Origin of the sequence: Methylomicrobium lacus (assembly GCF_041897535.1) — a bacterium.
In the GTDB taxonomy this organism is placed as follows: Bacteria; Pseudomonadota; Gammaproteobacteria; order Methylococcales; family Methylomonadaceae; genus Methylomicrobium; species Methylomicrobium lacus_A.
This window is the reverse complement of sequence record NZ_CP169217.1, coordinates 461,372-516,652: the sequence shown is the minus strand read 5'-3', so window position 1 is coordinate 516,652 and position 55,281 is coordinate 461,372. Positions and strand designations below refer to the sequence as shown.

Sequence of the window (55,281 nt, the reverse complement as noted above, 5' to 3'; positions counted from 1 at the left end):
CCCGGATGAATCTTGTTTTGGATGCCGTCGAGGCCCGCCATCAGCATCGCGGAGAATGCCAGGTAAGGGTTCGCGGTCGAATCCGGGAAGCGCACTTCGATGCGGCGGGCTTTCGGGTTGTTCACGAAAGGAATACGGATCGATGCGGAACGGTTGCGCGCGGAATAAGCCAGCATGACCGGTGCTTCAAAGCCAGGAACCAGACGCTTGTAGCTGTTGGTCGAGGCGTTGGTGAAGGCGTTCAGGGCTCTGGCATGCTTGATGATGCCGCCGATGTAGTAAAGTGCGAGTTCGGACAGGCCGCCGTACAGGTTGCCGGTGAACAGGTTCACGCCGCCTTTGGAGAGCGATTGGTGAACGTGCATGCCGCTGCCGTTGTCGCCGACCATCGGTTTCGGCATGAAGGTCGCGGTTTTGCCATAGGCGTGCGCGATATTCGCAATCACGTATTTCAAGCCCAACACTTCGTCGGCTTTTTTGACCAGAGTGTTGAAGCGGACGCCGATTTCGCATTGGCCCGCGGTCGCGACTTCGTGGTGATGCACTTCGACGATCTGTCCAATTTCGCCCAGGACTTGGCACATCGCGGAGCGCATGTCTTGCAGCGAGTCGACCGGTGGGACCGGGAAGTAGCCGCCCTTTACGCTGGGGCGGTGGCCGATGTTGCCGTCGGGATAGACTTTTTCGGAGTTCCAGCCGGCTTCCTCGGAGTCGATCTTGAAGAAAGCGCCGCTCATGTCCGCGCCCCAACGCACGTCGTCGAAAATGAAGAATTCATTTTCCGGGCCGAATAAGGCGGTGTCGGCGATGCCGGTGGATTGCAGATAGGCTTCCGCGCGTTTCGCGATCGAACGCGGGTCACGCTCATAGCCCTGCATGTTTTTCGGTTCGATGATGTCGCAGCGCAGGATCAGCGTCGCGTCGTCATAGAAAGGGTCCATGACCGCGGTGCTGGGATCGGGCATCAAAATCATGTCCGATTCGTTGATGTGTTTCCAGCCTGCAATCGAAGAACCGTCGAACATGTTGCCTTCTTCGAAGGTGTCTTCGCTGATCGAGTGTGCCGGGAAGGTGACGTGCTGTTCTTTGCCGCGGGTATCGCAAAAGCGGAAATCGACGAATTTGACGTCGTTTTCCTTGATCATTTTCAGTACATTTTCTACAGACATTGAGTGAGCCTCCTAGGGTCGATTTGTGTCAAATGGATTAGCCAAACTCAATTACGATAACATTTTTTTTGCCGGATGATCCACAAAAAAATCATTCGTCCGTGCGTTTACGAAGCCGCAGAGAAAATTCATTAGTGTTGCATCATATTGGTGCAAATTATGCGCTAAAATAGTGCTGAGATGAGTTTTATATTCCTCCCGTCGCACGCCTTAGGGGATTTGTTTGCACCCTGCTGATGCTATCTTGCTGACTGAATTAATAAAATCTTGGATGGCATCTTATTTGCATAAAAATTAATACAAATTATTAATTTCTTATAGACTCATCAAATAAGGTTATTGCTATGAAAAATGACAGATGCAATGTTCGTTTGAGCCTTAAACCCTTGGTGGTGGGCATTACCCTGGTATGCACATTGAACACCGCGGAGGCCAAGGGCCTGCTCGAGGCCGAGCGTTTGCTGGAGGCTGCGGGCGACCCGAATGAGAGTAAGTTCATGAAAGATTGGGGGCTCATGGTCGGCGGTTGGGCGAATGCAGGTATCACCTACAACTCGATCAGTCCGGAAAACAATTTCAACGGACCGGTCACATTCGGTGACCGGTCGGCCGAGTTTCAGTTGAATCAATTGAATTTGTTCCTGCAACGCGCGGTAGCGACCGAAGGCGACAGTTTTGATGTCGGCTTCCGTTTCGACGTGATGTTCGGCACCGATGCGATCTTCACGCAGGCCTACGGGGTGCCGGCGTTTGACGTGAATTCGGGCGTGCCGTTGAATCGAAATCACTGGGATCTCAATCTGCTCGGCAGCAACGACAACCGCTTTTACGATCTGGCCTTTCCGCAAGCCTATCTGGAAGCCTATCTGCCGATCGGCAACGGTGTCAATATCAAAGCGGGTCATTTTTATACGCCGATAGGATACGAAACGGTGCCGGCGCCGGATAATTTCTTCTACACGCACGCCTACACGATGCAATATGGCGAGCCGTTCACCCATACCGGTATCCTCGGCAGTTATACGGTCGATGATCATTGGTCGGTGGTCGGCGGCGTCGTGACCGGCAGTGCGACCGGCGGCTGGGATGGCGGTTGGGACAAGCATCTGGGCAACTGGGCGGGTCTTGCCGGCGCGACCTGGACCAACGCGGATTCGGGAACGTCACTGAACGTGACCGGGACTTACGGCGCCACTTCCGAGCAAAGTAATAAATCCTGGGGTATGTACAGCGTGGTGCTGAAACAGGATTTCGGCGATAAGACCCATTGGGTGCTGCAACACGATCACGGTTTTGCCGATGGCGTCTTAACCGCGAAGGGTCTTGAAGATGCCGAATGGTACGGTATCAACACGCATCTGTATTACGACATCAGCGACACGCTGACCGCAGGCGTCCGCGGCGAATGGTTCCGCGACCAAAACGGCTTTCGGGTTTTCGCTCCCGGCCGGGTGGGGGCGGCAACCGACGGCAGCGGCAACAGTTTCGCGGCGGCGGGCAATTTTGTCGCGACCAGTGCGCCGTCCAGCTATTATGCGGTGACGGCAGGCATCAACTGGAAGCCGGTCAAATGGCTGAATTTGCGTCCGAACGTGCGCTATGACTGGGCGGACGGCGCGCGGCCCTTCGGCGACGGCGGGGCAACGACCGGCAAGCTCGATCAATTCCTGTTTTCGGCGGATTTTACGGTCAGTTTTTGATTCAGCAAGACAATTTTTGCTACAACAAAATGCGCCTCAGGGCGCATTTTGTGTTTAGGCTATCGGCCTTGATGGAGTTGCGGCCATTGGGCAATAACTACCCTAGACCTGCCAGGTTTTTAGTGAGAAGTTTTGTTTGCGGAAGCCCAAGCAAAACAGCGTACTTGGAGATGGCGCGCGTGCATTCCATGGGTGCACCATAATGGAACTGTTCTCGGTAAAACGAACTGCTTTAGTGCGCCAAGGCGTCATGTGGGATGTTCCATAGTGGGCTCAGGCATTTCCAGCTTGCCTCATTTTACGCCAGTCGCTCGATGATAAGGCGGATGCTTGCCCGATGATGCAAAATTCCGCTCAGCGCGTCATGGTAAAAGCGGCTTGGCATAATCATTGCTTTATTCGATCTGGAATCGTTATTTTTATTCAGCAAGAGGCAATTTATGAAACTGATCACTGCAATCGTTAAACCCTTCAAACTGGATGATGTCCGCGAGGCGCTTTCAGAAATCGGGGTGACCGGCGTTACCGTTACCGAAGTCAAGGGCTTCGGCCGCCAGAAAGGGCACACCGAGTTATATCGCGGCGCTGAATATGTGGTCGATTTTTTGCCGAAAACCAAAGTCGAAGTGGCCGTTTCCAGCGGCTTGCTCGATCAGGCGGTCGAGGCGATCACCCGAGCGGCGGGAACCGGAAAAATTGGCGACGGCAAAATCTTTGTGACCACTCTGGAACAAGTGATCCGGATTCGTACCGGAGAAACCGGCGATGACGCCCTCTAAGCATTTAAATAAGGACCGAATTATGAAACACATGATATCGACTTTGGCTTTTTTGATCCTGCTGGGCTTTGCCGGGCTCTCGCTTGCCGAAAACATCACCCTGGCTGTCGAAACGCAGACGCTCGCGGACCCGGTTAAACCCGCGCTGGTTGAAATTCCGGCCGCGGCTCCTGCGCCGGCCGCCGAACCCGCGGCTTCGGTGCCGGTGACGACCGATAAGGGGGATACGGCCTGGATGATGGTTTCGACCTTGCTGGTGATCATGATGGTGGTGCCGGGGCTGGGCCTGTTTTACGGCGGCCTGGTGCGCAGCAAGAACATGCTGTCGGTGCTGATGCAGGTGATGGTGGTGTTTGCGCTGATTTGCGTGCTCTGGGCCATTTACGGTTACAGTCTCGCGTTCGGCGGCGAAGGCCTGGTCATCGGCAACTTCGACAAGGTATTCCTGAAAGGCATCACGACCGCTTCGCTGGCCGATACGTTTACCGACAACGTCAAGATTCCCGAATTTATCTTTGTCGCCTTCCAGTCGACCTTCGCCGCGATTACCTGTGCGCTGATCGTCGGATCGTTTGCAGAGCGGATCAAATTCAGCGCGGTGCTGATTTTCTGCGCGATCTGGTTTACCTTCAGTTATCTGCCGATCGCACACATGGTCTGGGGCGCCGGCGGTTATCTGCTGGGCAAGGGCGCGCTGGATTTCGCGGGCGGCACCGTGGTCCACATCAACGCAGCGGTGGCCGGTCTGGTCGGCGCCTTTCTGGTCGGCAAGCGCATCGGCTACGGTAAGGAATATATGGCGCCGCACAGTCTGACCTTGACGATGGTTGGCGCTTCCCTGCTGTGGGTGGGCTGGTTTGGCTTCAATGCCGGCTCGAATCTGGAATCCAACGGCGGCGCGACCCTCGCCTTCATCAATACCCTCCTGGCCACATCCGGGGCGGTATTGTCCTGGTCCGCGGGCGAAGCGGTGATCAAGGGCAAGGCTTCGATGTTGGGCGCGGCCTCCGGCGCCGTGGCCGGTCTGGTCGCGATCACGCCGGCCTGCGGCTCGGTCGGTCCGATGGGTGGCATCATCATCGGTTTGGCGGCGGGGCTTCTCTGCCTGTGGGGCGTCAACGGGCTCAAGCGCTTGCTTGGCGTCGACGACTCGCTCGATGTGTTCGGCGTGCATGGCGTCGGCGGAATTTTAGGCGCTCTGCTGACCGGCGTGTTTACTTCGCCCGCGCTCGGCGGCACGGGGGGCGAGGATTTCTCGATCGCCAGCCAGTTGCTGGTCCAGGCTGAAGGCGTCGTGATCACGATCGTGTGGTCGGGCATCGTCTCTTTCATCGCCTACAAGTTCGTCAATATGCTGGTCGGGCTCCGCGTCAGCGAGGAATTCGAACGCGTGGGTCTGGACGTATCGAGCCACGGCGAAACGGCATACCATATATAAGGTATAAAAATGTGATGATCGCCAGTCGGCCGACTGGCGATTTTTTTTCAGCGGATGAATGACATGGCCGATGAGTCACTCGCGAAATGAAAGATTGCTTCAGATTCAGGGACTAAGGCGTCCCTTTTTGTTAGCGTTCGGAGTAAGGCTGTTTTGTATTCGAGCAAAAATTGTAAATCGATAGGGATTGTGTATGATTGCAGAATCGAGGAGCCATTTTTTTTTCGTTATTTGTGACAGAGAGACATTATGAAATTAATTACAGCAATCATTAAACCGTTCAAACTGGATGATGTCAGGGAAGCCCTGTCCGAGATCGGCGTCGCGGGAGTCACCGCGACCGAGGTCAAAGGTTTTGGCCGCCAGAAAGGGCATACCGAATTGTATCGGGGCGCCGAATATGTGGTCGATTTTTTACCGAAGGTCAAGCTCGAAATCGCGGTGTCGGACGACATTCTGGACAAGGCGGTCGAAACGATCGTGAGGGCAGCGAATACCGGCAAAATCGGCGACGGCAAAATTTTTGTGACCAATCTTGAACAAATCATCCGCATCAGAACCGGCGAGACCGGCGAGGATGCCATTTAATTAGTGAGTAGAATGCGATCCAAACGACTCTTTTTCAGCCTGCTGCTGTTGCCGTTCGCGGCGGAGGCCGCGCCGATCAATCAGGCCAACACTGCCTGGATATTAACATCGACCGGTCTGGTCCTGTTTATGACACTGCCGGGCTTGTCGCTGTTTTATGCGGGCCTGGTGCGAAGTAAAAACGTGCTGTCGGTGTTGATGCAGTGCTTTGCGATCACCTGCCTGGTATCGCTCTTGTGGCTGGCCGGCGTCTACAGCCTGATCTTTGCCGATGGCGGCGACTGGCAGCAGCTGATCGGCGATTTCTCAAAGGCGTTTTTGCCCGGCATCGGCACCGCCTCTCAGGTCGGCGAACTGCCCGAGGCGGTTTATTTCATGTTCCAGATGACCTTTGCGATCATCACGCCGGCGCTGATCGTCGGCAGCTTCGCGGAACGCATGAAATTCTCCGCGATGCTCTGGTTCAGCGCGTTGTGGCTGTGTCTGGTCTATGTGCCGATTTGCCACTGGATCTGGGGCGGCGGCTGGCTGGCTGAGTTGGGCGTTCTGGATTTCGCGGGCGGCATCGTGATTCATGTGAACGCGGGCATTGCCTCCTTGGTCGCGGCGTTGGTGATCGGCCGCCGCAAGGGCTTTCCGAGCACGCCGATGCCGCCGCACAACATGACCATGGTGGTGACAGGCGCGGGCATGCTCTGGGTCGGCTGGTTCGGCTTCAACGGCGGTAGCGCGCTGACCGCCGACGGGCGCGCCGGGATGGCGCTGTTGGCGACGCATATCGGCGCGGCCGCCGGCGCATTGACCTGGATGGTGATCGAATGGGGCCGTTTCGGCAAGCCGAGCGTATTGGGCATCGTGACCGGCATGGTCGCGGGTCTCGGCACGATCACGCCGGCTTCGGGTTATGTCGGGCCGATCGGCGCATTGGTGATCGGCGTCGTGGCCGGCGGGGTTTGTTTCTTTGCGACCCAGTATGTCAAACGCACGCTGAAAATCGACGACTCATTGGACGTGTTTCCGGTGCACGGCGTCGGCGGCATCGCCGGGTCCTTGTTGACCGGCGTGTTCGCCTCAAGCAGCTTCGGCGGCCTGGGACTGGCCCAAGGCGTCACGATAGCCGGTCAGGTCGGAGTGCAGGCGTTGGCGATCGGGGTCACGATGGCTTGGAGCGGGGTATTCAGTTTCGCCTTGTTGAAGCTGATCGATCTATTCATCGGTCTGCGCGTGACAGCCGATGAAGAAGTGCAGGGTTTGGATCAGGTTTTGCACGAGGAAACAGGCTACGTCAATTTATAGCCTGACAGCGTTTCGGCAAGATAAAAAGGCGGCTTCACAGTCGCCTTTTTTATTGGGAAACGCTATGCTAAGCGGGTGAGTGGCTCAAGGAATCGTATGAAGGCTCGAACCCTATTGATCAAGATTTTGCAAGGATTTGGCGTCGTAGGATGCGTGCTGCTCGTTTATGCACTGGCCGGATTTTATGGCTTGCCTTATCTTGTGAAGTCTAGGGCTCCGTCCATACTGAAGGAGCTGACCGGCAGGCAGGCAACGATCGGCGCTGTCGAGTTGAATCCGTTTGTGTTCCGCTTCGCTATTCATGGCTTTTCGCTGCAGGAAGCGAACGGCCAGCCTTTCGTCAGTTTCGAGCGTTTTGCCGCGGACATCGAATTGTGGCAGTCGCTAAAGGCATCCGCGCTGATGATCGATCATGTCCAGTTGGCCAAACCGTTCGTCTATCTGGCCAAAAATAAAAAAGGCCAATTCAATTTCAACGATCTCTTGCCCGCCCAACAGGAAGCCCCCAAAAGCGAAAGTAAACTCTTTCCGGTGCAGATCGGCCGTGTGTCGCTGGCCGGCGGCAAATTGCTCTGGATCGACGAACATTTCAAAAATCCAGTCAGAGAGGAAATCGATCCGATCGATTTGACCGTGGAACAGTTTTCGCTGGCGCAAAATCAGCCTTTCCCGCTGCATCTGACGCTGGTCTTGAAGTCGGGCGGCGTCCTGGACTGGCAAGGTAAGGCCGGCGTCGAGCCGATGTTTTCAGAGGGCAGCATCAAACTGCAACAGCTCAAGTTGCAGAAGCTGACAGCGGTCGCGTTGCAGGATGCGCTTGGTTTCGATTTGCAGGGCAGCGAGGTGCTGGAGGCGGAATACCGCCTGAACTATTCCCCGGCCAAGGGCCTGGAGCTGGCGATTCCTAAAAGCCGTTTCGAATTGAAGGATTTTGTTTACGCATCTGCCGAGCCGCAAAGTCTGGCGGTCAAATCCTCCGCGATCACGCTGGAGTCCGCTTATAAAATCACCCAGGCCGGTCAAAAATGGCAGGTAACGGCCGCAAAAGCCGAAGCCAAGGCGCATGATCTTACTTTGGCCGGCTTTGGTCTCGCGCAGGCGGCGCTGAGCATTCCTGAAATTGCGTTGACCGCAGCCTGTAACACCGGCAATGCCGATGGCCAATTCAATGTCACGGTTCGGGATGGGCAAGCGACGATTGGCGGCAGCGAGTTCTCGGATGGCTTGCAGGATAAGCCGCTGGTCAAAATCGGCAGGATAGTTGGGGAGGGGATGGCCTTGAATCTGCTCAAGCGGTCTTTTTCCGCCGCAGAGATCAAAGCCGAAAATGCCGATGTTCAGGCCTGGCTGACCAAAGAAGGCAAGCTCAATTATCAGACGCTGTTGCCGGTGAACGACAAGCCGTCAACCAACGCAAAGGCTTTGCCGGTCGAAAAGGCCTCAGCATCGTGGGCGCTTGCGCTCAAGTCGGTCGCCTTGACTGATTCCGGCCTGCATTTCGAAGACAGAACTCAGAGCAAACCCGTTGCCGTAGAAGTCAAACCGATCGATTTCACGCTGCGCGATTTTACCAATAAAAACGGCGCGGCATTGCCGGTGCAGTTGAGTGCCGGTTTCAATCGGGACGGCCTCATCAAACTGGATGGCGATCTCGTGATCGACCCGTTTTCGTCCCGGCTGAACGTTTCTATCAAGGACATTGGGCTTGAAAAATTTCAAACCTATGTCGATCAATTTGCCCGACTGGATGTGATTGAGGGCGGTTTATTTGTCGATGGCAAGCTGGATGTCGTTCTTAAAGAGCCCGAGAAACCCGATATCAAGTTTAAAGGACTTGCTGGCGTCGATGATCTATTAACGCGCGACCAGATCCAGAACAAGGATTTCATCAAATGGCAAAAACTGACCTTGAGCGATATCGACGCCGACCTCGCCGCTAACCGTTATACCGCCAGGCGCCTTCAGCTAGAAAAGCCGTATGCGCGGATCCTGATCAAAAAAGACAAAACGGTGAATGTGAATGAAGTGTTGTCGACCGGTAAAGCCGTCAGCAACAAGCCTGCCGTAACCGCAACGGCCAAGAAACAGGATGCCGGGCACGCATCGCCGTTCTTCAAGCTTGATCAGGTGCTGGTGCATGACGGCTTTTCCGATTTTTCAGATCTGTCGCTGATTCTGCCGTTCGCGGCCGAAATTCAGGAATTGAATGGCGGCGCCTCGGGCATTTCCTCGGAAAAAAACTCCAAGGTCAAAGTATCGCTGAAAGGCAATGCCTATGACCTCGCGCCGGTTGATGTCAGCGGTGAAGTGAGTCCTTACCGCGGCGCGTTCGACGTGGAGGTGAGTTTCCACGGCTTGCCGATGCCGCTGATCAGTCCTTACATGGTGCAATTTGCCGGCTATAAGGTCGAAAAAGGCAAATTGAATCTGGATTTGAAATATAAGGTTGAGCAGGGCGTTCTGACCTCATCGAACACGATTCTGATCGATCAGTTTGAACTGGGCGAGAAGGTCGAAAACCCGAATGCGGTGTCGCTGCCGCTGGAATTGGCGGTCGCCTTGCTGAAGGACGGCGATGGCCGAATCAAATTGGACGTGCCGGTCACCGGCAGCCTGGACGATCCTAAATTCAGCATTAGGGCGATCGTCGCCGATGCGCTGTTGAATGTGCTGAACAAGGTCGTCACCTCGCCATTCACCGCGATCGCTTCGCTGTTCGATGGCGGCGAAGACCTGGATCATATCGATTTCAAACCGGGCAAGGCTGAACTCGACAAGGCGCAAACGGACAAACTGGACGGTTTGGCGAAGGCCCTGAAAGAGCGGTCGGCGTTGAGCCTTGAAATCAAGGGCTCCGCCTACGAGGAGCAGGACTGGCCGGCATTGAAGGATGCGGCGCTCTATGACCAGTTAAAACGCTTGAAGGCGGCCGCGATTGCCAAGAAAGGCGGTAAAAAAGTGCGCGCGGAATATGTCGAACTCTCGGATGACGAATACAAGGACTATCTGGCGCAGATGTTCATCGACAAATTTCCGCTGCTCGCGGAACGCTCGCTGTTTGGGACGCCGCGCCTGAAGGATTCTAAGGAAGGTGATTTTTACGAGGTCGCCAAACAAAAACTGTTCACGATCATCAAGCCGGAAGAAGAACGCTTGAAAGACCTGGCCGCCAAAAGAGCGCAAGCCATCGCGAAGTATGTCGTGAAGCAGGGCGGCATTGTGCCGGAGCGGGTGTTCATTCTCGATACCGCGATCAATCCGGCGCGGGAAGGGCAGGAGATCGCATCGAGGTTGTCGCTGAAAGCGAATTGACAGGAATGGTTATGTTGCGTACAGTATCTCTGTACAACAACGCCTTCCAAAATGTCCATGACCATTCAAACCACCTATACGCAAGCCCGCGCTAATCTTGCCACCCTGCTGGACGCGGTAACAGACGACCAGGAAGTGGTCATCATTCAGCGGCGCGGCGCTGCGGATGTCGCGCTGATTGCGGCCGATGAACTCCAGAGCTTGCTGGAAACCGCGCATCTGTTGCGTTCGCCGGTCAATGCGGAACGCTTATTGACGGCATTAACGCGTGCGCAACAACAAACCACCCCACCCCAATCAGTCGCTGATTTGCGGGCAGAGGTTGGCCTTGGCTAAAGCCGGCGACCGGGTTAGCGTCTTTCAACCGGAGTTCCGAGAAGACCTTCGCTTTTGGGTGCAGACCAATCATCGGGTGGCCGTAAAGATTTTGGATTTGCTCGAAGCTGTCATGCGAGACCCTTTTGCGGGGATCGGCAAACCCGAACCATTGAAGCATCTCGCTCCGGGCGCATGGTCGCGCCGTATCACGGAAGAACATCGCTTGGTCTATTTGGTTACTGACGATCGGGTGGATTTTCTTCAAGCGCGCTATCACTATATTCGATAACGCGTTCCTACTACGATCAGACTTTCAGAGGATTATCCAGGCAGGGCAATTTCCGCATCGGTCAAATAGCAGCCCGGGTCCTCGGCCCAGAAATTGCCTGTCGTCTGCGCGGCCCTGACGCGGGTATTGCCGTTGCAGATCGCCTGATAATCGCAGGTCGCGCAGCGGCCTTCGAGCGGACGCGGCGATTGCTTCAAACCGTCCATCAGCGGATCGCTGCGGTCCATCCAGATTTCCGAAAACGGACGCTGGCGGACATTGCCCAAGTCGTAATGCCACCAGAACGTATCCGGGTGCACATTGCCGAGGTTGTCGATGTTCGCGACATTGACGCCGGAGGCATTGCCGCCCCATTGTTCGAGCTTGTCCTGGATGTGGCCGGCCTGGTCAGGGAAGCGCTTTCGGACCCAGTGCAGGAAATACACCCCGTCGGCGTCGTTGTTGCCGGTCACGAACTCGCGGTCCTTGCCTTCCTGCAGCCACCGGTAACAGGTGTCGAACAGCAAATCCATCGCCTCGCGCGTCATCTGATAGTGCGCGTCGTCCTTGCGGTTGCGGTTGCCGCGGCCGCCGTAATTCAGGTGCGACAGATAAAACTTGTCGATGTCGTAGTCGTCCATCAACTGCAACAAGGCCGGGAAATCCCGCGCGTTATCCTGGGTCAGGGTAAAACGGATGCCGACCTTGATGCCTTTGTTCAGGCACAGTTCGACGCCGCGTAGCGCTTCATCGAACGAGCCTTGCATGCGGCGGAAATTGTCGTGCGTTTCCTTGATGCCGTCCAGACTGACGCCGATGTATTGGTAATCGATGGCCGCAATTTCGTCGATGTTCTGTTCCGAGATGCGGGTGCCGTTGCTCGAAAGCGCGACATAAAAGCCCATCGCCTTCGCGCGCCGGGAAATATCGAAGATGTCCGGGCGCAGCAGCGGCTCGCCGCCGGACAAAATCAGCACCGGGACTTTGAATGCTTTCAGGTCGTCCATCACCGTGAAGATTTCCTGCGTGCTTAGTTCGCCCGGAAAATCGATGTCGGCAGAAGTCGTATAGCAATGCTTGCAGGCCAAATTGCAGCGGCGGATCAGGTTCCAGATCACGACCGGCGCGGCCGGTTTGCGCGCGGGTTTTATCGGTGTCGGGTCGAGCAGTTCCCGCATGAAGTGGCTGAGTCTGAACATGGTGGCTTAATGATAGAGTAATTGCTTTTATATGAAAAAATATCTAATCTAAAATAGCTATTTTAGATTAATGGTTAATAACATCATGCAGCTTACCGCATCGCAACTGCAATCCCATCATAAAGCGCTGATCGATGCGTTGAAACGTGGTGAATCGGTCGAAATCACTTATCATGGCCAATTGTTGGGCGTTGTGCATCCGGCTAAGACGTCGTCAACGATTCAGGAACAGGAAAGTGCAATGGCCGATTTTTTCGGTATGCACCGCAATCTCGGCACCGCTACGGTCGAAGACGAGCTGCGCGAAATCCGCAAGGGACGCCGGAATACATTGCGTGATATTTGACACCAATATTTTGATTTATGCGGATCGTGGCGTCGTTTCGGCAAAAGAGCTGATCATGAATACGCCGGAGCGGTCCATATCGGCAGTCACTTACATGGAATACGTGCCGTTTTCGAAAAAATGCTCGATGTTTTGCAATTCAGCATTCATGAAATCGATCAAGCGATTTCCTATCAAGCTCGGCAAATGACCAGGGAGTACGCGCTGAGTCATGGCGTCGAAATGGGCGATGCATTGATCGCGTCCACTGCTATGGCCAATCGAGAAATATTGTGCACCAGCAATATCAAACATTTCGCGCATATTGACGGACTGATGTTAAAACAATATTCACCCGATTAGGAAAATCATTTGCTCCGAAACCCGGTCTTTTTCAAAATCCGCGTACTATAGAGCACATCCGCCCCGAGATTATCCTGGCCCAAAATAGCCGCGATCTGCCCGATCTGTCGATCGACATCTTCCTGACTCCTGCCGTGCACCATCGCAAACAGATTGTATGGCCACAAAGGCAAATGCCGGGGCCGATGGTAGCAATGGCTGACAAAATCGAGACTGCCGATCCTTTCGCCGAGCGCGTCGATTTTTTCGTCCGGGACGTTCCAGACCGTCATGCCGTTGAAGCGGTAGCCCAGCTTGTAATGGTTCGGCACCGCGCCGATGCGCCGGATCACGCCGAGTTCCTGCATGCGGCGCATGCGTTCGATCACCTGATCGACTGATAATCCCAACTGTTCTGCGATCGCGTGATAAGGCCTGGCGGTCAACGGCAGGCCGGCCTGGGTCGCGCGCATGATCTGCAAATCGACTTCGTCCAGATTCGACATCAGGCTTCCAGCTTCAGGCCGACAAAATATTCGGTGATCTTCGGCATGTTATAGACGGTCAAGCCGGTTTCGCGCTCGATGCCGGTCAGCGCCTGTTGCAGTTGTTCGGGCGTTTCGGTCGCTAGCACGAACCACATGTTCAGCGCGTGGCTGCGCGCATAATTGTGCGCGACTTCGGGAAACGCGTTCACGATGCCGGCGACTTCCTCGAAGCGTTCGTCAGGCACCTGCAGCGCGGCCAAGGTCAACGCGCCGCCCATGGCTTCGGCATCGTACAAGGGTCCGAAGCGGGACAGGGTATGATCCTTTAACAGTTGGCCGAGGCGGTCGAGCAGTTCCTGTTCGCTGAGCCCCAAAGCCTCGGCGGCCTCCTGATAGGGCCTTTCCGAAATCGGAAAGCCCGTCTGCAGCGCGTTGATGATCCGGCGGTCGATCTCATCCATGGGAGTATTCGGCGGATTGGGCAGGGGCGACGGGCAGGTAAAGCGCGCCGCGCTGTTTGAAACAGCGCCGGCTGAACAAAATTTCCCGGTCGAAAGCTTGCAGGCCGCAGTTGACGCTCAGTTGTTCGAGCTGCGCGAGCACGGTATCGCGATCCTTGCCGTGGATCATGCAATACAGGTTATAAGGCCACTCGGATGTGCGCGGGCGCTGATAACACAAGGTCACGAAGGACGATCGGCTGATGCGGTCGCCGAGCGTTTCGACCAGCGCATCCGGAATGTTCCAGACGATCATCGCGTTCGCGCGGTAGCCGAGGGCGCGGTGTTTGACGATCACGCCGAGCCGTTTGATCAGGCCGGTCTGTTTCAGCACCGCCAGACGCTCGATCACTTCCGCTTCGGACATGCCGAGCGCGAGGCCGATGTCATGGTACGGCCTCGGGCTGATCGGCAGGCCGGACTGGATCTCGGTCAACAGTTCAAAGTCGCGTGCATCAAGCATGGGTCAAATCGAGGCGGAAGCCCAAATCGATGAAAAAATCGTTGATCAACGGCAGGCGTTGGGTTTGGTAACCGGTTTCCCGCTCGATCGCATCGAGTACCTTGGCGAGATGTTCGGCCGTCGATGCGAGCGCGACGAACCAGAGATTGAAGCGGTTCTCGCGTTCGTAATTATGATTGACTTCGGGATAATGGCTGATGATGTCCGCCACCCGTTGCAATTCGGTTTCCGGAACCGCCATCGCGACCAGCATGCTAGCGCCGATCTGGTTCGGCGGAATGATCGGGCCGACGCGGCTGATCAACTGACTGTCGCAGAGTTCGGCCAACGCGGACAAAACCTCGTCTTCGCTGACGCCGAGCCGGTTCGCGATTTCCAGGTAAGGGCGCTCGACCAGCGGAAAGTCGCGCTGAAAATCGTTCAACAGGTGCTTATGCAGATCGGTCAACATGCTTACAAACCGATTTTATGGGCCCGGGCGCTGAAAAAGATGCCGTTCGGTTTTTGTACCGGCAGGCGGGCGACTTCCTGCAACGTCTCGGTATCGTAAACGACGACCTGATTGTCGTCGCGCAACGCGACCCAGACCTGTTCGCCGCGCGGGGTGAATTCCATGTGCAATACGCCTTTTCCCGGCGTCAAGAGTTTCGTCAACGACAAGTCCTTCGCGTCGATCACCAGCAGCTGGTTGTTATCAGGAAATGCGAAATTGACCCAGATTTGCCGAGCGTCGGGCCGTGCCATCACGAACACCGGCTGCCCCGGAACCGGAATCGCCTTGACCAGTTGCCAGGTTTTTTTATCGATCACCAGCACTTCATGGTGCCCGATCGCCGGCGCGAGCAGATAGTCGCCGGCCACGGCCCAGCCTTCCAGGTGCGGCATCTTGTAGACCGGCAATTTCTCGTCGTGCTTGCCGTAATCGGGCAGGATGCGCTTGACGCCGAGTTCCGGCTGCCATAAATCGAGCAGAGCCAGGCCGGGTTCGCCGAACAGCCCCGCGATATAATAGTGTCCGTCAGGTGCCATCAGTGCGTCATAAGGCTCCTTGCCGATGTTCGGGTATTTCTGGATGACCGGTTTTTGCGGATTTTTGACATCCACGGTCCAGATTTCGCCCGCATCGAACAGGCTGAACACGAAGCGTTGTCCGGGCGCATCGGTCAGTCCGACGATCTTCGACAGCTTGCCGTCGGCATAGCTTGCCGGAATGTCGGCGACCAATGCCAAGGTGTCTGCCGAGAAAATCTTCACGCCGCCGGGCGTGTAATTCGATACCGCGATCAGTTTGCCGTCCTGCGAAATCGCGCCGCCGATGCTGTTGCCGGCCTGCACGATGCGCTTGTCGAGCTTGTCCTGGAGCAGGTCGATCTTGCTCAGACCGCCGTCGCGGCCGAAAACATAGGCATAGCGCTGGTCGCGCGAGAACACCACCGAGGCATGCGACAAGTCGCCGAGGCCGTCGACTTTGGCGAGAGCTTGATGGGAAGTCGTATTGACGATCACCGCGCTGCCGCTCTCGCGCTCGATCACGACGCCGAGGTCGCCGGTGGCGCGGAGCTCGGCAAAGGCGGATGATGCAACAATGCTGGAGAGCAAAAAAATGCTCGCTAAGGCAGGTCGGGTAATGGCTTTATCGTTGCCTGACGCGTAGCTCTTCCGATGATGAGGCTGTATCAGGGAAAATCCGAAACACATCGCCCTGTTGATAGATCGAAAGACCGGGCAGAAAAAAGCTGCCCAATCTTTCCGACTTTTATAAAATTTCAATGCAGGCTTTGTTTTCCAGTAATAAAGCATGTTCGATGGCTTCTTTGTTATTCCGTAATGCATTGATAGTCGCCGCTTTCGATTGATTGCCCGTTTTTAGCCAGATGATTTTAGGCGGTTGCCCGAAAAGCAGGCTCATTTCGTAAAAATCGGCGTCTTTGGTCGTAATGACATAATCGTTGTCAATTGCATATTGCCGGATGATATTGTCCCCGGTATGTTCGAGTCCAAGTAAGGCGACTTGAGTTGAGCCGGGATAATTGTCTTGGATGAAGGGCACGATTCGGCGCGATAAGTTTTCATCCAATAACAGTTTCACGATGTTCTAAGGCTGCCCAAATTATGTTCCCGGTCCGCGGCAAAACTTAAACAGGCGCTGATATCGGCTGCCGTCAGTTCGGGGAAATCTTCAAGGATTTCGCTTTCCGTCATACCGTCGGCCAACCAAGAAAGCACGTCGTATACGGTTATTCTCAATCCTCTGATGCAGGGTTTTCCTCCCCTTTTTCCGGGTTCCAGGGTAATGACGTCGTGGTAATCAATTTTCATTGCCCTTACTCGTTCGGAGGTTTGTATAAAAAATTTTAATTGTTACCACGCAAAAGCTTCACCAGCCACAACGCTTCATCGCGATTCATGAAAGGCTGCCAGGGCGGCATCGCGGTGCCCTGGCGCCCGTTCAGAATCGTATCGGCCAGAAACTCGTCCGGTTTGCCGGCCAGGGTTTCCGGCAGCAGGGCAGGGCCCATGCCGCCTTTCAAGGTCAGGCCATGACACGCCCCGCAATCCTGCTTCAACAGATCGCGGAGCGCTTGCTGCCGCTCGGCCGAAATCTCGCCGCCCCATGACGGCAATGTCACCAGCAGCAGCGGCAGCAGTTTTTTGATCATGGATTGGCTTTTTGCCGGGCGTAATAGGCCGCGACATTCTCGATGTCATTATCGGACATCGATCCCGCGATCGCGTTCATGATATCCGATTTGCGGGTCTTGTCCCGATACTGCTTCAACGCCATCTGCAAATACTCGACGTCACGTCCGGCTAGGGACGGATACGGCGCATCGGCTGACGGCGTTCTAAGGCCATGGCAATGCGAGCAGACCTGGGCCGCGCGCGCCTGCCCCGCATAAATACTCGCGGCACTCGCATTAGACGCGGCGAAAGATCCCAACAGCAGAGCGCCGGTAATGATCAACGCTCTCATTGCTTGGCTCCTTTCGATTCTTCCGGCGACAGGCCGCGGGTGATGTATTTGACGCGGCCGTGCGAGAAGATGCCGGCCGGGCTTTCCATCGGAATCGCGGCGACTTTTTCGAGCGAAGTCGAGTCGAATACCGCCACTTCATCACCGTTGTAGCCGGCGCTGACATACAGATATTTGCCGTCGGCGCTGTATTCAGGGAAGTAGGCATGGCCGCCGACATCCAAGGTCTTGACCACTTCCAAGGATTTCTTGTCGATCAACTGAATCGTGCGCGCGCGTTTATCCTTCGAAATGATGTCGACCGCGACATAAGGCGCATTTTGATGCGCGGCCGGCGATTCGGTGCCGCCGGATACCGGCACTTGTTTGACGACTTCCATCTTGTCCAGATCCCAGACGCTGACGACCATCTTGTCGCAGTCGCCGAAGTTGGTGCCGAAGCCCAGGGTGCGGCCGTCGACTTCGACCGCCGCGCCGCCGCCGACATGCGGTACGCAGCCCGCGTCGAGCTTCTTGATGATCTTGCGCTCTTTCAGGTCGATCGCGGTCACGATGCTGTCGTCATACGATGCGACCATCAGCTTGGTGCCATTGTGGGTCAGGAACGCATCGTGCAGGTGGCGGCCGACGTTTTCGATCTTGGTGACCGGGAAATCGTCTTTCAGATCGACGATCCAGACCTGGCCGGCATTTTCCAGCGCAATCGCCATCACGTCGGCGTACGGCGTGCCGATCACCATGCCGGAGTCGGAGGAAACCAGGTTGCCGTCCGGATCGACGCCTTCCAGTTCAAACGTTTTCAACGGTTCCAGGGTGTCGGCGTTCAGGATCACCGCATTGTGCGGCACATAGGAGCCGGCCATCAGGTATTTGCCGTCGCGGGAGACGCCGAGGCCCGGTCCGTTGAAGCCGGTCTTGATGCTGCGCACCACCTGCATCGAATACAGGTCGACCTTAAAAATTTCGGCCGTGTCGTTCTTCACGTAAGCCCAGCGCGGATTGACCGGGTTGTAGTCGATGATGTGCGCGGCCGCGCCGGTTGGGATTTCGCCGATTTTCTGATGGGTCTTGCTGTTGATGAATACCGCTTTCGAACCTTCGCCGCGGCCGTATTTGCCGCGCGCCGCGACGCCGATCACGTCATCCATGTTGTCGATCGCATAGGTCGGCTTTTCCGGCAATTTGCTTTCGTCGGATACATTCACCTTCAGCGAGGCTTTGATGTCGTCGATCGTCCACGCTGGATTGTCCAGCTTAGGCGTCGATTGCAGATGCTTGACTAGGCCGCGAATGTCGTCGTCGGACAGTTTGCCGTAGAACGGAGGCATCAAGGTGTCGAAGCTGCCTGCCATCACGATCGTGCGCAGCGCGGTCGGGCTGCGGCCTTTCAGCGTTTCGTTATTCAAGGCCGGCGCCAGGAAGCCGCCGTGGTCGGAGCCGTGGCAGCTTGCGCAATTGTCCTGATAAAGCTGATGGTATTTTTTCGCATCATCGGTTGTGGCTTGAGCACCGAGCGGAAACAAAATCGCCGCAATGCTAGCGGCGAGCGTGGTCGATAAAAGCAGTTTGGCGGTTTTCATTCTTTATTATTCTCCCGGGGTGTGGTATCGAATCGATATTAACATCAATGGATAATTAGTTCAAGCCGGATATCGGTCATTTGTGCATGGCATCTCTGATATGGGTTCAACCGCGATAGTAGGGTAGGCGGCTTGATGACAGCAAAGCGCCTAGCTGCCGTTTGGTCAGACCATTATATGTAATTTAGCTTCTCGTTTCATGCGTTTGAGCGCATAGGGAAATTTTCCTGTGTCCTCCGGCGGAATTTTCCGTGCGAGTCAAAGCCATCGACATGAACGACCATTGCCGTCCTGCATCACGCTGGAAAAAATATAAACCGCTATGACTTCAGTGGCTTGTGGTTATGTTGCGGGTGCGAGTAAATTCGAGGTAGGGCGCTGAATATGGGAAAAATCCCTCGGGATTTTGGTATTGACTCCGATCTGCTGCCGGGAAATCAGTTAACTTTTGATGGGTATGTATGACAGATGTGCGGAAGTACGATGTCAAATGGCTTTGCGAGGAGGAAGATTGAGCAGGCGATTAGATTCTATTTTGACTACGTGGTAGCACTCACAGACACGTGCCTCCAATCCCGGTCTGTCTAGAACCGTGATGTGTCCTCGTCTATAGTGAATTAAGCCTGCACGCTGCAAATTCCCCGCCGCTTCCGTAACGCCTTCACGGCGAACGCCCAACATATTGGCAATCAATTCATGGGTCATATTTAGCTGATTCGAAGAGAGCCGGTCGAGACTGAGCAATATCCAGCGGCATAATTGCTGGTCCACCGAATGATGCCGGTTGCAGGCCGCTGTCTGTGCCATCTGGGTAAGGAGCGTCTGGGTATAGCACAGCAATAAATGATTCAGCGCCCCGTAGCGACGCCCCCCGGAGCGGTCGACTTCCTTCATCAGCATATTCGCATTCAAGCGATACGCATAGCCTGCGCTTTGCACAACGGCTCGATTAGGCATGCTCAGCCCCCCCATGAAGAGCGGGACGCCGATGATACCGTCGTTGCCGACAACAGCAATCTCGGTCGATGCGCCATTCTCCATCACGTAAAGTATGGAGACGATGCTGTCGGTTGGAAAATAAGCATATTGCAACTTTTCTCCCGACTCATAAATGACTTCACCTAGCGGCATCGGGACCAGACTCAAATTAGGCAGAAGCCGCTCGAATTCGGCGGCAGGAAGGCAGTTGAGAATATGGTTTTGGCGAGGAATATGTAAGTCATTCATAAACAATTTTACCAATTGGCTAAAATCTGAATCCCTCTTTCCAATAAATCAAGCACGCTATCTTCGCGTCAAATCTGGGTTTCGTCCCATCCTCGGGCGATGCCTCATCATTTGTGTGATGGCGAAAGGTAAGTTCCAATTCATCCGCATTCAAGGCACATAAAAAATCCCGAGAATTGTGCCGGAGCGAAGAGGAGCTTGCCGCTACGAATCCCATAACATGTTGCGTCTCTAGCACTTGGAAACCAACAAAAACAGCCAAAGCGGATTAAAGCTGCTATCTTAATGTAATCTTAACAAAATTTTAAGAAACATACATCTTTTTACTATTCAAACCCATAGTAGTCTCGGCCAGAGCAAGTCTAGAGCGTATCTTCACCATCAAATGCCAATTGGGTTTGCTAATGATTTACGTGAATGAATTTACTCGACGAGATATTGCCGATGGCTGAGCGGAAGCCAGCGGGCATCAACCTTATAAGTGGCTCAGAAGCCACCCCTCCTTGCGGAGCAAAAACTTATTAAGTGCGGAACCGTACCGATTTAATTTAGTCTTATATTTACCTTAAGATAGGGGTGGAGTTAACCGCATTGATGGCTGAGAATTAATTTTGAACAAGGAGACAAACATGATCTATTTAGAAAATGAAAGTTATTGTGTAGGCGAGTGTGATCTGAATGATGAAAGCCTTGGGCCGCAAGAGGGGGATACCGATCTACGATTTAGCAAGAATTTGGATATTGAAACGGTTGCTGTGATAGGTCTCGGTTACGTCGGTCTTCCGCTTGTCGTTGAATTGGGAAAACATTTTCGTACTGTTGGGTTTGATATTGCGGAGTCTAAAGTCGAGTCCTGTAGGAAGGGTGTTGATCCATCGCGTGAACTGCCCGATGAGGAAATGCGTGCCGCAATACATGCGGAATATTCCACTGATCCCAGTATTTTGGCTGAAGCGGACGTTATTATCGTGGCCGTGCCCACACCGGTTGATGCGGCACATAACCCGGACTTTAGCCCTTTAATAGGAGCAAGCCGATGCGCGGGCCAAAACATGAAGAAAGGCGCACTGGTGGTTTATGAATCCACGGTTTATCCAGGTGCAACCGAAGAAGTTTGCATTCCGGTTTTGGCGCGCGAGTCGGGCATGAAATGGAAAGAAGATTTTTTTGTGGGATACTCCCCTGAGCGAATCAATCCCGGTGACCGCGAACATACCCTGACTAAAGTTCTTAAGGTGGTATCAGGCGATACGCCGGCAACACTTGAGAAAGTGGCAGCACTCTATGAAAAAATCGTGGAGCCTGGAGTCCATCGCTGCTCTAGCATCAAGGTGGCTGAAGCGTGCAAGGTGATCGAAAATACGCAGCGCGACCTGAATATTGCATTAATGAATGAGCTGGCAATCATTTTTGATACGTGTGGCATCGATACGACCGAGGTGTTGCAAGCGGCCGGCACGAAATGGAATTTTTTGAAGTTTAAACCGGGACTGGTTGGCGGCCATTGTATTGGCGTCGATCCTTATTATTTGACCTATAAAGCCGGGATGCAGGGCTATCATCCGCAAGTCATTCTTGCCGGCAGACGCATCAATGACGGCATGGGTAAGTTTATCGCTGAACAAACCCTCAAAAGCATGATTGCGTGCGGAAGTTATGTGAAAGGCGCGCGGGTAAACATATTGGGGCTAACTTTTAAAGAGAATTGTGCCGATTTACGCAACTCCAAAGTGACGGACATCATTAAGGAGTTAAAAAGTTATGGCGTAGAAGTATTTGTTCATGATCCTCATGCTGATCCCGATGAGGCGATGCATGAATATGGAGTGCATCTACTTCCGTGGGAAGATCTGCCAAGAGCGGATGCCATTGTGTCTGCCGTATCCCATAAGCAATTTACCTCCTTCACTGTTGAGGACTTCCAGAAAAAGCTGATCAAGGGAGGGTGCTTTATCGATGTGAAGTCCTTTTTTAATCCAATTGAATTTGAGCAAGCAGGGATCAAAGTATGGCGGCTTTAAGCGCGTTACTGCCGTACCGACAACGCATTAGCCATTAACACACCTACCTCTCCACGGGAATACTCGTATAGGTTTTACTTATGCGAGAGTTTTTCTTGCACGCATGACTTTCTCACCATAGATTGGAAAGGAGGAAAAATATGAGGGTGTTTAGGCGTTTTCCGCATAAGCGCTGGGATTCCCAATGCCGTATCGTTATTATCCCGAAAAAAATGAACAAAATAATCGATGGCAGCGTAAGAACAAATTTAGCTGAAATGTTATATGAGCTGACAAGACGAAAGGGAATTACCGTAGTTGAAGGCCATTTGATTCGGGGTTGCGTTCATATCTATATGAATAGTAATGAAAAAAAATCCATGGCGAGTATGGCGGGCTCTTTCAAGGAGATGCGGGGGGAAGCCATGGCCCGGAAAGTGAGAGGAAGGCCTGGAGGCTTCAATGGAGTATTATTTGGGGGGCAAGGGAAGGGTGTTTCCGCTGTAAGTTTAAATGAAGCCCCTGTTGCAGAATCCATTCTCGACAAAGAAAACGAAGATGATTATTTTGTACAATCAAGCTGGATATGAAGGCGCTCCCTCTTGGCGGCAGTCATTTAAACCATTTCTGCTGGTTCGCCGCGATTGGCGATACCGAACGGAATGTGCACCATCGGAATATCCCTGCCGCTCGTCGAAAGATGGCTTTTCTGGTCGTCGAAAAAAATGTGCGGCTTGAATACGGTCAGGATGCGGTCTTTTTTCATGCCGCCCAGAAAGAAGGTTTCATTCGCGCTAACGCCCCAGCTTTCGAGCGTGGTGACCACGCGTTCGTGCGCGGGTGCGTTGCGCGCGGTGATGATCGCGGTGCGCAGGATTCTTTTATAACTCCGGTCCTGTTCGATTGCCCGATCTTCGAGTTTTTGCATGAATGCCAATTTTCGGAACAGATCGGCGAGCGGACCCGGATTGTGCGGGATATGCGAGCGGTCCTGTTCGTGCTGATGGAACTGCTGCAATTGGCCGTTGCGGTAAACCGTTTCCGCTTCGTCGTCGGCGAGCACGCCGTCAAAATCGAAGGCGACGCGCAATTCCTCATCGTCCGGATCGTCGACCACGATCGAGGGCAGCACTGCGCCAGCCGGATAGCCGGCGTCTATCGCTTGCAGTACATCGCTTTCATTGGCCGATAAAAACAGCGAAGCGTTGAAGGCCGGAATGTAAGGGTAGGGCGATTTGCCTTCGGTAAACGCGGCCCGGCTGATGTTGAGGCCATGATGCCTGATCGAGCGGAATACGCGTTGGCCTGTCGCGGCCGAATTTCGGGACAGCAGCACGACTTCGACGGGTTGTTCGGTGCCGAAGCGGGCGTTGATGTTCAGAAAACGGCGGATGAACGGGAAGGCGACGCCTTTGTCGAGTATCGCATTTTGATGGTGTTCCTGATAGGCTTTGTAGGCGACGGGGCCTTCTTCGCGAAAGACTCGGTCGGATTCGCCGAGGTCGAACAGGGCGCTCGATGAGACCGCGATCACGAATTTTTTGTCGATCGGATAGGACATCAATCAGCCTTAGTGGTACAAGACCTGATCACATCGCGCCGGTAAAACCGGCGCCTTCGGCGGCGGCAGTTTTTTCGCTGGCGCCTTGGCTTCGGCAGAAAACCACCAGGCCAGGGAGGCATCGCAGCCGTCGCCGGCGGGCAGCGGTTCCTGTCCTTCACAATAGCGGCTGTCCTTCGGGCATTTCAGGCGGACATGAAAATGGTCGTCGTGTTTCCACCAGGGGCGGATTTTGCGCAGCCAGTTTTGCCCTGCGTGAGTCCGGCAAAGTTCTCGTTTGACGCCGGCATTCACGAACAGCCGGTCGATTTCCGGCATTTCCGCAGTGATTTGCAATATTCGTTCATTCGCTTTCGACCATTGCCGGCTGTCGATCAGGTCGGAATGATCGCGCAGCACCGAAGGCGCATTCCAGCTTTCGCGTTCGTTATAGGCCAGAGTCCGGTTTTCGGCCTGCTTCGACAACAGGAACCAGATGTCGACATCCAGTCCGGTTTGGTGGCTGCGGTGTCCGGTCAGGGTCGGGCCGCCGCGCGGCTGTCCCAGGTCGCCGATCAACAGCACGCCGAGATGTTCGGCCGCGGAGCTTCGTCCCAGGGCTTCGATGAACTTTTTCAGGTGAGGGTGTCCGTAATAACGGTGCCGGGAGAGGCGCATCACCTGGTAGCCGGCGCCGTTCGGTGGCAGTTCGACCGCGCCGCTCAGGCAGCCGGCCGTATACGAGCCAATGCTTTCGGCGCCTGGGCCGAGCGCGGCAGTTGTTTTGACGCCGGCCCACGGATTGCTTCCGGAACGAGCGGAAATCGGGTTAAATAGCGCCAAGCATAAAAGACAGGAAGTGATTCTTTTCATAACGAACGGTAAGCAGTTACGCGGACTGATTCGGCGTGGATCATCAGCGCATTGTACAGATTTTTTGACGCGGATGCGTTGGTCTTTCGACTAGGGAATTAACCGATTTCTTATCGGCTAAAATGCTTGATAGGATAGTCGAGCCCGAAAAATTGTTGTCCATGGGTCTTGGATTCATCGAGGATTCAGGGTGAACGGTTTTTAATCGCGTCTTGTCAAATTCTCGCATTTCTCCTTGCGATTTTAAGCGAGTCCTACAATACGGTTTTATTTGGAACACTCAAACCCATGACCCTCAGACTTATCCCTTCAGTCGTTATTTTATTCGGCGCCATGAGCCAAAACAGCTGGGCCGAATCCTTTAATCTGCCACTTTCTGCGGACTACAGCCTGATCAAAAATGCGCTGGTCTCGCAGCTTTTTACCGGCCCCGGCAAGACCGCGAACGTCTGGAAAGACCGGCAGAATTGCAGTTTTTTGCAGCTCGCCAACCCACAACTAGACGGGCAGAATGGGCAGGTGCATATGAAAAATAACGTGCATGTCCGCTTCGGCACCGGCATGAACGGCCAGTGCCTGCCGCTCTTTGAGTGGACTGGTCTGCTCGAAACCTGGCAGCAGCCGACGATCAATCCGCAGCAGACTGTACTCAGCCTGCCGGTCACCCAGGCGAAGGCCTACGATCAGTCCGGGATTCCGCTGAATGTGGACAAGTTGCAGGATCTGCTGAGGCGCTATGCGGAGCCGCAACTGGCGAGCCTGAAAGTCGATTTGAACCAATCGCGCGGCGACATCGAGCGCAAACTGGCCGACTATCTGCCGAAGGAAAACGAGGCGGAACTGCATCAGGTGATCAGTACGCTCAAATTTACCGGCGCGGCGGCCAAGGAAGAGGGCATCTCGGTGCATCTCGGTTTCGAGGCGCCGGTGAAGCCGTTGTCGAATACGCCTACCGCACCGTTGTCGGCCGCCGAGCAGCAGCAATGGCAGCAAGCCTGGCAGGCGTGGGACGAGTTTTTGAGCAAGGCGATTCAGCAGGCGTCATTTGATTCGAACAACGAGCAACTGCGCGATTCGCTGACCGAGATTCTGCTCGAAGCCCGCAGTTCGTTCCAGGCCGCCGTCAAAGGCCAGCAGCCGGGCGGCAAGGACCCGGTGCGGGTATTTTTTACCGATACCTGGGAACGCCTCGCGCCCGAGTTGAAGAACTTGGCCAAGCAATTGCCCGAAATCGAGGGCCTGCGTTATATGACCTTCATCGCGGCGACCGACGTGATCTATCAGCTCGAAAGCCTGGGCCGGCCGTTCGGTCTGGAAATCTCCTCAGAAGGCTTGCGCAAGCTGGCGCGCATCCTGATCAAGGGACAGCAGGAGCGGACGATGCCGCAGGCTCAGGAAGCGCCGCGTGCGCAGGCCGGCTGGCAATCTAATCAAAACCAGGAGGTGCAGTTCTGACCTTATTCTTATCGGCAGGTGATTAACTCATCCTCGTCTTTCCAGGCGGTTATTTCTAACCGCCTGATTTTCCTGTCAAACGGCGTTCGCCATTCATTAAGTTTTGTGAACTTCGCGAGTTTCTTCTATCCTATTACGGATTCATACTTCTAAAACACGCGACGATTCAATCCTACAACGCTTCGAGGAGGGTAACCATGGGAATTTCCCTGAGCAAGGGCGGTAATATCAGCCTGTCCAAGACTGATCCCACGCTAAAGAATGTGCTGGTCGGTCTCGGTTGGGACGTCAGGGCCACCGACGGCGCCGATTATGACCTGGATGCGAGCGCATTCATGGTCAAGGAAGACGGCAAGGTACGGTCCGACAGCGATTTCATTTTTTACAATCAAACCAAATCGACCTGCGGTTCGGTCGAGCATACCGGCGATAACCGCACCGGTGCGGGCGACGGCGACGATGAATCGATCGTCGTGTTGCTCGACAAGGTTCCCGCCGACATTCAACGCGTTGCCTTCACGGTCACGATACATGACGCCGAGGCGCGCAAGCAGAATTTCGGTCAGGTCGCCAGCGCCTATGTCCGCATCGTGAACAAGGACACGAATAATGAAGTCGCGCGTTACGACCTGAGCGAGGACGCTTCGATCGAGACCGCGATGATTTTCGGCGAGATTTATCGTCACGGCGGCGAATGGAAATTTCGCGCGGTCGGTCAGGGCTATGCCGGCGGCCTGGGCGCTCTGGCGCGGCAATACGGCATTAACGTTTAACGAACCCTATTTAAATCAACAAGAAGAGGAACATCACGATGGCGATTTCACTGAGCAAAGGCGGCAATGTCAATTTGAGTAAGGAAGCCCCGGGCTTGAACAAGATTCTGGTCGGACTGGGCTGGGATGCGCGCGCGACCGACGGTGCGGCATTCGACCTCGACGCCAGCGCTTTCCTGGTCAAGCTGGACGGCAAGGTCCGTTCGGACAACGATTTCTGCTTCTACAACAACAAATCGGTCGCCGATGGCGCGGTCGCGCATGCCGGCGACAATCTGACCGGCGCCGGCGAGGGCGACGACGAAGTGATCAAGGTCGAATTGAGCAAGATTCCGGCCGATCTGGACAAGGTCGTCTTCGCGGTCACGATCCATGATGCGGAAGCCCGCAAACAAAATTTCGGCCAGGTCAGCCGCGCCTATATCCGCATCGTGAACGAGGCAGGCGGCCAGGAAATCGCCCGTTACGACCTCAGCGAGGATGCCTCAATCGAAACCGCGATGATCTTCGGCGAAATCTACCGGGTCGGCGCGGACTGGAAATTCAAGGCGGTCGGCCAGGGCTATGCCGGCGGCCTCGGACCATTGGCCTCTTCCTTCGGCGTGAATGTCTAACACAGTCTAATTCGGCCGCATGGAAATCTCCAAGGGACAGCGGTTGCCGCTGTCCTCGCTTTTCGCCGGTGTCGGCGCTCCCCAGACCATTCAGATCGGACTGCAGATCAGCGGCTTGGACGCCTCACTCGATTTCGCCTGTTTCGGTCTGGATGCGCAGCAAAAGCTGGCCGACGACCGCTACATGATCTTCTTCAATCAGCCGAAAACGCCTTGCGGCGGTGTCGAGCTGGCGGTCCCTGCCGGCGATCAGGCGGGGTTTCTGTGTCGGCTCGACCGTTTGCCGGCTTCGATCGACCGTCTGGTATTTACCGCCGCCATCGACGGCAACGGCGCAATGAGGCAAATCCGCTCCGGCCATCTGCGCTTTTTGCAGGACGGCAAGGAGTCTGCGCTCTTTGACTTTACAGGTCAGGATTTTCAGGACGAAAAAGCCCTGATGCTCGGCGAGCTTTACCGGAAGGATGGCGCATGGCGCTTCTGCGCGACCGGTCAGGGCTTCAACGGCGGCCTGGCGGCATTGGTCAGGCATTTCGGCGGCGAGGTCGCGGAGGAGACTCCGGCACCGCCGCCCAGCGCCAAGCTGTCGCTCGAAAAGAAAATCGCGGCCCATGCACCGAAACTGGTCGATCTGGCCAAAAAAGCGGCCGTCTCGCTGGAAAAGCATCGCCTGCACGCAACGATAGCCCGGGTCGCCCTGGTGCTGGATGCCTCCGGTTCGATGAGCGGCCAGTACAGTAAAGGCCGCGTGCAGGAAGTGATCGAGCGGCTGTTGCCGCTGGCGGTGCATTTCGATGACGACGGCGAACTGGATGTCTGGGCGTTTTCGCGCCAAGCGCTGGCGTTGCCGCCCGCGACATTGGCCAATTATGCCGATTACATCAACGGCACCGAGCGCGGCTGGCGCCATTGGGGCCTGATGAGCATCAACAACGAGCCGGCCGTGATCGAAAAGGTGATTGGACATTACCGGGGCACGCCGTTGCCGGTTTTGGTGATCTTCGTCAGCGACGGCGGCGTCAGCCGAAACAAGGAAATCAAGCAATTGCTGACCGAGGCCGCATCGTTGCCGATTTTTTGGCAATTTGTCGGGATCGGCGGCCGACAATACGGCATCCTCGAAAAACTCGATACGATGGCCGGGCGCGTGGTCGACAATTGCGGCTTTTTTGCGCTGGACGACTTGCACAGTATCGACGAGCAAGCATTGTATGATCGTTTGCTCGGCGAGTTTCCCGAGTGGCTCGCGGCGGCCAAAAGTAAGGGCATCGTCCATTGATGCGCTAGAATCAACCAATCAATAACCAAGAATCTCTAAACACAGAGGGCAAAGCAATGGGTATCAGTTTACAGAAAGGCCAGAAAATCTCGCTGAACAAGGAAGCGGGTGGTGCGTTGAACAAGGTGATCATGGGCCTCGGCTGGGACGTGAAAAAAGCCGGCGGCGGCCTGTTGAAGGGCGTGTTCGGCGGTGGTGGCGCCGTCTCGATCGACCTGGACGCATCCTGTGTGCTGTTCGACGAACAAAAGAAGATCGTCGATACGGTCTGGTTCCGGCAATTGAAAAGCAAGGATGGCAGCGTCGTGCACACCGGCGACAACCGCACCGGCGCGGGTGATGGCGACGACGAACAGATCATCGTCGATTTGAACAAGGTGCCGGCCAATGTGAAGTCGCTGGTGTTCACGGTCAACTCCTTCACGAATCAGACATTCGATCAGGTCGAAAATGCCTATTGCCGCCTGGTCGATAGCGGCACGAACAAGGAAATCGCCCGCTATACGCTCAGCGGGCAAGGTTCGCATACCGCGCAGATCATGGCGAAGGTGTATCGTCATGAAGGCGAATGGAAGATGCACGCGATCGGCGAAAACGGCCATGGCCGCACGATCGACAGCCTGCTGCCGCAAATCACCGCGAATCTGTAAGGCTGCATGCGTATCTGGTTCAACAAGACCTTTTCGACGATCGGCGCGGTATTCAGGCAACTGAAGTCGGGCTATCCGAACGGCGAAGTCACGATCGTTTGCACGCATACGCATCGGACCGCGACCGCCTTTCTGGCGAGCGATGAGACCTATCTGGAACCTTCCGAACTGCATGGGTTGGACTATGTCGCTTGGTGCCTGGATTTTTGCCGCGCGCACCGAATCGATGTGTTTTGGCCGGGCAAGGAAGCGGCTTTAGCCAGCCAACATCGCGAGCAGTTCGCGTCTGCCGGCGTGAAGCTGATGGCGGCGGCCGATCACGATACGTTGGCATTGCTGAACAACAAGGCGCATTTTTATCAGGATCTTTCGAAGGACGTCGCGCTGGCGATGGACTTCATCGCGGTGAATACTGCCGAAGCCTTCGATCAGGCGGTCGAGACGCTGGCATCAAAACACAACCGTTTGTGCGTGAAGCCGGCCGTTTCGGTATACGGCCTGGGTTTTCGGATCCTGGACCCGGAGCGCGACAGCATCGTGCATTTGTTGAAAGGTGTCGAATACCAGATTCCTCTGCGGGAATTGCAGGGCGGCATGGCGAATACGCCGCACTTCGAGACGCTCTTGGTGATGGAGCATCTGGGCGGCCCCGAATGGAGCGTCGATTGCGCGGCCCGGCACGGCGAGTTGCTGTGCGCGGCGCAGCGCAAAAAATCGCCTTTGGCCGGTCATGGCCAGGCTATCGACAATCATCCCGACATCGCCGGTATGACCGAGCGCTTGATCCGGCATTACCGCTTGAACGGCTTGGTCAATATTCAATACAAGGAAGGCGAGTCGGGCCCGCGTCTGCTCGAGATCAACCCGCGCCCTTCCGGCGGTTTCGGCATGGCCTGTCTTGCCGGCGCGAATCTGGCGAAGATTGCGTTGGAAGCCTTCAACGGCGAAACGCCGGAGATTCCGCCGCTGCGTTACGGGCTGAAAGTCAGCGAAATCAATACGCCGGTGGTTTTGCTGGAGGAAGCCTCTGTCGTCTGACGGCTTGGCATCATCCGTTCGTAATATTTATGCGCTAGACTTACGGGGCGGCTTGGTCCGTCCCTCGCGTTAAAGCTACCTCAAATCGTTGCGCCATTCCTTGCATTGAACAACTCCCGATGACCGAAACCCTTTCCATTCCACTCGACACCGGCATTCTGCACCTCGACATCGATCCGGGTCGCGTGCCGCTCCGGCGTTTGCTCGGCTTCGCCTCGCGCATCGGCAGCAAGCGCAAGTTTCTCCTGGTCAGCAAGGTGCTCGGCAAGCATTATCCGGTCAGTCCGCTGCTGATGAGCTGGACCTACCGCGCGTTGGCGCGGCCGGTGCTGAAAAGCGGACTAGGGCAGGGCTCGCTCTGGATCGGCATGGCCGAAACCGCGACCGGCCTCGGCTACGGCGTCTTCGAGGCGGCCAGCCTTGAAGGCATGCAAAACGGATTGTTCGTGCAGACCACGCGCTATCATCTGGAAGGCGTACCGCGTCTCGAATTCGACGAGGCGCACAGCCATGCGACCGATTTTTTTGTGTATTATCCAAGCGGGGCGGAAGAGCGGAAGCTGTTTGCGAGCGCCGAAACCTTGGTGTTGATCGACGACGAGATCAGCACCGGACGCACGTTTTTGCGCTTGATTCAGGCGTATCAAACGGTCAATTCGGGGCTGCGGCAAGTGTTCATCGTTAGCCTGGTCAATTTTGCGAGTCCTGAAGACCGCGTAAAACTCGAGGCGCAGGCCGGAGTGCCGGTCAAATGGGTTGCGCTGCGCGCGGGCCGATTACGTTTCGAGGACGCCGGCGAGGCGGCCTTGCCGCAGGTGGCGGTCAATGCGATCGGCAACGGCCTCTGCAAGAAGCATTTGCTGGCCTGGCCCGGCCGATTGGGAATCAAGTCGCCGGTGACGCTGGCCGATGCGGACATGCTGGAGCTCCAGGAACTGCTGAATACGGCCGATTCGCGCCCGCTGCTGGCGCTCGGCAGCGGCGAATGCAATGCGCCGGCCTATTTGCTCGGCCGAGAACTCGAGCGCCGGGGGCACCGGGTCAAGGTGCAAAGCACGACCCGTTCGCCGATTCATCAGGGCAACGACATTGCTTCGGTCTGCCGTTTCGAAGACAATTACGAGGACGGCATCGACAATTTCCTCTACAACCTGAATACCGATGCCTACCAAGCGATCATCCTCTGTCACGAAACGCCGCTGAACGCGCCTCTTCAAGAACGCCTCGCAGCCTGGCGAGCGATCAGCGCCCGCATCGCGATCGATCCTGCAACCTTACATGCAAAACTACATTTTTTTAGACCTGGATGACACGCTGTTCCAGACCCTGCGCAAGTGCGAGCACGGTCCCAACGATCCGGCGCTGGAAGTCAGGGCATTTTTGCCCGACGGCACGCCGAATTCGTTTGCGACACGCAAGCAGCAATGGCTTTGGCAATGGTTTCAGAAAGACTTCAAGATCGTGCCGGTCACCGCGCGCGATGCCGGAGCCTTCGCGCGCGTGAATCTGCCGTTTCGGGAAGAAGTCGTGCTGAATCACGGCGCGGTGATCCTGGATAAAAATCGTCAATTCGACCCGCCGTGGATGGAGCGGATGCGGGATCTCTTGCCCGATTATTATCAAAAGCTGCTGGCGGTCTGGGAGGACGTGCAGGTTTTCGCGGGTCGGCACGAAGGCTACAAATTGCGTCTGGTCCGCGATTTCGAGATCGACTGGTTCGGCGTGGTGAAACATCAATCGGGCCTCGAGGCGCCGCTGAAGGCTTTGCTCGAAGACATCGTCAGACCGCATCCCTTCGTTCGGGACGGCAGTTTATACACGCATTTGAACGGCAATAATCTGGCGCTATTGCCGAAAATCATCAACAAGGAGGATGCGGTGCAGTATTTATTAGACCATTACCGGCAGCAACATCCCGAAATTCTGACTTTCGGCGCGGGCGACAGCCGGACCGATGCGCCGTTCCTGACGCTCTGCGATTATGCGCTGATTCCGAAAAATACGCAGTTGTTCAAGACGCTCGCGGCGGTGCAATGAGATGACGGCTCCGTTTACAGGCAGCTATTCAGCCAGCGATGTCGAATTTTTGCTGACGCCGATCGAGATCGAAGATACCCCGGTCGCGCTCAAGGAAGCGCTGATCCAGTCGGGGCAGAGGCATTATTCGGAAATGCTGTCGCACGAGTCGCTGCCCTCAGAGGCTTATCTGCAACTGTTTCACGATGCCATTGTCTTGAACGGCCGGCGCATGGCCGAGCATCTGTTGCTGCTGGCCAAACGGATCGATGCCTTGCGCCAGGACAGTATTACGCTGGTATCGCTCGCGCGCGCCGGCACGCCGGTCGGCGTGTTGCTGAAGCATGTGCTGAAACGCCATTTCGACCGCGAAGCCGCACATTATTCGATTTCTATCCTGCGCGACAGAGGCATCGATCAAAATGCGTTACGCACTATTTTGCGGCGCCATGCGCATAAGTCCCTGGTTTTCGTGGACGGCTGGACCGGCAAGGGCGTGATCGCCAGGCAGTTGGCTGCCAGTTTGGACGAGTTTGCCGCATCCGACGGCATCCGTATTCCGGCCGATCTGTTCGTGCTGACCGACCTGTCCGGGTCGGCGGCCGTCGCCGCATCAAACGAGGATTATCTGATCCCGTCCTGTGTGTTGAACTCTACCGTATCCGGGCTGATCAGCCGTTCGATCTGGCGGCAGAATATAGGCGATGCGGACGCTTTTCATGGCTGTGTGTACTATAAGGAATTCGAGCCACACGACTTATCGCAGTATTTTATCGAGGCGATGCTGAGTCAGGTTGAAGCGGTGTGTCGGGAGTCCGGCATTCGGGAGCCTGAAACGCCGCCCGATAGAGAGGCCTTGCAGGCCGCGTCGCTGGATTTTTTGCGGGGCGTTGCTGAACGCTATCGCTTGAGTCATTATAATTACATCAAACCCGGGATCGGCGAGGCGACTCGCGTCTTGCTGAGGCGCGAGGCCGGGCGCTTGCTGCTCAGAAACAGCGATTCGGAAGCAACCCGGCATTTGCTATGGCTGGCCGAATCGAAATCTATCCCGGTCGAAATATGCAAGGATTTGCCGTATCTCGCAGCGGCTTTAATCAAAGAGGTCAAATGAACCCCATGTTCCCAGTTTCCGATCAAAATCGGCCGTTTTCACCTTGGCAACTGGGGGCGCCGCTGTATATGCCCGCCCACCGGCTCGACCTCCGCGACATTGCGAATGGTGATAAACTGCCGCAGTTGCGGTCGATGATTTTTTGTACCGAAGATGCGGTATTGAAATTTGAGGTCGACAGCTGCATCCGCCATTTGGGCCTGTGCATGCAGGGCTTTCGAGAAACCCAAGGGCGCTTCCGCTTCATTCGCGCGCGCAATCCCGAGATTCTCTCGCGGCTGTTGGACTTGCCGCATATCGAGCGCATCGATGGCTTCGTGCTGCCGAAGTTCACGCTTGACAATTTTTCGGCCTACTTCGAGCAATTGCAGGGCACGCCTTTCAAGGTGATGCCGACGCTCGAAACCCGCGAAGTATTCGATACCGGGGCGATGCGCGAGCTTCGTCAGGTCTTGCAGCAGGACGAGGCCCGTCAGCGCATTTTGATGCTCCGAATCGGCGGCAACGATCTGATGAATCTGTTGGGCATTCGCAGGCCACGCAACATGACGGTCTACCAGACGCCGTTGGGGCATGTGATCGCGCAATTGGCCTTGCAGTTCAAGCCTTACGGTTTTGCGCTGTCCGCGCCGGTTTTCGAATATTTGGACGACTACGAGACCTTGCAGCAGGAGATACGCCAGGATTTGGCGCACGGGCTGGTCGGTAAGACCGCGATTCATCCGGATCAGGTGCCGGCGATCGAAAATGCCTATCGAGTCGAACGCTCGGATTACGACATGGCGGTGTCGATGCAAGACAGCGCCGTGCCGGCCGTGTTCAGAATGCACAATGCGATGTGCGAAGTCGCGACGCATGGGCAATGGAGCGATGACATCATCACCCGGCATGCCTGTTATGGCAAGCGGGAACTGGTGTCGTTGCCGGATTATAAAGAAGTTACCATCTAATCAAACGCGCAGCTTGGCGGGAGGGCTCAATGTATAATCGGATCGATTTGGTTGCCGGGCAAAACTGCCCGCTGCCGACGTCAGCCTTGCATGTGACCGTGATGACGGGACGCAAGATCTCGGGCCCCGACCTTGATGTGAGCGTTTTTTTGTTGAATGCGCAAAACAAGGTGTCCAGAGATGACGATTTCGTTTTTTACAATCAGCCGGTCCGCGCCGATCAGGGTGTCGAACTCGAACCCGAACACAACCGTCTGACTCTGCATCTGGACAGGACGCAGCCGGAGGTTACGAAAATTGCGCTGACGATCACGATCACCGACGGGCAGACGAAAGGCCAGAGTTTTGCGGAGATTCAGCAGGTGACCGTGCTGGTCAAGGATTTTCTGACCGGATTCGAAATCGCGGGCTTTGCACTTGACACGAGCAAAAATCAGGAAACCGCGCTGATCCTGGCCGAATTTTACCGGCATCAGGACAAGTGGAAGCTGCGCGCGGTCGGCCAGGGCTTCATCGGCGGCTTGCAGCCCTTGGCCGAGTTTTACGGCGTCGACGTCGGCGAAGGCGAATCGAGCCCTGCGCCGGCGCCGGTGCCTACGACGGAGCCTGCGCCGCCGCCGAAGCTCAATTTGAGCAAGATTACGCTCGAAAAACGCGGTCAGTCGATCTCGCTGGAGAAAAACCGGGACGGTCTCGGCGAAATCCTGGTCAATCTAAACTGGAACGCGACGCCGGTCAAATCGGCCGGCCTTTTCGGCCGGAAGGCGGAAGGCATCGACCTCGATTTGGCTTGTCTATGGGAATTTCAGGACGGCGCACGCGGCGCGGTGCAGGCCTTGGGCGGGCATTTCGGCAATCTGCGGCAGTTCCCTTTCATCGAACTCGATCAGGATGACCGCAGCGGCCGCTCGGTCGGCGGCGAAACGCTGCGCATCAACGGCAGCCAATGGCAGGAGTTCAGCCGGGTGCTGCTCTTTGCCTTCATTTATGAAGGCGTGCCGAACTGGTCGCACGTCGATGCGGTAATCACGATCAAGTGTAAAAATCAGCCCGATATCGAAGTGCGCCTCGACAGCCACCGCAACGATCAATTCATGTGCGCGATCGCGATGCTCGAAAACGAAAACGGTCAGTTGCGCATTACCAAACTGATCGATTATTTTTCCGGCCACCAACAAATGGACCAAGCCTATGGCTGGGGGCTGAATTATGTGGCGGGCAGTAAATAAGCGTGCGATGAAGCGCCTAGTCAGTCGATTTTAAATTAATGTCACCAACAAAGGAGTTAACCCATGAGTTTTGAAAGTTTCCTGAGTCAACTGAAAAGCAAGGCCAGTGAATTGAAAACCGAAGCGATGAAATTCAAGAACAAGGATTTTCTGAACGCGGCGATGGCCGGTTCCGCATTGATTGCGATGGCCGATGGCAGCATTACCGGCGAAGAAAAGCAAAAAATGATCAAATTCATCGAGAGCAACGATGCGCTGTCGGTGTTTACGACCAGCGACGTGATCAAGGCGTTTCAGGACTTTGTCGGCCAGATCGAATTCGACAAGGACATCGGCGAAGCCAAGGCTTATCAGGCCCTGGGCAAGATGAAATCGAACAGCGACGCCGCGCGCCTGTTGATGCGGATGATCATCGCGATCGCATCGTCCGACGGCAATTTCGATGCGAACGAGAAAAAAATCGCGGTCAAAATCGCCGGCGAACTGGGTGTGAACCCATCAGAATTTGAATTAGTCTAATTGTTGCATTATGATGAAAGTCAGCGGATATTTAATTTAAAGCGGATACGCGGCTTAAATTGAATCATTTGGCGTACTCCCTACAATAATAATCAACGTCACTTGTATCGCGGCCTGTTGGAAAACCTTTTCAGCAGTTGCCGCGAGGCAAAGGGATTTGCGTCCCGGTCATCACTGGATTATCGGGATAGGCGGCGGGAATTGGTGGTTCCGCCCCGAGTTCAACATTCCTCCAGGGACGGTTCTTGCCGGCAAGCATTCAGGCGAAATAAAGGTTTGGCTGCCGGTCAATCCCATGATTATTGCCCGGACGCATGCGGGCGCAGGAGACGTATCATGAAAACAAGTCTACTTCATCTGCTACTTTGGACAGCCTTGCTGATAGGTTGCCTGCTGGTTTTCAATCAGTTCAATTCCAGACCGTCGGCGCCAGAAGATACCATCGCCTATTCGGACTTTATCAACCAGGTCAAGGCGAAGCAGGTCGCGCGCGTCGAGATCATGGGTGACCATATCAAGATTCGCACCACTGAGGGTCAGGAATATGAGACTTACAATCCTGACGATCCGCACATGATCGACGATCTGTTGGCCGCCGGCGTGCATATCCGCACCGTCGCGCCGCCCAAACAATCGTTTCTGATGGAAATATTCGTGTCCTGGTTCCCGATGCTGCTGTTGATTGCGCTCTGGGTGGTCTATATGAAACGGATGCAGGGCGGAGGCGGCGGAACCGGCAGTTTCGGCAAAAGCAAGGCCAAACTGCTCGAAGAAGACAAGCGCACGATCCATTTTGCCGATGTGGCGGGCTGCGAGGAAGCGAAGGAAGAAGTGGTCGAACTGGTCGACTTCCTGTCCGATCCGCAAAAATTCCAGAAACTCGGCGGCCAGATTCCGCGCGGCATTCTGATGGTCGGGCCTCCGGGCACCGGTAAGACCCTGCTGGCCAGAGCGATCGCCGGCGAAGCGGGCGTCAAGTTCTTCACGATCTCCGGTTCCGACTTCGTCGAAATGTTCGTCGGCGTCGGCGCCTCGCGGGTGCGCGACATGTTCGCGCAGGCGAAGGAACATGCGCCTTGCATCATCTTCATCGACGAAATCGACGCGGTCGGCCGCCAACGCGGCGGTGCCGGTTTTTCGGGCGGCAACGAGGAGCGCGAGCAGACGCTGAACCAGCTCCTGGTCGAAATGGACGGCTTCAACGGCAACGAAGGGGTCATCGTGATCGCGGCGACCAACCGCGCCGACGTGCTCGATAAGGCGCTGTTGCGTCCCGGCCGCTTCGACCGTCAGGTCAACGTCGGTCTGCCGGACGTGAAGGGCCGCGAGCAAATTCTGAACGTGCACATCAAGAAGGTGCCGGCCGCGGCCGACGTCGAACTGAAATACATCGCGCGCGGCACGCCGGGCTTCTCGGGCGCGGATCTCGCCAATCTGATCAACGAGGCGGCGCTGTTCGCGGCGCGGGCGAACAAGCAGGAAGTCACGATGGCCGATCTGGAGAAGGCCAAGGACAAGATCCTGATGGGCGCCGAGCGGCATACGATGGTGATGACCGAAGAAGACAAGCGCCTGACCGCCTACCACGAAGCCGGGCACTGCATCGTCGGCCAGTTGTCGCCGGACCATGACACGGTCTATAAGGTCAGCATCATGCCGCGGGGACGTGCGCTTGGTGTCACGATGTTCCTGCCCGAACGCGACCAGTACAGCGCCAGCAAGCGCAAGCTCGAAAGCCAGATCGCCAGCCTGTTCGGCGGCCGCATCGCGGAACTGATGATCTACGGCGGCGACCGCGTTACCACCGGCGCCTCGAACGACATCGAACGGGCAACCGAACTGGCGCGCAACATGGTCAAGCGCTGGGGCTTTTCGGACAAGCTCGGGCCGCAGGTCTACGGCGAGGAAAGCGGTCAGCCGTTCATGGGCTATGCGTCGCCGGGTTCATCGTTTTCGAACGAAGTCGCGCATCTGATCGACGAGGAAATCCGCGTGCTGATCGACCGCAACTACCAACGCGCCGAAAAGCTGTTGCAGGACAACATCGAAATACTGCACAAGATGGCCGATGCGCTGATGAAATGGGAAACGATCGACAAAAATCAAATCGACGACTTGATGGCCGGACGCGATCCGCGTCCACCGATGGACGATAGCGATACTACCGGGCGAAGCAACTTGCAAAAGCCGGATATAGGCGATGGTAGAGGCGTCAATATCGGCAGTCCTGTGGGAGGACATATTTGATGTCGGTTAAGAGCTTGCCTCTTGGCGTTGCACTGAGGTAAGGTAAGTTATCTTAACCATTAAACAGGGGCGGCTGCGGTCGCCCCTGTCTGTTTTTTGACTCAAATTGAAAGCGATATTCCAATTCTAATGATGCTGTCAGCCGCTCAGAGCGAGGAAATGCAGCGACTGGCCGCGCGTATCAAACAATGCGGGCTGGAGTTGGGTTTCCAGCAGGTCGGCATCGCCGACACCGATTTGCGCCAGGCAGAGCAGCATTTGCATGCCTGGCTTAGCAAAAATTTTCATGGCGAAATGGACTACATGCAGCGGCATGGGCTCAAGCGCAGCCGACCGGACCTCTTGCAGCCGGGTACGTTACGCGTCATCTCGGTACGGATGGATTATTTGCCGGAGCCCGCCGCCGCGATGGATAAAAATCTTGCCGATCCGAGCGCGGCATATGTCTCACGCTACGCGCTCGGCCGCGATTATCACAAACTGATCCGTCATCGCCTGCAAAAATTGGCCGACAAGATCCAGGTTGAAATCGGCCCCTTCGGCTATCGCGCCTTCGTCGACAGTGCGCCGGTGCTCGAAAAGGCGCTGGCCGAAAAAGCGGGGCTCGGCTGGATCGGCAAGCATTCCAATCTGATCAACCGCAAAGCCGGTTCCTGGTTTTTTCTGGGTGAAATCTACACCGATCTGCCGTTGCCGATCGATGCGCCGGCCACGGCGCATTGTGGTTCCTGCGCCGCCTGCCTGAGCGTTTGTCCAACCCAGGCGATCGTGGCCCCTTTCCAGGTCGATGCGCGCCGTTGCGTATCGTATCTGACGATTGAACTGCATGGGGCTATCCCCGAAGCGTTGCGGCCTTTGCTTGGCAACCGCATTTACGGCTGCGATGACTGCCAATTGGTCTGCCCGTGGAACCGATTTGCCAAATTAACCGCTGAAGGTGACTTCAAGCCGCGGCATAGGCTGAATACGCAGCAATTACTCGATGTGTTCGCTTGGGATGAACAGACTTTCTTGACCAAGACCGAGGGCTCGGCGATCAGAAGGATAGGACATGAGCGCTGGCTCAGAAACATCGCGGTCGCGCTCGGCAATGCGCGCCATTCACCGGAAATTATCTCCGCCTTGACGGCGAAGCTCGAACACGCGTCCGAACTGGTCAAAGAGCATGTGGGATGGGCTTTAGCCAGACAATCGGAATGCTAGTTGACCGTATGCTCCTGGCAAATCTTTTCGCTGTCGCTCTGGCTGAGTTGTTCCTTGGTCAAGCCGCAAACAAAGCCGTCGGCTTCGCGGGTAAAATACTTGCACGTCTTGCATAAACCGAAGGTATGCGATTTATGCGCTTTTTGCAAAGCCAGCAGCGTTTGCGAGAAGACTTTTTCGGTGTCGGCGTCTTCATTCAATAAGGTCGAGGCCTCCCTGAACAATTCGGTCGAGCGTGCATCGGACAGCATCGACTCACCTTCATTAAGAAGGCTCAGATGCACCATGCGCCGGTCGTTGCTGTCGGTGGTTTTCCTGATGTAGCCCTTTTTTTCCAACAGCTGCAAGGTTTGCGAAACCGTACCGCGCGTCATGCCCAGGTAGTTGGTCAATGCGGCTGGCGAATCGCTGAAGCGGTTGCAGCGCGAAAGATAATCCAGAACCTGGAAATGGACTGGCTGCAGACCGAGTTCGGTGCATTTTTTGCGTTCCTCGGAACGGATCAGTGCCGACATGCGTTCGATGACTTCAAATATGGCTATTCTTTCCATCACGCTTAAAATTTAAAATTTCTTGACATTATTTGTATTATACCATAATCTCGCAGCATATCGAATCGATACTATATAAAAAATAACTTTTTTCCTAAGGGAATTTTTTAGTAGGCAAATGCGCTTCGATTGTCTTGTAAAGCCTTGTAAATTCTTCAGGCAATATCCTTTATTAAAGCATTCTTGTTGCGCCGGTGGCCCGTCCACCGGTTTTTTATCGAATCCATATGAGCATTTCACACGTATTTGACACTTATGCGAAAAAAACCAAAGGCGGCATCATGCATTTCGATGTGGTCATCGACGAGCAGGACCCGCAAAAAGCGCTGCAATGCGCCAGGCATTGGCTCGAAAGCATCGGTCATGCCGACGCGGTGGTTACCCAGGAGACTTGCTACTTTTGTCATAGCGCCGAAGCACCGGCCGAACTGCGACGGCAGATCGACGAGAGAGGCTATGCGATTTACAAGCTGGAAGGCTGTCCGAAAGATTAGTTAATGCTTTAACGGAATTTTTTCTTTAAGTTTCAGAAAACGCTGGTAACGGGAGGCGGCTATTGTACCATTTTCGACCGCCGCCCGTATCGCGCAGCCCTTGTCCTGTTCGTGCCGGCAATCGTTAAACTGGCAGTGGCCGATAAACGGCCTGAATTCCCGGTAGCCATAAGCCAGTTCGCTTGCGGATAAATCCGCCAGTCCGAAAATCGCGACGCCGGGGCTGTCGATCAGATCGCCCCCTTCCTTCAGATGATACAAGGTCGCGGCGGTGGTCGTGTGGCGGCCGAGTTTTGCGGATGCAGAAATCGTGTTGATCTTGATGTCCTTGTCCGGGATGAACACGTTGGTCAGCGAGGATTTGCCGACGCCGGACTGGCCGGTAAAGATGCTGACCTGATGCTGTAACGCCTGTTTTAACTGATCCATGCCCAGCCCGGTCTTCGCACTGACCTTGAATAAGGGATAGCCCAGCGCGACATACACCGAAAGATCATGTTCCGCCTCCTCCGTCAGTGCCAGGTCGGCCTTGTTCAGAACCAGCGCCGCCTTGAACTTGCTGTTTTCGCATATCGCCAGATATTGATCGATCAACAGGCAGTCGTAATGCGGCTCCATCGCAAAAATCACCATCACCGTATCGATATTCGCCGCGACCGGCCGGGTTTTGCCGTTCCGGGCCGGGCGCATCAACAGCGAGTGCCGGGGCAGAATCTGCTCGATGCGGCCCTGGCCGGGGCCGGCCTCGGACCAGAGCACTTTGTCTCCGACCGCGACCGTATCCAGTTTTCTTAAGGTTTGGCAGAGAACGATCTGGCCGCGATGCTCGACCGCGATGCCCTGGCCTAAATGGGCTACCGCCAGGCCTTCTTTGAGCTCAGACACTACTCGGCCGCCATTTTCGCTTCCAGGTGCGCTATGCGGATCGCTGCCGGCGGATGGCTGTAATGAAAAGCCGAATACAAGGGATCGGGAGTCAGCGTGCTGGCGTTTTCTTCATACAGTTTGACCAGGCCGCTGATCATTTTGGCCGCCTGCGCATGCTCGGACGCGAAGCTGTCCGCTTCAAACTCAAACTTGCGTTGGAAAAAGGCGCTGATCGGCTGCATGAAAAAGGTGAATGCCGGCGAAACCAGCATGAACAGCAACAAGGCGGCGGCATGCGAAGGCTGCTGTACGCCGAGGCCGGTATAAAACCAGGATTGATCGATCAGCCAGCCGAGGATGCCGAGGCTGATCAGGCTCATCACCGAAGTGGCGACCAGCATCTTGATCACATGCTTGCATTTGAAATGCCCCAGTTCATGGGCCAGCACCGCTTCGAGTTCTTCATCGTCTAGCGATTTGATCAGGGTGTCGAAAAACACGATCCGTTTGTTGTTGCCGAGGCCGGTGAAATAGGCATTGCCGTGGCCGGAGCGTTTGGATCCGTCCATCACGAAAATGCCCTGGCTGCTGAAGCCGCAGCGATCCAACAGTTTTTGGATCCGTGTTTTCAAGGAGCCGTCTTCCATCGGCGTGAATTTGTTGAACAACGGCGCGATCAGGGTCGGAAACAGCCAGCTCATCAGCAGGGAAAAGCTCATCATGATCGCCCAGGCCCAGAGCCACCAAAGAGGGCCGACATTGTCCATCACCCACAAAATCAATGCCAACAGCGGCATGCCGATCGCCGCGCCCAACGCCAGCTGCAGCGCATGATCCTGGAAAAACTGTTTGAGAGTACTTTTGTTGAAGCCGAATTTTTCTTCGATCACGAAGGTTTGATACAGGCTGGTCGGCAGTTCCAGGAGGGTCATCACCAGAAAGATCGTTGCGATCGCCGCGACCCCGGAGAGGATTGAAGATTCGATAACCGAGGACCAGAAGGTGAACGCGAGATTGATGCCGCCGCCGAGGGTCAGCAGTAACAGGACGACGAGTCCGAAGATGCCGTCGATGTCGCCGAGTTTGCCTTTCGCAATCGTATAGTCTGCCGCCTTTTGGTGCGCTGCCAGCGGCACCGACTTCGCGAAAGCCGCGGGGACTTCGCCGCGGTGCGCCAGCACGTAAGCGGCCTGGCGTCTGGACAGCCAGAATTGCAGCGAGTAGGAAATAATCAGCGCGATGATGAAAATAACGGTAAAAATGTTCATGGATATCTGGTTATAATCGAAGCTTTTAAGAAATAGCCATTGAGATTCGCCAATGCTACACTAATCGGAACTTTATGAACATAATGGAGCGATATTAAATGGCACTGGATTCGGATCGTCTTATCTGGATTGACCTCGAAATGACCGGATTAAATCCTGACCGGGATGTGATTATCGAGATTGCGACGATCGTCACCGACAAGGATCTGGTGATATTGGCGCAGGGACCGGTGCTGGCCGTGCATCAGCCCGATGCGGTGCTGGCGGAGATGGACGATTGGAATCAGCAACATCACGGCCAATCCGGTTTGATCGATCGTGTAAGGGTCTCCGAAATCGATACGGCGGAAGCCGAACGGCAGACGCTCGAATTTTTGCGACAATGGGTTCCCGAAAGGACCTCGCCGATGTGCGGCAATACGATAGGGCAGGATCGGCGTTTCCTGGTCCGCTACATGCCGAAGCTGGAAGCTTTTTTCCATTACCGCAGCATCGATGTTTCGACGCTGAAAGAATTGGCGGCGCGCTGGGCGCCGGAAATCAAGGACGGCTTCAACAAGGTATCCTCGCACCGCGCCCTGGACGACATCAAAGAATCGATCGACGAACTCCAATATTACCGGGAGCATTTCATCGCGCCCCAATTTGCGGCCAAGCGCGGGTCATAAGCCGTTCACATGAATCAGTTGATCGTGATTGCACTCGGCGGCGCCTGCGGCTCGGTAGTGCGTTTTCTGGTATCGAGCGGCGTTTACCAGTGGCTGGGGCGGGGCTTTCCTTTCGGCACGCTGGCCGTGAATGTGATCGGTTCCTTTTTGATCGGCCTGTTGGCCGAAGCCTTGATTCTGCAAAAGGTCACGTTCGCGCTCGAATACCGCGCCGCGATCCTGGTCGGCTTTCTCGGCGGCTTTACGACCTTTTCGAGTTTTTCACTCGAAACGATTTATCTGATCGAACAGGGCGCACTGTCGAAGGCCGCGATCAATATCGCACTCAGCGTAGGCGCCTGTTTGTTGGCGGTCTGGCTTGGTCTTTTAGCCGGCAGGTCGCTCTATTATTATTCGGCCGGGATGATCCATTGGCAGGACGGCGCGTTTCCTTATGCGATCATGCTCGCGAATGCGCTGGTCGCATTCCTGATCGGCATCGTCGCCGCGATCCTGTTGCAGCGCGTCGAGATCGCGGTCGAATACCGCGCCGCGATGATGGTGATCATGGCCGGCGTCTTTTTGACCTTGTCGGGTCTCTATGTGGTGCTATACCTGCTTGAGCATGGCTTTGCGCTGGAGACCCATTTGAATCTGATCGTGGGCGTGTTTGCCGGCAACGGCTTGTTGTGTTTATTGTTGTTATGGCTCGGCCTGAGCGCGGGTGAACGGATATGAGCATCAAACCGATAATGCTTGCCAGAGTTTACGTGCTGGAAGGCGACATGCGCATCGAAAAGGCGCTGAACCTGTTGCGCGACCGGCAGAAAATTCTGGGCGCGACCGTGTTTCGCGGCATCGAGGGCATGGGCACCTCGCGCGAAATCCATACCTCGTCGCTGGTCGATTTATCGCTCGAACTGCCGTTGATACTGGAGTTCTATGACGAGCCGGACAGGGTCATGCAGGCGATCGCCGCCTTGCAGGCCGAACTGCATTTCGAGCATATCGTCAGTTGGCCGGCCCAGGCGCATTTAGACTAGATTTTTTCTTGATATTAATAGTAACGTATTCATCATGTTAGACCCCAAGTTATTTAGAACCGAACTCGATTATGTCGCCGAGCAATTGGCAAGACGCGGCTTTGCTTTCGACAAGCAGGCTTATGCCGACCTCGAAAACCGCCGAAAAGACGTGCAGGTCAAAACGCAGGAACTGCAAAACGAGCGCAACAGCCGTTCGAAGGCGATAGGGCAGGCCAAGGCCAAGGGCGAGGACATTCAACCCTTGATGGATCAGGTCCAGCATCTCGGCGATCAGTTGAAACAGGCCGAAACCGAACTGGCCGAGATTCAGACAGCGATCACCGCGCTGCTGGAGTATATCCCGAACATTCTCGACATCGATGTGCCGGAAGGCAAGAACGAAGACAGCAATGTCGAAATCAGCCGCTGGGGCACCTTGCCCGCGTTCGACTTTACGCCGAAGGATCATGTCGATCTGGGCGCCAGAAACAAACGCATGGATTTCGAGTTGGGCGCCAAGCTCAGCGGCGCGCGCTTCGTCGTCTTGAACGGCGCGCTGGCCCGGTTGCAACGGGCGATCATCCAGCTGATGCTTGATACTCATACCGGCGAGCACGGCTACAGCGAGACCTATGTGCCGTATCTGGTCAACGCGGACAGTTTGCGCGGCACCGGCCAGTTGCCGAAGTTCGAGGCCGATTTGTTCAAGGCCGGCGATAATCCCCCTTTATACCTGATTCCGACTGCGGAAGTGCCGGTCACCAATATCGTTCGCGACGTGATCCTTGATACGAAAGACCTGCCGTTGAAGATGGTCTGCCACAGCCCGTGTTTCCGTAGCGAGGCCGGAGCCTACGGCCGCGACGTGCGCGGCATGATCCGTCAGCATCAGTTCGAGAAGGTCGAGATCGTGCAGATCGTCAGGCCGGAAGATTCGGCGCGGGCGCATGAGGAACTCACACAACATGCGGAAACGATTCTGCAAAAACTGAACCTGCCGTACCGCCGCATGCTGCTGTGCGCCGGCGATACCGGCTTTTCTTCCGCGAAGACCTACGACCTCGAAGTCTGGCTGCCGGGGCAAGGTGTTTACCGCGAAATTTCTTCGTGCAGCAATTTCAAGGATTTCCAGGCGCGCCGCCTGCAGGCCCGCTGGCGCAATCCCGAAACCGGCAAGCCGGAACTCGTACATACCTTGAATGGCTCGGGCTTGGCCGCCGGCAGAACCTTGATCGCGGTACTCGAAAATTACCAGGATGCAGAAGGTCGAATCCGGATTCCGGAGGCTTTGCTGCCTTACATGGGCGGCATCGACGTGATCGACTAATTTGCACAGGCTTATTTTTCTCCCCATTCTCTAACGCCTTTGGCGTGTCCAAAATAAAAAGCGCCGTCATTTCTTGACGGCGCTTTTTTTTCGCGTTTTTTGCTGGATCGCCAGATCCTGATTGTGGCCGGCTTACGACCCTCCTTACCCGTAAGCTTGAGTTTTTTTTAAATTTGCGAGACGGTTCTCAAAATTTAAATTTGCAGCATGGCAATTCTTAATTGTTTTTTAAGCTTTGCTATATTTATCACAAACATCGATCGGCTTTTAAAATAAGGAACTGTCGTAACTACATTATATATTTAAGGAAGAGAAAAGGAAGATGACTGTGGTTTTATAGTTCGTGAAGCATGAATGCGGTGTTCAACTGATTCTATTGGATAGAATAATTTAACTTTTTATAAATGAGGGGGCAGCATGAATAATCAAAAACATCACGTTCATAAACAACAGCATAAGATTAAATCGTTAACCTTGATGGGAACCGTTGCCGCACTAACGGCGATGCCTGTTGCTTGGGCGGACTTCACCTTGACTGACGACAGTTACGTGTCATCTGCCCAGGTGAAGAAAAATTTTGGCAAGGCCGCATACATTTTTGTGAGCGGTACAACGCAAACAGGTTATCTGAAATTTAGTCTGAATGGCGCGCCAACCGGTACGCTGACTCAGGCCAAGTTAAAGCTGTTCGTGCCGAAGAGGAAAGGCACGACGGGTACCTTGAGCTTGTTTCAGTCAAACACAACTGTTGGTGAGATGACGATTAAAAATGCCGACCTGAACATTGGGGCGCTAATTGGGGACGCGACTCCACAACTTTATCAATGGGTGGAGTTTGATGTCACCGACTATGTCAAAGAAAGCTTGAGAAATGGCGCGACGGCGGTCAGTTTTGCACTGCAAGGCAGCGACGACCTCAATATTCGACTCGACAGCAAGGAAGGTAAAGCCACGGCTCATGAGCCGAAACTGGAGATCATTTGGGATAATACCGGAGCGGCAGGTGCGACGGGATCAACCGGTGCAACAGGTCCTCAGGGGGCGACGGGTGCGGATGGCGCAACAGGTCCTCAGGGGGCGACGGGTGCGGATGGCGCAACAGGACCTCAGGGGGCGACGGGTGCGGATGGCGCAACAGGGCCTCAGGGGCCGGCAGGTGCGGATGGCGCAATAGGACCTCAGGGGCCGGTAGGTGCGGATGGCGCAACAGGACCTCAGGGGCCGGCGGGTGCGGATGGCGCAACAGGACCTCAGGGGCCGGCGGGTGCGGATGGCGCAACAGGTCCGACAGGTCCAAAGGGTGACAATGGCCTTACCGGAGGCGTCTTAGGCACAGTGGTGGTCAGATATCACACGCAAACTAATCCCGGTAATAACGCTGTGGTGGCTGCCAATTGTGTTGGGTCCGAAGTCGCATTCGGCGGCGGCGGTGCGCCAGCGGTAACCAGTGCACAGGTCGTAAGGAGCCTACCCTTATTTAATCAGGCTGTAATCGGAACTGACGGCTCGGTCACGCCGAATGGCTGGGGGGTGTCATGGACGTCGTCAAACGGCAATAATCCTCCGACCGCTGGTGATTACACCGTTTATGTGGTTTGTGCGGTCCCGAATCCGGGTTAGTCTTTAATGATGGGCGTTTTTTAACTCCAACCTTGCCGATCAAAGAACCCATCCTAGCGATGGGTTCTTTGTTGATGGGCTTCAGATTTATAACATTTTCAATTTTGATCTTACGTCCAGATGATGCAAGGCGGATCAATAAAAGGTCATATGCGTTTTAATTGCGCCATTATGCGCGTTCCTGAGATTCACATCAGGATCATTTTTTTACATAATATTCCGAAAATGCTTGTTCACCTGTTTCACTGCCATGCCTGCACCGGTTTGCGCAATGAAACGCTCCATAGGCTCAAGGAAATAGTGTCATGACGAAAAAACGCATTTGTCTGAATATGATCGTAAAAAATGAAACGCCCGTGCTCGGGCGCTTGTTTGCTTCGGTCAAGGATGTGATTGGCTATTATGTGATCGTTGATACCGGTTCGACCGATGGCACGCCTGAATTTATCAAGTCTTGGATGGAGAAGGCGGGGATACCGGGTGAGGTTCATAGCCATGAATGGGTCAATTTCGGATTCAATCGAAATCAGGCATTGCAATATGCTTATCAATCAGGCCAGGCCGATTGGGTGCTGATTATCGACGCCGACGAAGAACTGGCTTATTCCGATCCGCAGTTTTACCGTAAATTACAGCCCGGTATTTCCTATCGCCTTCAAAAGCATCATGGAATCTTGCGTTACAGTCTGAGCAATTTGGTGGATATTTCGCAAACACGGTGGCAATGGCAGGGGGTTGTGCATGAATATTTGCTACCCGAGGGTTCGCCTGTCATCGAGTCTTTAGCCGATGCCTGGATCATTTTTCATGAGGGTGAAGGGGTGCGTTCTCGTGGCGTCAGCGCCGAGGAAAAATTTCTGAAGGATGCGCGCTTGCTCGAAACCGAATTGAAAAAAAATCCCGAGGATTGCCGCAGCCGTTTTTATTTGGCGCAATCTTACCGGGATGCCAAACAATTTCAAAAAGCTTACGCGAATTATTTACAGCGCGCCGAGATGCCGGGTTGGGTTGAGGAAAACTTCGTCGCCCAATATCAGGCCGGAAAATTGGCGGTGGTTATGAATAAGCCGTATGGCGAGATTGTCTCGCAATTGCTGAAAGCTTATGAAATGCGGCCAAGCCGGGGCGCCGAGCCTTTACATGAACTGTCGGCCTATTGCCGTAATCAGGGCTGGTATGCCCAGGCCTATTTATTCGCGAAAGCGGGCAGCGAGATTCCGTTCCCAAGCGACATACTGTTTGTCGAAAAAGCCGTTTATCAGTGGCGAATTTTTGATGAATTGGCGGTGGCGGCTTACTGGACCGGGCGCTATCAGGAAAGCCGGGAGGCTTGTGAAAAAATCCTGCAATGTCCTCTGACGGCTGGCGATGCCGAACGCGTTCGGAAAAATCTGCAATTCGCCTTGCAAAAATTGGCGGAATGTTAGGGCACAGATCGAGAGAAAATCCAAAAAGCTGGACGTAAAAAAGCCGCGTCGATGATTCCTGCAAAAGAATGAATCATCGACGCGGCCAAGTACGATCCGCATGCCGGAAAACCGAGAGAGGCCTTCCGGTATCGAGAGCAATGCTAAAAGCTATTGAATAACCTTCAGTTCGACGCGGCGGTTGTTGGCGCGGCCTTCCTCGGTGTCATTGGTATCGATCGGGGTGGTCAAGCCATAACCTTGCGGTATCAGTGTCGCGCCAGCGCCGACTTTACGCGACAGGTATTTGGCTACGGCGGTAGCACGGCGTTCGGAAAGCTTTTGGTTATACTCGGCCGATGCGGTATTGCTGGTGTGGCCTTGGACTTCGATCGTCACACCTGGATTGTTGCTGATGACTTCGGCTGCGCTATCCAGTTCGCCATAGTATTGCGGCTTGATGTTGCTCTTGTCATTGTCGAATTTGACATCGATGATCCAGCAACCGAACTGATTGACATGCGCGCCTTTCAATGTATTCGGGCAGCGGTCGTTGCAGTCGTTGACGCCATCGCTGTCGCTGTCGGTCGCTTCACAGCCTGGAGCCGCCACGGGGCCTGCAGGTTTCAGGAAAACGTTTTTGACAAACTCAGCCATGCCGGCCGGAGAGGCGATATTTTCTGCATCTGCGCGAAAGCCGCAACCGGCGACATCGGACAGGCTGTTCAGCAATAATTTGCCGCTTTCTTCATGTTTGTTGCCGACCCAGACTGAGTACACGCAAAGACGGTCGCCGTATTGTTGTTTGAGGGCTTGCACCGCGGGAACCGGGCTGGCTTCGAGTTCGTGGCCATCGCTCAGAATCAGCAAGGCGATACGGCCCGATGTGCTGGAAAGGTCGGAAGCTGCGGCTTCGACCGCTTCATGCATCGGTGAGCCGCCGCTCGCGCAGGTCAGTGCGTCGATGCCGGAGGTGAACGTGCCTTTACTGTAGGCGGCAGGCGGCAGATTCAACAGCGTGCTGCCCCAGTTCGTGCAAGGGCCGAAGCCAAAGCTGCGGATGCCGGCGGTCAGTTTCAGGTCGGGGATGGTTTGGTTGATGCGGGACAGGATTTCCTTTTCCACCGCAAGTTTTTCCGGTGTATGGCCGGAAGCAAAAGCCGCGCCTTGATAGTCTTCTCCCATCGAGGAAGACGAGTCGTTAATCACAAAAAAATTGTCGGTTTTTTGTTGATACTGCCCGGAAGTCAGTAATTCGTTAAGATCTCTGGCCTGAAACGGATCAAAATTGCCCACAGGGGTTGATGCGCAACCGGAAATGAGCAGCGCCCCAAGCGACGCCGCGGCGATGAGTGGTTTATTCATTGAAAAAATCTCCTTGTTACAAAACGATGAAGATAAAGGAATTTGCAGTATCAATACCAAGCTCCGATTCTAACATTGTCGGTATGTTTTGAGTAGCTTATTTTTATGGGGTTGAACTTTTTGAGATTTTCCTAACACAATGCCATGAATTACGGCGGGCGCATCCAACGTGTGATGCGGATCACTCGTGCCGCGATAACGACAATTACGCCGTTTCTGGGCCTGTTGCGTGACCAGGAACGCGGGGTGATGGAGCGGAATTTTGAAGCGAATGCCGGATAAACGCTAAAATAGGCGCCAACCCAATTAAATGAACCGAACTTTTTGCTCAACACATTACGGAATTCAATGACAATCACCACACGTTTCGCTCCCAGTCCTACCGGTTATTTGCACATCGGCGGCGCCCGTACTGCACTGTTTTCCTGGCTTTACGCGCGCAAGCACGGCGGCGATTTCATCTTGCGCATCGAAGATACCGATCTCGAGCGCTCGACTCAGGAATCGGTCAATGCGATCTTGGAGGGCATGACCTGGCTGGGTCTCGAATACGACAAGGGGCCGTTTTACCAAACACACCATTTCGATCGCTACAAAGAAGTCATTCAGCAATTACTTGCACAAGGCGATGCCTATTATTGTTGCTGCAGCAAGGAAGAGTTGGAAACCGTGCGCAATGAGCAAATGGCCAACAAGGAAAAGCCGCGCTACAACGGCAAGTGCCGCGATGCGGGGCATAAAGGCGACGATGGCCGCGACTATGTGGTTCGTTTCAAAAATCCTGTGGACGGCGCGGTCACGATCAACGACTTGGTCAAAGGCGACATCGTGGTCGCCAATAAAGAACTGGACGACCTGGTGATCGCGCGGACGGACGGTTCGCCGACTTATAATCTGACCGTCGTAGTCGACGACATGGACATGAAGGTCACGCATGTGATTCGCGGCGATGACCATATCAACAATACGCCTCGGCAAATGAACATTTTGCGTGCCCTGGGCGCTCCGGTGCCGTTGTATGCGCATTTGCCGATGATTTTGGGTGCGGACGGCGCGCGGCTGTCCAAGCGTCATGGCGCAGTCAGCGTGATGCAGTTCCGCGACGAGGGTTATCTGCCGGAAGCGTTGCTGAATTATCTGGTGCGTCTCGGCTGGTCGCACGGTGATCAGGAAGTGTTCTCGGTCGATGAAATGGTCGAATATTTCAAGCTGGAAAACGTCAATGTTTCCGCATCGACCTTCAATACGAAGAAGCTGTTGTGGCTGAACCATCAATACATCATGAACAGCGATCCGGCGCATGTCGCGCGTCATTTGAGCTGGCACATCGGTCAGCTGGACATCGATCCTTCGGAAGGGCCGGACCTGGTCGAGGTCGTGAAGGCGCAGCGGGAACGCAGCCAAACCTTGGTCGAGATGGCCCGGGCTAGTGCGTTTTTTTACCGCGAGTTTGATGAGTACGATGAAAAGGCGGTCAAAAAGAACTTCACTGCCGAAGCCGCGGCGGTGTTGGCTGCCCTTTATCAGCAATTCGCAAAGGTCGAGGACTGGCAAGGGGAGGTGCTGCACCAAGTGATTGTCGATCTGGCCGAAGCGCAAGCGTTGAACATGGGCAAGGTTGCGCAGCCGTTGCGTGTGGCGGTAACCGGCACGGCCGTATCGCCGGCGATCGATGTGACCTTGACTTTGCTCGGCAAGGATAAGACCTTGTCTAGAATACAAAAAGCGATCGATGTGATAAAAAATTTAAATTAATGCTGGACAAGGTTTGTAGATCCTGTATAATGGGCTTTCTCAACTGATGATGTTGGGGCCATAGCTCAGCTGGGAGAGCGCTTGCATGGCATGCAAGAGGTCAGCGGTTCGATCCCGCTTGGCTCCACCAAATCAGATGATTGACACTTATTCTGTCCCCATCGTCTAGCGGCCTAGGACACTGCCCTTTCACGGCGGTAACAGGGGTTCGAACCCCCTTGGGGACGCCACTAGTCAAGTCAACATTGTAGGTTGATTTTAGATAGAGAATAAGTAAAGACCAAAGGTGTGCCAGGATATATTAGAACGGCATGCCAGAGACAGACCAGATTCTGTCCCCATCGTCTAGCGGCCTAGGACACTGCCCTTTCACGGCGGTAACAGGGGTTCGAACCCCCTTGGGGACGCCATATTCGAAGGGCTATCCGAAAGGATAGCCCTTTTTTATTGCCTCGCGTTTTTTCCGCCCACCTATTTCCGAACCCCGCTGTTTGCTTGCTTAAATCCGGCGCTTTCGCTTATGTGGGTTTAGGCCGCATGATTGTTCTGTTTAATGTCTTCCCTGCTATAAATCGAATCCACGACTTTTTTAAACCAGCGTGGACGACTCAGCACCACATACAGGATCAGAGGTTCCAGAATGGGCACGGGAATCACATGGATGATAATCAAAATGACCAAGATCAGGGCGCAAATCAGTGTGGGAAGAAAGGCGACTTTATTCCTATTCATCAGTTGACGCTCTCGGTTTTTTACTACGGTAAATTTGATCGACCAAATCTTTGAACCAGTAGGGCCGTGCGATCAGAACATACAGCACCAAGGTTTCCAATATCGGCAGAGGAGTCACATGCAGGATGAACAGACCGGTTAACGCAATAAAACATAACACCAGTCTAAAGGAGATGGAATCTTTAAATGTGCTCATGATAAATGGGGCGGGTTGCTTTATTTGAGATCATTCGCGTCGTTTTGATTGCCGCGGCCGCTATGATTGTATATCTCCAGCACCGCGTTAATGAACCATTGCGGCCGGAAAATGAGAATATACAGCATGATAAAACCCAGGATAGGAAAGGGTAATGTATCCAGTAACATGACCAACAAAAGAACGATCATCCATTTGATTCTGGCAAAGGTGGCGTTATGACTCATATTCGCAAAAGCTCACGATGGCTCGGATATCATAAAATACCCCAATTCGATCGAATTAAACAGCGCAAGTTCGGAACAGCCGGTTAATGGTCGTTTCTTTCCAGGCGGTCGAGCAGGATCGCAATCAGCATATCGTTCATCACATTCACCCCGGAGCGGCAGCGGGCAATCATCCAGTCGATCGTGGTGATCAGCGGCACGGCGGTAACGACCAGCGCTTCCGGCAGGCCGGCGGTGCTGAGTACCAGAGGTAGGGCGATCAAACCGGCTTCCGGGATGCCCGAGATGCCGACGCCGACCATGATCGCCGCGGCGACGATGATCAATTGCTGCGCCAGCGTCAGATCGAAGCCGATCGCTTGCGCCAGGAACAGCGCCGCCATCGCTTCGTACAGGATGATGCCGTCATTGTTCAGATTGGTGCCGATGCAGACCGACAGGCGCGCCGACCGGCTCGAAACGCCCATGTTTTCGGTCAGGCAGCGCAGGGTGATCGGCATCGTCGCGAGGCTGCTGTTGGTCGATATCGCGGTGATGATCGCATCGGCGCCTTCGCCGAAATAGCGTTTGACCGGCATCTTGCCGCCCCATTTCGCCATGCAGGGATAATAGACGAGCGCATGCAGCAGCAGGCCAGTCAGCATGGTGGCCAAAAACACCGCAACCAGCGCAAAAACGTTCAGGCCCGCCTTGCCGACCACTTGCGCGACCACGCCAAAAACCGCGAAAGGAATCGCCTTGACGACCCAGAGCAGCATCTGAATCAGCAAGTGATAACAGATGCCGATCAGTTTTTCGAGCAGGTGCAGGCCGGATTGGTCCTGGTCCGCGCTTTGCTGCTTGAACCGGCGGATCGCAGCGCCGGTCAGCAAGGCCAGTAATATGATCGCAATCACGTTGTTTTTGACAAACGGTTCCAGCAAACTCTCGGGAATGGTGCCGATGATGGTTTTCAGCGGATCGAGCGACAGATTTTCCGGTATCGGTTTGGCGGCAATGGCGGTTGCGCCGGCATGCAGTTGGGTGGTCATGTCGGTCAGTTTGCCTTCCCAAGCGCGGCCGGGGCGCAGGACGTTCATCAAGGTCAAGCCGATCACGATTGCCACGGCCAGATTCATCGAGCATAAAGTCAACAGACGGCGGCCATGCTTGAATGAAAGGTCGGTATTGACCATTGCTTCCAGGATCGCGAAAAAGACCAGAGGTGTCGCCAGGGCTTTTAACAGGCGGATCACCAATTGGCCTGATTGCCCCAGTGTCGCATTGTTCAATAAGCCGAAGCCATAATTTTCGGTCCCGAAAAGGACGCCCAGCGCGGCGCCGAAAATGACGCCGATGATGACCCGAACGTATAAGGGCGATGCAGAGAGGCTGAATTTATGCATAAGTTGCTTCTTGAGCTAGAATTTTAGGGTCGGAATTGCTTCGGGGGGCAGTGTAACACTCTGTGTAATGCAACGATAAACGCTTTGCGATCCAAGCCGGGCCTTTGGGGTGACGGATCAGGGTTTCGCCAAGCCGTACGCGTGTGTTGCCATTTTGTTGCGGCCTGTTTGGGTGTAACATGTCCGCAGTCTGTCTTCAACACGCGGAGAAAAGCCATGAGCTCCTGCTGCCATGATCCCACCGAACCGCCTAGAATCGATCCCCGCGACGTACTGAGGGAACAGGAGCATTACGATAATCTGGTCCGCGATCTTTTTACCGGCGACCCTGAAAGAATCCTGCTCCGATTGCTGAACGAATCCAATGCTTATCTCAGGGAACTGGCGGCGCTTCGGGCGCATTATCCGGCCGTGCGGTTGCAGGCGATCGCCTTGTTGAATAACAAAAGTTTGGAGACACTGGAGCGCATCGCTGAAAAGGAGCCGGATTCAGCTTTCGGCGCGGCGGCTAGGCAACGGCTCGAGCAATTGCAATAATACGGCATTTCCACACGAAAATATTGGGAGACACGCTGATGAAGGCATGGCAAATACTTGGACTAGGCCCGTTGCTGTTGATGTGTGGCGCGGTTTGGGGCTACGGCAGCAGCAATAGCTCAAAAGCTTGCGCCAAACCCGGCTTCAGTCAATTTTATCCGCCAGACAAGGCGGACGTTGTACCAAACGCCAAATTTTCCTTTTTGGCTTCGCCCAATACCCGGCCGGACACGATCAGGGTGGTCGTCAAAGACTTGTCTGCATCGATTGCAGTCAAACCGGTTCCGCAGGGCTATCAGGTTAGCGGAATGTTGCCATCCGCATTGCATGGGACTTTTGCACGGATCAATATTAGCGCGGAAGGGGCAAGCCAGTGCAAGGGCAGCGGTGGCTGGTTGGTCAATATCGGCGAG

Annotated in this window: 57 protein-coding genes and 3 tRNA genes (2 of these 60 only partly in view); 38 read left to right on the top strand and 22 right to left on the bottom strand. The window is 54.8% G+C overall.

The features are described 5' to 3' along the window. Positions 1–1,169, bottom strand: the 5' portion of a protein-coding gene (gene glnA / locus ACEPPP_RS02305) for a glutamate--ammonia ligase (RefSeq protein WP_374089450.1). 241 nt of this gene lie to the left of the window's left edge; the window shows 1,169 of its 1,410 coding nt (coding positions 1–1,169); the start codon lies at positions 1,167–1,169; its stop codon lies off the left edge, out of view. Positions 1,170–1,513: 344 nt separating this feature from the next. On the opposite strand from glnA, the gene ACEPPP_RS02300 reads away from it, so the two are divergent. The 8 genes from ACEPPP_RS02300 to ACEPPP_RS02265 all read left to right on the top strand — a co-directional run bounded on the left by ACEPPP_RS02300 (position 1,514) and on the right by ACEPPP_RS02265 (position 10,889). Beyond that, a complete protein-coding gene (locus ACEPPP_RS02300) occupies positions 1,514–2,869 on the top strand; it encodes a porin (protein WP_374089449.1) in 1,356 nt (451 codons plus the stop codon). Positions 2,870–3,309: 440 nt separating this feature from the next. Continuing rightward, positions 3,310–3,648, top strand: a complete 339-nt coding sequence (locus tag ACEPPP_RS02295) for a P-II family nitrogen regulator (RefSeq protein ID WP_374089448.1) — start codon at positions 3,310–3,312, stop codon at positions 3,646–3,648. A 22-nt stretch (positions 3,649–3,670) separates the two neighbouring features. After that, positions 3,671–5,086, top strand: a complete 1,416-nt coding sequence (locus tag ACEPPP_RS02290) for an ammonium transporter (protein ID WP_374089447.1) — start codon at positions 3,671–3,673, stop codon at positions 5,084–5,086. Positions 5,087–5,335: 249 nt separating this feature from the next. Continuing rightward, complete coding sequence (gene glnK / locus ACEPPP_RS02285; protein ID WP_374089446.1) at positions 5,336–5,674, top strand: P-II family nitrogen regulator; 339 nt, start codon at positions 5,336–5,338, stop codon at positions 5,672–5,674. A gap of 12 nt (positions 5,675–5,686) precedes the next feature. Further along, on the top strand, positions 5,687–6,970 hold the full coding sequence (locus ACEPPP_RS02280) for an ammonium transporter (RefSeq protein ID WP_374089445.1): 1,284 nt from the start codon (positions 5,687–5,689) through the stop codon (positions 6,968–6,970). 96 nt (positions 6,971–7,066) lie between these two features. Next, positions 7,067–10,282, top strand: a complete 3,216-nt coding sequence (locus tag ACEPPP_RS02275; protein WP_374089444.1) for a DUF748 domain-containing protein — start codon at positions 7,067–7,069, stop codon at positions 10,280–10,282. Between the two features lie 57 nt (positions 10,283–10,339). Continuing rightward, positions 10,340–10,618, top strand: coding sequence for a type II toxin-antitoxin system Phd/YefM family antitoxin (locus tag ACEPPP_RS02270; RefSeq protein WP_374089443.1), 279 nt, complete (start codon positions 10,340–10,342; stop codon positions 10,616–10,618). Further along, positions 10,611–10,889, top strand: a complete 279-nt coding sequence (locus tag ACEPPP_RS02265; RefSeq protein WP_374089442.1) for a Txe/YoeB family addiction module toxin — start codon at positions 10,611–10,613, stop codon at positions 10,887–10,889. The genes ACEPPP_RS02270 and ACEPPP_RS02265 overlap by 8 nt, the downstream gene beginning before the upstream one ends. 32 nt (positions 10,890–10,921) lie before the next feature. Here ACEPPP_RS02265 and nirJ read toward each other — a convergent pair whose 3' ends face one another. Beyond that, positions 10,922–12,067 carry a heme d1 biosynthesis radical SAM protein NirJ gene (nirJ, locus tag ACEPPP_RS02260; protein ID WP_374089441.1) on the bottom strand — a complete coding sequence of 382 codons (1,146 nt, stop codon included), beginning with the start codon at positions 12,065–12,067 and terminating at the stop codon, positions 10,922–10,924. 85 nt (positions 12,068–12,152) lie between these two features. Between nirJ and ACEPPP_RS02255 the strand changes: the two genes are divergently transcribed. Next, positions 12,153–12,413, top strand: coding sequence for a hypothetical protein (locus tag ACEPPP_RS02255; RefSeq protein WP_374089440.1), 261 nt, complete (start codon positions 12,153–12,155; stop codon positions 12,411–12,413). 90 nt (positions 12,414–12,503) lie between these two features. Here the strand turns inward: ACEPPP_RS02255 and ACEPPP_RS02250 are convergent, their stop codons facing one another. The 12 genes from ACEPPP_RS02250 to ACEPPP_RS02195 form a co-directional block, all read right to left on the bottom strand. After that, complete coding sequence (locus tag ACEPPP_RS02250; RefSeq protein WP_374089439.1) at positions 12,504–12,716, bottom strand: hypothetical protein; 213 nt, start codon at positions 12,714–12,716, stop codon at positions 12,504–12,506. Positions 12,717–12,760: 44 nt separating this feature from the next. Beyond that, a complete protein-coding gene (locus ACEPPP_RS02245; RefSeq protein WP_374089438.1) occupies positions 12,761–13,240 on the bottom strand; it encodes an AsnC family transcriptional regulator in 480 nt (159 codons plus the stop codon). Further along, complete coding sequence (locus ACEPPP_RS02240) at positions 13,240–13,683, bottom strand: Lrp/AsnC family transcriptional regulator (protein WP_374089437.1); 444 nt, start codon at positions 13,681–13,683, stop codon at positions 13,240–13,242. The genes ACEPPP_RS02245 and ACEPPP_RS02240 overlap by 1 nt, the downstream gene beginning before the upstream one ends. Then, a complete protein-coding gene (locus ACEPPP_RS02235; RefSeq protein ID WP_374089436.1) occupies positions 13,676–14,185 on the bottom strand; it encodes an AsnC family protein in 510 nt (169 codons plus the stop codon). The genes ACEPPP_RS02240 and ACEPPP_RS02235 overlap by 8 nt, the downstream gene beginning before the upstream one ends. Then, positions 14,178–14,636 (bottom strand): Lrp/AsnC family transcriptional regulator, encoded by a 459-nt coding sequence (locus ACEPPP_RS02230; RefSeq protein WP_374089435.1) that lies wholly within the window; start codon positions 14,634–14,636, stop codon positions 14,178–14,180. Before ACEPPP_RS02230 ends, ACEPPP_RS02235 begins: the two co-directional genes overlap by 8 nt. 2 nt (positions 14,637–14,638) lie before the next feature. Beyond that, entirely contained in the window at positions 14,639–15,784 is a 1,146-nt protein-coding gene (locus ACEPPP_RS02225; RefSeq protein ID WP_374089434.1) for a cytochrome D1 domain-containing protein, read from the bottom strand. A gap of 157 nt (positions 15,785–15,941) precedes the next feature. Then, positions 15,942–16,274 carry a DUF5615 family PIN-like protein gene (locus ACEPPP_RS02220; RefSeq protein ID WP_374089433.1) on the bottom strand — a complete coding sequence of 111 codons (333 nt, stop codon included), beginning with the start codon at positions 16,272–16,274 and terminating at the stop codon, positions 15,942–15,944. Then, entirely contained in the window at positions 16,271–16,504 is a 234-nt protein-coding gene (locus ACEPPP_RS02215; protein WP_374089432.1) for a DUF433 domain-containing protein, read from the bottom strand. Before ACEPPP_RS02215 ends, ACEPPP_RS02220 begins: the two co-directional genes overlap by 4 nt. A 35-nt stretch (positions 16,505–16,539) precedes the next feature. After that, positions 16,540–16,845: a cytochrome c gene (locus ACEPPP_RS02210; RefSeq protein ID WP_374089431.1), complete on the bottom strand. Its 306-nt coding sequence runs from the start codon at positions 16,843–16,845 to the stop codon at positions 16,540–16,542. Beyond that, the gene (locus ACEPPP_RS02205) at positions 16,842–17,159 is read right to left on the bottom strand and encodes a cytochrome c (protein ID WP_374089430.1); all 318 of its coding nucleotides are present in this window, start codon (positions 17,157–17,159) and stop codon (positions 16,842–16,844) included. Before ACEPPP_RS02205 ends, ACEPPP_RS02210 begins: the two co-directional genes overlap by 4 nt. Further along, positions 17,156–18,739, bottom strand: a complete 1,584-nt coding sequence (locus tag ACEPPP_RS02200; RefSeq protein ID WP_374089429.1) for a cytochrome D1 domain-containing protein — start codon at positions 18,737–18,739, stop codon at positions 17,156–17,158. The genes ACEPPP_RS02205 and ACEPPP_RS02200 overlap by 4 nt, the downstream gene beginning before the upstream one ends. A 486-nt stretch (positions 18,740–19,225) precedes the next feature. Next, a complete protein-coding gene (locus tag ACEPPP_RS02195; protein WP_374089428.1) occupies positions 19,226–19,966 on the bottom strand; it encodes a Crp/Fnr family transcriptional regulator in 741 nt (246 codons plus the stop codon). 629 nt (positions 19,967–20,595) lie between these two features. On the opposite strand from ACEPPP_RS02195, the gene ACEPPP_RS02190 reads away from it, so the two are divergent. Both ACEPPP_RS02190 and ACEPPP_RS02185 read left to right on the top strand, forming a co-directional pair. Continuing rightward, entirely contained in the window at positions 20,596–21,987 is a 1,392-nt protein-coding gene (locus ACEPPP_RS02190) for a nucleotide sugar dehydrogenase (protein WP_374089427.1), read from the top strand. A gap of 212 nt (positions 21,988–22,199) precedes the next feature. Beyond that, positions 22,200–22,556 (top strand): hypothetical protein, encoded by a 357-nt coding sequence (locus ACEPPP_RS02185; RefSeq protein ID WP_374089426.1) that lies wholly within the window; start codon positions 22,200–22,202, stop codon positions 22,554–22,556. Between the two features lie 26 nt (positions 22,557–22,582). Here ACEPPP_RS02185 and ACEPPP_RS02180 read toward each other — a convergent pair whose 3' ends face one another. Both ACEPPP_RS02180 and mepA read right to left on the bottom strand, forming a co-directional pair. Continuing rightward, positions 22,583–23,527, bottom strand: coding sequence for a 5'-nucleotidase (locus ACEPPP_RS02180; RefSeq protein ID WP_374089425.1), 945 nt, complete (start codon positions 23,525–23,527; stop codon positions 22,583–22,585). A gap of 9 nt (positions 23,528–23,536) precedes the next feature. Further along, complete coding sequence (gene mepA, locus ACEPPP_RS02175) at positions 23,537–24,379, bottom strand: penicillin-insensitive murein endopeptidase (RefSeq protein ID WP_374089424.1); 843 nt, start codon at positions 24,377–24,379, stop codon at positions 23,537–23,539. A gap of 333 nt (positions 24,380–24,712) precedes the next feature. Here mepA and ACEPPP_RS02170 point away from each other — a divergent pair, with 333 nt between their 5' ends. The 14 genes from ACEPPP_RS02170 (at position 24,713) to queG (ending at position 39,466) form a co-directional block, all read left to right on the top strand. Next, positions 24,713–25,834: a hypothetical protein gene (locus ACEPPP_RS02170; protein ID WP_374089423.1), complete on the top strand. Its 1,122-nt coding sequence runs from the start codon at positions 24,713–24,715 to the stop codon at positions 25,832–25,834. 197 nt (positions 25,835–26,031) lie between these two features. Further along, the gene (locus ACEPPP_RS02165; protein WP_374089422.1) at positions 26,032–26,607 is read left to right on the top strand and encodes a TerD family protein; all 576 of its coding nucleotides are present in this window, start codon (positions 26,032–26,034) and stop codon (positions 26,605–26,607) included. A 38-nt stretch (positions 26,608–26,645) separates the two neighbouring features. Further along, complete coding sequence (locus ACEPPP_RS02160; RefSeq protein WP_374089421.1) at positions 26,646–27,221, top strand: TerD family protein; 576 nt, start codon at positions 26,646–26,648, stop codon at positions 27,219–27,221. Positions 27,222–27,240: 19 nt separating this feature from the next. Beyond that, complete coding sequence (locus tag ACEPPP_RS02155) at positions 27,241–28,500, top strand: VWA domain-containing protein (RefSeq protein WP_374089420.1); 1,260 nt, start codon at positions 27,241–27,243, stop codon at positions 28,498–28,500. 56 nt (positions 28,501–28,556) lie between these two features. Next, positions 28,557–29,150 carry a TerD family protein gene (locus ACEPPP_RS02150; RefSeq protein ID WP_374089419.1) on the top strand — a complete coding sequence of 198 codons (594 nt, stop codon included), beginning with the start codon at positions 28,557–28,559 and terminating at the stop codon, positions 29,148–29,150. A 6-nt stretch (positions 29,151–29,156) separates the two neighbouring features. Next, the gene (locus ACEPPP_RS02145) at positions 29,157–30,188 is read left to right on the top strand and encodes an ATP-grasp domain-containing protein (RefSeq protein ID WP_374089418.1); all 1,032 of its coding nucleotides are present in this window, start codon (positions 29,157–29,159) and stop codon (positions 30,186–30,188) included. Between the two features lie 119 nt (positions 30,189–30,307). Further along, a complete protein-coding gene (locus ACEPPP_RS02140; RefSeq protein ID WP_374089417.1) occupies positions 30,308–31,498 on the top strand; it encodes a phosphoribosyltransferase domain-containing protein in 1,191 nt (396 codons plus the stop codon). Continuing rightward, complete coding sequence (locus ACEPPP_RS02135) at positions 31,467–32,225, top strand: hydrolase (protein WP_374089416.1); 759 nt, start codon at positions 31,467–31,469, stop codon at positions 32,223–32,225. The genes ACEPPP_RS02140 and ACEPPP_RS02135 overlap by 32 nt, the downstream gene beginning before the upstream one ends. A 1-nt stretch (position 32,226) precedes the next feature. Further along, positions 32,227–33,318: a cysteine protease StiP family protein gene (locus tag ACEPPP_RS02130; RefSeq protein WP_374089415.1), complete on the top strand. Its 1,092-nt coding sequence runs from the start codon at positions 32,227–32,229 to the stop codon at positions 33,316–33,318. Continuing rightward, positions 33,315–34,268, top strand: coding sequence for an HpcH/HpaI aldolase/citrate lyase family protein (locus tag ACEPPP_RS02125; RefSeq protein ID WP_374089414.1), 954 nt, complete (start codon positions 33,315–33,317; stop codon positions 34,266–34,268). The genes ACEPPP_RS02130 and ACEPPP_RS02125 overlap by 4 nt, the downstream gene beginning before the upstream one ends. 29 nt (positions 34,269–34,297) lie before the next feature. Then, positions 34,298–35,497 (top strand): TerD family protein, encoded by a 1,200-nt coding sequence (locus tag ACEPPP_RS02120; RefSeq protein WP_374089413.1) that lies wholly within the window; start codon positions 34,298–34,300, stop codon positions 35,495–35,497. A 63-nt stretch (positions 35,498–35,560) separates the two neighbouring features. After that, entirely contained in the window at positions 35,561–36,016 is a 456-nt protein-coding gene (locus ACEPPP_RS02115) for a tellurite resistance TerB family protein (RefSeq protein WP_374089412.1), read from the top strand. A gap of 336 nt (positions 36,017–36,352) precedes the next feature. Then, entirely contained in the window at positions 36,353–38,263 is a 1,911-nt protein-coding gene (gene ftsH / locus ACEPPP_RS02110) for an ATP-dependent zinc metalloprotease FtsH (protein ID WP_374089411.1), read from the top strand. 159 nt (positions 38,264–38,422) lie between these two features. Next, entirely contained in the window at positions 38,423–39,466 is a 1,044-nt protein-coding gene (gene queG / locus ACEPPP_RS02105) for a tRNA epoxyqueuosine(34) reductase QueG (RefSeq protein WP_374089410.1), read from the top strand. Here the strand turns inward: queG and ACEPPP_RS02100 are convergent. After that, entirely contained in the window at positions 39,463–40,017 is a 555-nt protein-coding gene (locus ACEPPP_RS02100) for a MarR family winged helix-turn-helix transcriptional regulator (RefSeq protein WP_374089409.1), read from the bottom strand. The two genes, queG and ACEPPP_RS02100, sit on opposite strands and share 4 nt — an antisense overlap. A 227-nt stretch (positions 40,018–40,244) precedes the next feature. Between ACEPPP_RS02100 and ACEPPP_RS02095 the strand changes: the two genes are divergently transcribed. Beyond that, complete coding sequence (locus ACEPPP_RS02095) at positions 40,245–40,511, top strand: DUF2024 family protein (RefSeq protein ID WP_374089408.1); 267 nt, start codon at positions 40,245–40,247, stop codon at positions 40,509–40,511. On the opposite strand, the gene rsgA is transcribed toward ACEPPP_RS02095, so the two are convergent. Together rsgA and ACEPPP_RS02085 are read right to left on the bottom strand one after the other, a co-directional pair. Beyond that, entirely contained in the window at positions 40,512–41,396 is an 885-nt protein-coding gene (rsgA, locus tag ACEPPP_RS02090) for a ribosome small subunit-dependent GTPase A (protein ID WP_374089407.1), read from the bottom strand. Then, complete coding sequence (locus ACEPPP_RS02085; RefSeq protein ID WP_374089406.1) at positions 41,396–42,646, bottom strand: M48 family metallopeptidase; 1,251 nt, start codon at positions 42,644–42,646, stop codon at positions 41,396–41,398. The genes rsgA and ACEPPP_RS02085 overlap by 1 nt, the downstream gene beginning before the upstream one ends. A gap of 98 nt (positions 42,647–42,744) precedes the next feature. Here ACEPPP_RS02085 and orn point away from each other — a divergent pair, with 98 nt between their 5' ends. The 6 genes from orn (at position 42,745) to ACEPPP_RS02055 (ending at position 48,692) form a co-directional block, all read left to right on the top strand. Beyond that, complete coding sequence (gene orn / locus ACEPPP_RS02080) at positions 42,745–43,314, top strand: oligoribonuclease (RefSeq protein ID WP_374089405.1); 570 nt, start codon at positions 42,745–42,747, stop codon at positions 43,312–43,314. A gap of 9 nt (positions 43,315–43,323) precedes the next feature. Further along, on the top strand, positions 43,324–44,031 hold the full coding sequence (crcB, locus tag ACEPPP_RS02075) for a fluoride efflux transporter CrcB (RefSeq protein ID WP_374089404.1): 708 nt from the start codon (positions 43,324–43,326) through the stop codon (positions 44,029–44,031). Continuing rightward, complete coding sequence (locus ACEPPP_RS02070; protein ID WP_374089403.1) at positions 44,028–44,336, top strand: DUF190 domain-containing protein; 309 nt, start codon at positions 44,028–44,030, stop codon at positions 44,334–44,336. Before crcB ends, ACEPPP_RS02070 begins: the two co-directional genes overlap by 4 nt. A 34-nt stretch (positions 44,337–44,370) precedes the next feature. Further along, positions 44,371–45,645 (top strand): serine--tRNA ligase, encoded by a 1,275-nt coding sequence (gene serS / locus ACEPPP_RS02065; RefSeq protein ID WP_374089402.1) that lies wholly within the window; start codon positions 44,371–44,373, stop codon positions 45,643–45,645. A gap of 417 nt (positions 45,646–46,062) precedes the next feature. Next, positions 46,063–47,265 carry a DNRLRE domain-containing protein gene (locus tag ACEPPP_RS02060; RefSeq protein WP_374089401.1) on the top strand — a complete coding sequence of 401 codons (1,203 nt, stop codon included), beginning with the start codon at positions 46,063–46,065 and terminating at the stop codon, positions 47,263–47,265. Between the two features lie 305 nt (positions 47,266–47,570). After that, entirely contained in the window at positions 47,571–48,692 is a 1,122-nt protein-coding gene (locus ACEPPP_RS02055; RefSeq protein ID WP_374089400.1) for a glycosyltransferase family 2 protein, read from the top strand. Positions 48,693–48,842: 150 nt separating this feature from the next. Here the strand turns inward: ACEPPP_RS02055 and ACEPPP_RS02050 are convergent, their stop codons facing one another. Then, positions 48,843–50,036, bottom strand: coding sequence for an OmpA family protein (locus ACEPPP_RS02050; protein ID WP_374089399.1), 1,194 nt, complete (start codon positions 50,034–50,036; stop codon positions 48,843–48,845). A gap of 348 nt (positions 50,037–50,384) precedes the next feature. Between ACEPPP_RS02050 and gltX the strand changes: the two genes are divergently transcribed. The 4 genes from gltX to ACEPPP_RS02030 all read left to right on the top strand — a co-directional run bounded on the left by gltX (position 50,385) and on the right by ACEPPP_RS02030 (position 52,201). After that, complete coding sequence (gltX, locus tag ACEPPP_RS02045; protein WP_374089398.1) at positions 50,385–51,791, top strand: glutamate--tRNA ligase; 1,407 nt, start codon at positions 50,385–50,387, stop codon at positions 51,789–51,791. Positions 51,792–51,845: 54 nt separating this feature from the next. After that, a tRNA-Ala gene (locus ACEPPP_RS02040) sits at positions 51,846–51,921 on the top strand. 24 nt (positions 51,922–51,945) lie between these two features. Continuing rightward, positions 51,946–52,021 (top strand) — tRNA-Glu (locus tag ACEPPP_RS02035). Between the two features lie 104 nt (positions 52,022–52,125). After that, positions 52,126–52,201 (top strand) — tRNA-Glu (locus tag ACEPPP_RS02030). Between the two features lie 118 nt (positions 52,202–52,319). On the opposite strand, the gene ACEPPP_RS02025 is transcribed toward ACEPPP_RS02030, so the two are convergent. After that, the gene (locus ACEPPP_RS02025; RefSeq protein ID WP_374089397.1) at positions 52,320–52,523 is read right to left on the bottom strand and encodes a hypothetical protein; all 204 of its coding nucleotides are present in this window, start codon (positions 52,521–52,523) and stop codon (positions 52,320–52,322) included. Positions 52,524–53,029: 506 nt separating this feature from the next. Continuing rightward, on the bottom strand, positions 53,030–54,331 hold the full coding sequence (locus ACEPPP_RS02020) for a dicarboxylate/amino acid:cation symporter (protein ID WP_374089396.1): 1,302 nt from the start codon (positions 54,329–54,331) through the stop codon (positions 53,030–53,032). 216 nt (positions 54,332–54,547) lie between these two features. Here ACEPPP_RS02020 and ACEPPP_RS02015 point away from each other — a divergent pair, with 216 nt between their 5' ends. Together ACEPPP_RS02015 and ACEPPP_RS02010 are read left to right on the top strand one after the other, a co-directional pair. Then, entirely contained in the window at positions 54,548–54,868 is a 321-nt protein-coding gene (locus tag ACEPPP_RS02015; protein ID WP_374089395.1) for a hypothetical protein, read from the top strand. A gap of 38 nt (positions 54,869–54,906) precedes the next feature. Continuing rightward, positions 54,907–55,281: the 5' portion of a hypothetical protein gene (locus tag ACEPPP_RS02010; RefSeq protein WP_374089394.1), read on the top strand. 3 nt of this gene lie beyond the right edge of the window; only the first 375 of its 378 coding nucleotides appear in the window; the start codon lies at positions 54,907–54,909; the stop codon falls past the right edge of the window.

What these genes read in the sequence shown, in the direction of transcription:
- ACEPPP_RS02165 (WP_374089422.1), top strand. Translation starts at nt 26,032, where the DNA reads ATGGGAATTTCCCTGAGCAAGGGCGGTAATATCAGCCTGTCCAAGACT.
- ACEPPP_RS02190 (WP_374089427.1), top strand. Translation starts at nt 20,596, where the DNA reads ATGATCTATTTAGAAAATGAAAGTTATTGTGTAGGCGAGTGTGATCTG.
- ACEPPP_RS02195 (WP_374089428.1), bottom strand. Translation starts at nt 19,966, where the DNA reads ATGAATGACTTACATATTCCTCGCCAAAACCATATTCTCAACTGCCTT.
- ACEPPP_RS02255 (WP_374089440.1), top strand. Translation starts at nt 12,153, where the DNA reads ATGCAGCTTACCGCATCGCAACTGCAATCCCATCATAAAGCGCTGATC.
- ACEPPP_RS02085 (WP_374089406.1), bottom strand. Translation starts at nt 42,646, where the DNA reads ATGAACATTTTTACCGTTATTTTCATCATCGCGCTGATTATTTCCTAC.
- ACEPPP_RS02200 (WP_374089429.1), bottom strand. Translation starts at nt 18,739, where the DNA reads ATGAAAACCGCCAAACTGCTTTTATCGACCACGCTCGCCGCTAGCATT.
- queG (WP_374089410.1), top strand. Translation starts at nt 38,423, where the DNA reads ATGCAGCGACTGGCCGCGCGTATCAAACAATGCGGGCTGGAGTTGGGT.
- ACEPPP_RS02280 (WP_374089445.1), top strand. Translation starts at nt 5,687, where the DNA reads ATGCGATCCAAACGACTCTTTTTCAGCCTGCTGCTGTTGCCGTTCGCG.
- ACEPPP_RS02275 (WP_374089444.1), top strand. Translation starts at nt 7,067, where the DNA reads ATGAAGGCTCGAACCCTATTGATCAAGATTTTGCAAGGATTTGGCGTC.
- ACEPPP_RS02060 (WP_374089401.1), top strand. Translation starts at nt 46,063, where the DNA reads ATGAATAATCAAAAACATCACGTTCATAAACAACAGCATAAGATTAAA.
- ACEPPP_RS02095 (WP_374089408.1), top strand. Translation starts at nt 40,245, where the DNA reads ATGAGCATTTCACACGTATTTGACACTTATGCGAAAAAAACCAAAGGC.
- ACEPPP_RS02070 (WP_374089403.1), top strand. Translation starts at nt 44,028, where the DNA reads ATGAGCATCAAACCGATAATGCTTGCCAGAGTTTACGTGCTGGAAGGC.
- ACEPPP_RS02170 (WP_374089423.1), top strand. Translation starts at nt 24,713, where the DNA reads ATGAGCCAAAACAGCTGGGCCGAATCCTTTAATCTGCCACTTTCTGCG.
- ACEPPP_RS02235 (WP_374089436.1), bottom strand. Translation starts at nt 14,185, where the DNA reads ATGCTTGATGCACGCGACTTTGAACTGTTGACCGAGATCCAGTCCGGC.
- ACEPPP_RS02115 (WP_374089412.1), top strand. Translation starts at nt 35,561, where the DNA reads ATGAGTTTTGAAAGTTTCCTGAGTCAACTGAAAAGCAAGGCCAGTGAA.
- ACEPPP_RS02140 (WP_374089417.1), top strand. Translation starts at nt 30,308, where the DNA reads ATGACCGAAACCCTTTCCATTCCACTCGACACCGGCATTCTGCACCTC.
- ACEPPP_RS02025 (WP_374089397.1), bottom strand. Translation starts at nt 52,523, where the DNA reads ATGAATAGGAATAAAGTCGCCTTTCTTCCCACACTGATTTGCGCCCTG.
- ACEPPP_RS02295 (WP_374089448.1), top strand. Translation starts at nt 3,310, where the DNA reads ATGAAACTGATCACTGCAATCGTTAAACCCTTCAAACTGGATGATGTC.
- glnK (WP_374089446.1), top strand. Translation starts at nt 5,336, where the DNA reads ATGAAATTAATTACAGCAATCATTAAACCGTTCAAACTGGATGATGTC.
- ACEPPP_RS02250 (WP_374089439.1), bottom strand. Translation starts at nt 12,716, where the DNA reads ATGCGCGAAATGTTTGATATTGCTGGTGCACAATATTTCTCGATTGGC.
- ACEPPP_RS02015 (WP_374089395.1), top strand. Translation starts at nt 54,548, where the DNA reads ATGAGCTCCTGCTGCCATGATCCCACCGAACCGCCTAGAATCGATCCC.
- ACEPPP_RS02150 (WP_374089419.1), top strand. Translation starts at nt 28,557, where the DNA reads ATGGGTATCAGTTTACAGAAAGGCCAGAAAATCTCGCTGAACAAGGAA.
- ACEPPP_RS02050 (WP_374089399.1), bottom strand. Translation starts at nt 50,036, where the DNA reads ATGAATAAACCACTCATCGCCGCGGCGTCGCTTGGGGCGCTGCTCATT.
- ACEPPP_RS02125 (WP_374089414.1), top strand. Translation starts at nt 33,315, where the DNA reads ATGAACCCCATGTTCCCAGTTTCCGATCAAAATCGGCCGTTTTCACCT.
- crcB (WP_374089404.1), top strand. Translation starts at nt 43,324, where the DNA reads ATGAATCAGTTGATCGTGATTGCACTCGGCGGCGCCTGCGGCTCGGTA.
- ACEPPP_RS02205 (WP_374089430.1), bottom strand. Translation starts at nt 17,159, where the DNA reads ATGAGAGCGTTGATCATTACCGGCGCTCTGCTGTTGGGATCTTTCGCC.
- ACEPPP_RS02230 (WP_374089435.1), bottom strand. Translation starts at nt 14,636, where the DNA reads ATGTTGACCGATCTGCATAAGCACCTGTTGAACGATTTTCAGCGCGAC.
- ACEPPP_RS02300 (WP_374089449.1), top strand. Translation starts at nt 1,514, where the DNA reads ATGAAAAATGACAGATGCAATGTTCGTTTGAGCCTTAAACCCTTGGTG.
- orn (WP_374089405.1), top strand. Translation starts at nt 42,745, where the DNA reads ATGGCACTGGATTCGGATCGTCTTATCTGGATTGACCTCGAAATGACC.
- ACEPPP_RS02290 (WP_374089447.1), top strand. Translation starts at nt 3,671, where the DNA reads ATGAAACACATGATATCGACTTTGGCTTTTTTGATCCTGCTGGGCTTT.
- serS (WP_374089402.1), top strand. Translation starts at nt 44,371, where the DNA reads ATGTTAGACCCCAAGTTATTTAGAACCGAACTCGATTATGTCGCCGAG.
- ACEPPP_RS02245 (WP_374089438.1), bottom strand. Translation starts at nt 13,240, where the DNA reads ATGTCGAATCTGGACGAAGTCGATTTGCAGATCATGCGCGCGACCCAG.
- ACEPPP_RS02240 (WP_374089437.1), bottom strand. Translation starts at nt 13,683, where the DNA reads ATGGATGAGATCGACCGCCGGATCATCAACGCGCTGCAGACGGGCTTT.
- ACEPPP_RS02145 (WP_374089418.1), top strand. Translation starts at nt 29,157, where the DNA reads ATGCGTATCTGGTTCAACAAGACCTTTTCGACGATCGGCGCGGTATTC.
- ACEPPP_RS02135 (WP_374089416.1), top strand. Translation starts at nt 31,467, where the DNA reads ATGCAAAACTACATTTTTTTAGACCTGGATGACACGCTGTTCCAGACC.
- ACEPPP_RS02120 (WP_374089413.1), top strand. Translation starts at nt 34,298, where the DNA reads ATGTATAATCGGATCGATTTGGTTGCCGGGCAAAACTGCCCGCTGCCG.
- nirJ (WP_374089441.1), bottom strand. Translation starts at nt 12,067, where the DNA reads ATGTTCAGACTCAGCCACTTCATGCGGGAACTGCTCGACCCGACACCG.
- ACEPPP_RS02180 (WP_374089425.1), bottom strand. Translation starts at nt 23,527, where the DNA reads ATGTCCTATCCGATCGACAAAAAATTCGTGATCGCGGTCTCATCGAGC.
- gltX (WP_374089398.1), top strand. Translation starts at nt 50,385, where the DNA reads ATGACAATCACCACACGTTTCGCTCCCAGTCCTACCGGTTATTTGCAC.
- ACEPPP_RS02100 (WP_374089409.1), bottom strand. Translation starts at nt 40,017, where the DNA reads ATGGAAAGAATAGCCATATTTGAAGTCATCGAACGCATGTCGGCACTG.
- ACEPPP_RS02185 (WP_374089426.1), top strand. Translation starts at nt 22,200, where the DNA reads ATGAACAAAATAATCGATGGCAGCGTAAGAACAAATTTAGCTGAAATG.
- ftsH (WP_374089411.1), top strand. Translation starts at nt 36,353, where the DNA reads ATGAAAACAAGTCTACTTCATCTGCTACTTTGGACAGCCTTGCTGATA.
- ACEPPP_RS02130 (WP_374089415.1), top strand. Translation starts at nt 32,227, where the DNA reads ATGACGGCTCCGTTTACAGGCAGCTATTCAGCCAGCGATGTCGAATTT.
- ACEPPP_RS02215 (WP_374089432.1), bottom strand. Translation starts at nt 16,504, where the DNA reads ATGAAAATTGATTACCACGACGTCATTACCCTGGAACCCGGAAAAAGG.
- ACEPPP_RS02210 (WP_374089431.1), bottom strand. Translation starts at nt 16,845, where the DNA reads ATGATCAAAAAACTGCTGCCGCTGCTGCTGGTGACATTGCCGTCATGG.
- ACEPPP_RS02155 (WP_374089420.1), top strand. Translation starts at nt 27,241, where the DNA reads ATGGAAATCTCCAAGGGACAGCGGTTGCCGCTGTCCTCGCTTTTCGCC.
- ACEPPP_RS02020 (WP_374089396.1), bottom strand. Translation starts at nt 54,331, where the DNA reads ATGCATAAATTCAGCCTCTCTGCATCGCCCTTATACGTTCGGGTCATC.
- ACEPPP_RS02055 (WP_374089400.1), top strand. Translation starts at nt 47,571, where the DNA reads ATGACGAAAAAACGCATTTGTCTGAATATGATCGTAAAAAATGAAACG.
- ACEPPP_RS02270 (WP_374089443.1), top strand. Translation starts at nt 10,340, where the DNA reads ATGACCATTCAAACCACCTATACGCAAGCCCGCGCTAATCTTGCCACC.
- mepA (WP_374089424.1), bottom strand. Translation starts at nt 24,379, where the DNA reads ATGAAAAGAATCACTTCCTGTCTTTTATGCTTGGCGCTATTTAACCCG.
- ACEPPP_RS02160 (WP_374089421.1), top strand. Translation starts at nt 26,646, where the DNA reads ATGGCGATTTCACTGAGCAAAGGCGGCAATGTCAATTTGAGTAAGGAA.